Raw genomic sequence first — 57,671 nt, forward strand, 5'->3', positions numbered from 1 at the left:
CCATGAAGCCCTCACCGGCCTCGGTGAGGACCACCACGTCATCGTTGACGGCACTCCGATCCCCATCGAGCGGATCCGCGCGGACAAGCCGTACTACTCGATGAAACACCGCAAGCACGGCATGAACGTACAGGTCATCGCCCGCCCCGACGGCACACCGCTGTGGTTCTCCCGCGCGACACCGGGCCGCACCCACGACCTGACCGCGGCCCGGGCCCACGGCATCGTGCAGGCCTGCCTCACCCGACAGATCCTTGTCCTGGCCGACCGCGCCTATCAGGGGGCCGACGCCACCGTCCGCACCCCGTACTACCTACCGTCACAGCGAACAGCCCGAGCACTACCAGCAGTTCAACCGCGACCACGCCCGCCTCAGGACACCCGGTGAACGAGCCTCCGCCCAACTCAAGTCCTGGCACATCATGCGCAGAGCACGCTGCTCGACCCGACACATCAGCCGCACCGTCCAAGCCATCCACACCCTACTGACCTGCGACTATTCAGGATGAAAGAGGCTCAGTTGTGGGCGGTGGCCGCGTTGGCGTCGGGTCAGACTCGAGAGGATGTTGCGGAGGTGTTCCAGGTCTCGCTCAAGTCGGTGGACAACTGGTGGGCGAAGTGGGTGGCCGACGGGCGCGAAGCGCTGGTGGCCAAGCCGCGCGGGCGTCGGGTCGGTGAGCATCAAAGCCTGGACGCGTCTGGCCGGTGTCCACGACGGTGAAGCACATACCCTCAGCCTCTTCGTGAACGGGAAGCGTCAGGGCGATCCCGTGCCGGTACCGGGGGCGGGGCGGGGCGGGGCGGCCGTGGTGGACGGCAACTTCCAGATCGGCCGCGCGGGCAGCAGCAACATCCCGCTTTTCACCGGCGTCCCGGACGCCATTGGGGATACCATCCCCGACATCTGGACCACCCGGTCCGACGGTTCGGTGCGCTTTCGCTCCGGCAGCAGGACCGCGCTCTCGGGTCCCGGTACGGAGATCGCCGGTTCCACGGCCTACTGGAAGACCCGCATCGCCGTCGGCTGACAACGAGCGGAAGAGCCGCTCGCCCCAGGAAGAGGAACATGAGGACGAAAGCAGCCGTTGCCGCGCTGATTGTGCTGACGGGTGGCGTCACCGTGGGCTGCGCGGATGCCGATGGCGCCGCCGACACCCGCTCCGCTGAGCAACTGCTCGACGAAGCCGATCGCACCATGAGGGCGCTCACGTCCGTGACCATCGCGACGGACACGGAGACCGGCCTCGGCAACGGCCGCTCCAGCCGTCTGCGGACCGACCTCAAGAGCCGGTGCACGTACACGTCGACCGAGACGACCGGATCGGAACTGGAGCAGATCCGGATCGGTGAGACGGACTACATCCACGGCAACGAGGTTTATTTCGAGATGTGGGGGCGGGAGACGGTCCCCGCGATGCGGCAGAAGCCCTGGCTGAAGAGCCCGGTCAACTCGGCGAGGGGAGCGGACTCCCTGGCCGACTGCGCATGGCCGTACTCCTCGTACGGCAAGGCCACCAAGGGCGAACCCACCGAGATCGACGGCAAGCCGGTGATTGCCGTCGAGACGCCGAACGAGGACTTCGGCGACGGCACCGACACCTACTACATCGCAGCCGAAGGCAAGCCGTACCTCCTGAAGATCGTTTACGTGGGCAGCCACCACCGGGCCACCACCGAGTTCAGCGGTTTCAACGAGCCCCTGAGCATCCGGCCCCCGGCGGCGGTCGACGTCCTGGATCTGAGCAGCCTGCCGCAGGGCGGCTCCGACTAGCGGCCCTGCCGATTGCGGAAGGCGCCATGGCGGCCCACTCGCCCGCTGGCGACGTACGGTTCTGCCGTCCCAGGCAGCCATCCGCAGGGCGCCTTTTCTCCCGCATCGGCACCGTATGCTGTTTGGCCACCTGGGCGGCGGAGGACGACACCGTGCTTCTCGCCGCCGACGGCTCCGACGGCACGGCGTACCCGCGACTGCAGTACCTCCCGCCGGGCCTCGGTGACCGGTGACAGACAGATCTTCGGCCCGGAAGGACTCACACCCGACTGGCGCCGAATCTCCCACTCAGGTCACGATGCGAGTCACAGGAGTTCCAACATCAGGCTGACCAGGGGAATATCGAAGGGGCGCGGTGGAGTCGCTGTGGACCGAAAGAACCAAGAACGACTTCTGGTCCGACATCCACATGACGCCCGAGGAAGGCGTCCGGGCCCATCTCGATCTGCAGGGCGGCGAGGCGGCCGGCGTACTGCTGCCCATCCACTGGGGCACCTTCAACCTGGCGCCGCACGCGTGGGCGGAGCCGGGGGAGTGGATGGAGGACGTGGCCGGGGAGGCCGGCCAGGCGGTGGCGTTCCCGAGGCCGGGTGAGCCGTTCGAGCCGGCGGGGAAGGTGCCGGTGGAGGCGTGGTGGCGGGCGGTGTCCGGTCCGATCGCGCGTCCCTGGCGGCGTCTGCGGGGCGCTGAGGGTGTGGCCGGGACGAGTAAGGGTGATCTCGACCTCGCCGGTGAGCGGTGAGGTCGGTCGGGGACGAGCTGGGGGGAGACGGTCCGGCTGCCGGAGCGTCTCCCGGCTGAGGCGCGTGACGGTGTGGTTCGGGCCTTGGACGGGGCGCCCAGGGTGGAGCGTCAAGCTCCTGCCCAGCGATTCGGGCCGTTGCCGTCCTTGGAAGGTCCATCTCGGGTTGTCGTCCGAACACGCATCGTGGAGCGCGGCTATTTCTGTGGCCTCAGTGGTCATGTTCTGCCCTTGTGAGCCTGGACGGTGGGACCACGCTGGTGGTGTTGGCGGTGGTAGTCGCTGTTGTCAGGAAGGGTGGAGTTCGACAACGACGCGATAGCTGGCGGGTTCTGAGGTGATGTGAAGGTTTGGATCGTCGAACATGCGCTGAAGCGATGCATGCCACTCGAGGTTTCCGGTGGCTTGGTCGAGCGCGGTGCCCGAGGTCCACTCGGCGACGTGGACAAAACGAGTCTCGGGGGCGTCGGCGAGGGGGCGGTGCAGGCGGGATCGGACGAAGCCGGGCTGGGTCGACATGATCCGGGCGTTCTCCTGGTACACCTCGGCGAAATAGTCGGCTTCGTCCGTCGGCACGGTGTAGCTCTTGATGACGGTGACCGGGCCGACGACACCGGTCTTCGATTCCAGGGATTGAGTCATGCCACCTTGTCCGGTGACGCCTCGCTCGTGTGACGGACGGTCGACCTTCTTTGTCGTAGCGTTACTTTGCAGGGCGCTCCGCGAGGATGTGCCGCCGTGGACAGCCATTCTTCCCGGCTGTACCTGGAAGACCGGATTTTCTGCCCTTGCCGATGTCGGGCTGACGTCGGCTTCGCCCGTTGGTGGATCGGCCAGTCCGTCCGAGGCGGTGCCGTGTCCCGTAGGGGGCGTGGAGCGGGGTCGAGGGTGGAATTGTGTAGCCGCGCCCGGCCGGGAGGGGTTGGACTTGGTGAACGGCCCTGAAGCTGGGGCCGGTTCAGGCCGTGCACCGATAGGATGCCTGGACGAAGGCATGGCGGAGCGGTGATTTCCGGCGAAGGCGGACGTGATGTCTGATATCCCGCCGTTGCGGGGGCGACACAACGAGTTGGCGGAACTGGAAACGCTGGTGAGCCATGCCCGCGTCGGCCGCAGTGGGGCGCTGGTCGTCTGTGGCGAGGCAGGTGTCGGCAAGACGGCGCTCATGGACCACATCACCGCACGGGCCGCGGCGAACGTCCGCACCGAGCGCATCGTCGCCTCCCAGTCCGAGATGGAACTCGCCTACGCCGGCCTCCAGCAGCTCTGCGGGCACATGATGGGTTCGGTCACCCGGCTGCCGGCCCCGCAGCAGGAGGCGATCGAGGTGGCGTTCGGGCTGCGCAGCGCCGCCACACCGAGCCCGTTCCTCGTGGGGCTTGCCTTGCTGGGGCTGCTCACCGAGGCCGCGGAGGACCGGGCACTGCTGTGCGTCGTCGACGACGCACAGTGGCTCGACCAGGCGTCGGCGCGTGCCCTCGCGTTCGCCGCCCGCCGTTTGGACGCGGAGGGCATCGCCCTGATGCTCGTCATGCGCCAGGCCGACGAGGTCTTCGCGGGCCTGACGCACTTGGTCGTCGAAGGGCTGGGCCACGAGGACGCGTGCGAACTGTTGCGCCTGGCGGCACCCGGTGGTCTCGACCAGCGGGTGCGCGACCAGTTGATCGCGGAGGCCCGAGGCAACCCGCTCGCTCTGCGTGAGCTGCCCCGGGCACTGAACCCGGCCCAGGCCGCCGGCGGCTTCGCCCTGACCGGTTCCCTGCCGCTGGAGAACCGCATCGAGCAGAGCCTGGTGGCGCAGCTTGCGCCGCTGCCCGCACCGGCGCGCCTTCTGCTGCTGCTGGCGGCCGCCGAGCCCACCGGCGATCCCGGACTGCTGTGGCGGGCGAGTGCGGTACTCGGGCTGGGGCCGGAAGCCTTCGACGCTGCCAAGGACGCCGAGGCGTTCGTCGTCGGCACCCGCGTCAGCTTCCGTCATCCGCTGGTGCGGTCGGCCGTGTACCGGGCGGCGTCACCGGAGGACCGACGCCGCGTCCACGCCGCCCTGGCGGACGTCACCAGCGCCGAGCACGACCCGGACCGCCGGGCCTGGCACCGGGCCAGCGCGACGCTGCGCCCTGACGAGGAGGTCGCCGCCGATCTGGAGCGGTCCGCGGTGCGCGCACGAACGCGCGGCGGCGCGGCCGCCGCGGGCGCGTTCCTGGAGCGGGCGGCGGAGCTCACACCTTCGCCGTTCCACCGCGGGCAGCGGCTGATCGCAGCCGCCGAGGCCAAGCACGACGCGGGTGCGTCGGCCGCGGCCCTGCGCCTGCTCGAGTCCGCCCGAGCCCTTCCCCTCACCGCGTTGCAGGAGGCACTCGTCGTGCGGTTGCACGCCAGGGCCGGATACGCGCTGCGGCGTGATCGCAGCGGGGTGCAGCACCTGCTCGCCGCGGCGCAGGGACTCGAAGGGCTCGACCCGGTACTCGCTCGCGACACCTACATCGAAGCACTGGCAGCCGCGACCTATGGCGGCAGGCTCGGCGACGCCGAACAGGTGGCCGCCGTCGCGAACGCGATCCTCGGGGCGACGCCCGCCGCTGAGGAGACCGACCGGGCACGGGACCTGATCCTGCGCGGCCAGGCCCTGCTCGCCACCGAGGGGCAGGAGGCCGCGATCGACACCCTGCGACGGGCGCAGCGTGCGTTCCTCGAGCAGGCACCGGACTTCCTCGAGCTGCACTGGATGTGGTTCGCCTCCCGTGCCGCCCAGGACCTGTGGGACCCTGCCGGGCTTCGCGCGCTCGCCCACCGGCAGGTCGAGCTCGCCCGCGCCGAAGGCGTCGTCACAGTACTGCCGATCGCCTTGAGCCTGCTGATGCTGGTGCAGATGGTCGACGGCGACCTGGACGGGGCGGAAGCCTCCTGCGACGAGATCGACGCCATCAAGGAGGTCACCGGGAATCCGCTGCCGCGGTACGGACGGCTCCTCCTCGCGGCGTACCGGGGGCAGGTCGGCGAGGCGGAGCGTTGGGCGGAGCGCATCCGGGCCGACGGGCACGCGCGTGGCGAGGGCCACGCGCTGAGCGCGGCCAACTTCTCCGAGGCGGTCCTCTACAACGGCCTGGGCCGCTTCGCCGAGGCGGTGGCCTGCGGCCGCCGCGAGCTGCCGTACACCCACGAACTGAACCTCGCGATGCGCACGCTGCTCGAACTGGTGGAGGCGGCCACGCATACCGGTGAACTCGCGCTCGCCGAGCAGGCGTTCGAGCAATTGGCGGGCGTCACACGGCCGGTGGGGACCACCTACGCGTTGGCCGTGCTGGCGATGGCAGAGGCGCAGCTGCGTGCGGGTGACGAGGCGGAGGCCCTGTACCGGGATGCGATCAAGCGCTTCGAGCACGAGCGGATGCCGATCTGGGTGGGGCGTTGCCGTTTGCTGTACGGCGAGGCGCTCAACCGCCGGGGCCGGCACACCGACGCGCGCGAACAGCTCCGCGTCGCGCACGAGGTACTGACAGCCTGTGGCCTGAACGGCTTTGCCCAACGCGCCGCGGACGAGCTGCGCGCGAGCGGTGAGACCTTGCGGGTCCGCGTGCGGGGATCGGCGGCGCAGCTCACCGATCAGGAACTCAACGTGGCGCGCCTGGCGCGCGAAGGGCTGACGAACCGGGACATCGGCGCCCGCCTGTTCATCAGCGCGCACACCGTCGAGTACCACCTGCGCAAGGTCTTCGCGAAGCTCGGTATCAAGCGGCGGACCGAGTTGAAGCCCGCCCTGGCTGAACTCACCCGGACTCCGACGAGAACCTGAACGACAAGGAGCCGGGCACCCCGCCCCGCTTCCAAGTGCCTTGACGGACACCGGCCAGAGGCGGAGTACGGGCGCTCCACCACGGGCCGGCAGTGCCGTCGACCGCCAAGTCGTCAGCGCGGTCCCCTCGTTCGAGACCTTCGGAAGGTTCGCCGGCCGAGGAGGCGGGCCGGTACCCGCCGGCTCTTCAACGGGAGGAAACGGCCTCCGACAACCGCGGGTGCGTCGCAAGGAGAATCACAACGAGTGATGACACTGTTATGAGAGTCGTCAGGAGTGGGCGGTCGGGGACCTGTCCTCCGCTCTCTCGAGCGAGAGATACGAGGGCGTGTGACACTTTCTGGCGCTGCCCGGACGCCGACACCACGCGGGCTCCCGCCCCGTGGGCCCGACCTGGCACACCTATGGCTGGAGCACACCGTGGATGCGAAGGACGAAGCCGAGCGCGGCCTGACAGTCATACAGGACTACCTGTACTGGGAATCCCATCGCCGGGCCGCGCATCACCGTGCTGCGGACTTGGCCGCGCGTGTGCCCGGACTCAGTGAAGAGCAGAAGACCGACCTCGAGTGGTGGTATGTCGAGGAACAGATCAGGATCTCCCGAACCATCGCGCATCACCTCACCGATCAGATCGCCATGGTGGAAGCGCGACACACGAGACGCTACGCGCGACTGCGCCGGGCCGCCCGCGTCGCGCTGGCCCTTCTCACGGCGACCGTGGTCGCTCTGCTCGTCTCCTTCGTCCTGGTGACCGCAGGCTGAGCAGCCGGACCCCACCATCCGCGCCGGCTCATTCCGTCGCTTCGAGCCTGAGCAGCGACGTGCGCAACGCACTCACGACGACGACCCGCTCCTCGGCGCTCAGCACGGACAGCAGTTGACGCTCCACCGCGAGACGGCTCTCCAGGTGGCGGTCGAACTCCTCCCGCCCCTGAGCCGTCAGAGTGACCAGCGAGCGCCGCCGACGTCATGACGTTGTTACGGACGACCGTCATGAAGAGCCAGTGACGATGCCAGAACGTGTGAAAAGTGCGGTAGGATAAACACAGTGTTCCGGGCGCCGGGTTGGACATCCCACACGAGGTGCCGGGAATGCCGCCCGCTACTCAGAGCCTGGCGGGTGCGGTGTGCCCCGGACGCCGATCGATCCCCCGAGAGCCGGCGTCCGGGGTCACCTGTCGTTCGCCGACGGGAGGTGGTCAGCGCCAGGATCAGGAGGCGCGGTAGAGACCTCGACCGGCGCGCCGGATTCGAGAGGCGCCGACGAGACGGTCGAGCGTGCTGCGAACAGCGTTGATGCTGCCGCTGTCGGTGGCACGCCCCAACGCCACCGCTACGTCGCGGGCGCGCACATCCGTATCACCGACCTGTGCGAAGTAGTCCATGATCTGTTCGGTCAGCTTGCCGTACTTTCGCTCCAGGGTGACAGTCGGGAGCGTGTCCGCCTCGGCCTCAGCCGGCCTTGCGGCACGGTGCCGACCTGTGTCGACGGCATTCGCGGCGGCTCTTCCCTCTGTTGAGGCCGCCATCATGACCTCAAGGGCTCCCAGCGCCCGTTGAACGGTGTCGAGATGGGCGACGACGGCAGCGAGTTCCCTCTCCAGCGCCTGCTTCTGCAGCTCCAGACGACTGAGATCCTCTTGGAGGCTCCCAGCCGTGACCTCGATGTCGTGCGCCGCGCGAGATGCCGGAACCATGTTTTCCTCTCATCCTCAACCCGTCGTGCCACGCCCTCGCCCAGCTCACCCGGGGTGCCGCTCGACCCGCACGCCGGTATGGGCACTCCGGAACATCATAGGCAACACGCACTCTTCACCACATAGCGCCAGAGGTTCTCCCCGGAAGGTGCTGGAACATCGTCACCGAGGGAATCCCATTGCCGCCGCGGTGAAGACGCAGTAATGATTCAGCGGAAGCCCGTCAATCAATTGTTGCCACTGTCACACGTAAAGCGCAACGGGCGAGCGCACTCTTCAGTCGGAGCGGTGTGACAGCCGGCCGTGGTCGCCCATGTCGGAACCGTCTCAGACGCCCTCTGGTCCGTGTCCGTCGGAAGGAAGGCGGGGGCGGTTCCAACTGCGCAGCTTGTCAGGGTTCAGGACGGCCCACACATGGGTGACGTGATGGTCGGCGATGTCGAAGCTGATGACGGCGGCGACCTGGTCGTTGTGGCGGACGACGATCGCGGTGCGGCCATTGGCGGAACTGAGATGCAGGGAGGTGTGGGGGCGGGGGGCAAGGAGGGTGAGGAGAGCGCGGGCGACGTGCTGATCACCGTGGACGGGCCTGGTCAAGGCGCGGATCTTGCCGCCGCCGTCGAAGAACGCGGCGGCCTGCGGAGACAGCAAGGACCGCAGGCGCGGGGCGTCGGTCGTGACGCAGGCCTGCCGGACGGCGCGGACGATCCTGTCGTGTTGTCGCGGTGTCGTGGGACGCGCGCGGCTGGTGCGCAGGCTGCGGCGGGCTCGGTCGGCGAGTTCGGCGCATTCGTGTGGTGACTGACCCACGATGTCGGCGACTGTCTGTGGCGGCATGGCGAAGACGTCGTTGAGGACGAATGCCGCCCGTTCGGCCGGGGAGAGGGAGTCCAGGGCGTTGAGCAGGACGTCGCTGAGCTCCTCCGTCAGAGCCCGGTCGAAGCCCGTGGTGGTCTCCGTGCCCTTCTGGCCGGAGTGCGGGAGCCGGCGCTCGGGCACGGACAGGCGCGCCAGGCAGATGGTGCCCGTGCTCTTGGTCAGCCATACACGCGGATCAGCGATGCGTGTCCGCTGGTTGTCGGACAGGGTGTACCACCGCCTGTAGGTTTCGGTGACGGCGTCCTCGGCCTCGGGCCCGTTACCCAGCATCCAGTGGGCGACGTCGAGCAGATGCTGTCGCTCGTCCAACAGCTCCGCGATCGGTGCCGTATCACCGGTCTGACCCATGAGGCCTCCTACCTCTCACCGGCACCTCGCCTCCACCGTCGCAGTCGGATGGCAGTGCCTCCTGCAGTGCAGACCGGACAAGCACGGATCATGTGACAGCGGTTCGCGGTCGAGGACGGTCCGTAGGGGGACTGAACCACAACGAGACCGCAACAGTGTGACAGCATGAGATGTCGCCCTCGTACACGAGACGTCGTCCACTCATGAAGGGGTCCACTCATGCCCGCAATCCTGATCCACGGCGTTCCCGACACCCATCACGTATGGGACGGTGTGCGTCGGCACCTGACCAGGCCCGACGTGGAAGCCTGGGACATGCCCGGCTTCGGCGCCGAGCGTCCGGCCGGTTTCGGTTCCACCAAGGAGGAGTACGCGGACTGGCTCATCGAACGTCTGGAGCGGGTCGGTGAGCCGGTTGACCTGGTCGGTCATGACTGGGGGTGCATTCTCACCCTCCGCGTCGCCGGCCTGCGCCCCGACCTCGTCCGTACCTGGGCGGGAGGCAACGGGCCGATCAGCGCAGAGTACGTCTGGCATCCGCTGGCCAAGATCTGGCAGGACCAGGTCCAAGGCGAACGCTATATGTCCGAACTGCGAACGGAGCCGTTCGCGGAGGAGGTCGCGGTCGGCTTCGATGTGCCTCTCCAACTGGCCAGGGAGATGGCGGGCCGTGTGGACGGGACGATGAAGGACGCGGTCCTCAGGCTGTACCGGTCGGCACTCACCATGGGGGCGGAGTGGGAGCCCGCGCTGTCCGCGGTGACCGCGCCGTCCGTGGTCTTCTGGGGAGCGCAGGACCCCGCCTGTCAGATCGAGTTCGGGCGCAAGCTCGGAGCCTCCCTGCACGCCTCCCAAGTGATCGAGATGGACTGCAATCACTGGACGGTGCTCCAGCAGCCCGCGGAGGTGGCAGGGATTCTCGAGAAGCACTGGAGCGCGCACGCCGGCGCCTGACGATCGCGGCGGCCGGACCGATCGGTCGCCGGCGGATCGCCGATGGGGCCCACCGGCGGGACCTCCGACACCACCCTGTTCCGCCGTGACCATCGCGCCGGGGTTCTCCCGCAACCTGAACACCGTGCAGGTGTGCCCGTCCGACGACCCGACTGGGGAAACCCCCGAACGCACGGACGTGACGCGGGCGTCGAACTTCGTCCACCTGCGCCCGGCGCCCCGGACGACAGCCCCGCTCTTCGGCGACCAGGGCCTGCACCCCCGGCGCCCCGGAACCACGCGGATCAACGACTGGGGCGGCACCGCTCAGGCCGGGCAGCAGTTCGTCGTCACGGGGAGAAAGGGAGACCGGACCGCGATCTGGTTCAGCGGCAGCACGGTGTGGTTCCACGACCCTCACGGCAGGAACACTGTCCCGGCGCATGGTGTGAAGAGCGTCAGGCCAGCCGGGACCGAGCCGGTGAAGGCCCACGGCACCAGCTGTCCGGACGCTGCTGGATCCCTACAGGCCTCTCGCCGTCGACCCAGGCACCCTGAGCATGTACACCGTCCCCGTCGGCCAGGCCTACGTCGCCACCGGGGCTCCCCGGCAGACCACGGACTGCTTCCCCTCGGCCGGCGACGGGTACGTGGCGTTCTCCCCGGGCCGCCACGGGGGCGTACCACGGGTCGACCACGCACTCGCCCACGGTGGCCCAAGGGCGCCGTGCCAAGGCTCTCGGTGTGCACTTGCAGAGAGGGCCGATACCGGAGATTCAGAAGATCCCCGAGTTGACGCGTGGAAGGGAACAGGTGCGGCAATCCGCCGGTCGACACTGCAAACGCCCCGAGTCTCTGCAAGAGGGACGGTATCCAATCCAAGGGGTAGACCAGAAACGGCGCCGGCGATTGCCGATACCGGGGGTCCGCTCCCCGGATCCGGCCCCCGCCGCCGCCCGGGAAGCCGGCCGCCACCACGCAGGCGCCCGGACCGGGACCGCTCCTGTCACACGGGACGGTGTCGAACGGTCTTAGAGGCTGAAGCCGAGAAGAACAGAGGACATCGTGCGTGAGATCTTGATCGTGGGCGGCGGCTACGCGGGTTTCTACACAGCGTGGGGTCTTGAGAAGAGGCTACGACGGGGTGAGGCACGTGTCACCGTGGTCGATCCTCGTCCCTACATGACGTATCAGCCGTTCCTGCCCGAGGTGGTCGCGGGGTCGGTGGAGGCGCGTCATGCCGCGGTTTCGCTTCGGCGGCATCTGCACCGGACCCGTCTGATCGCGGGCTCGGCGACGGAGATCCGCAACGCCAGTCACACCGTGACGATCCGGCCGCAGTCCGGTCCGGAGTTCGACCTCCCCTACGACATGCTGGTGGTGACGGCGGGAGCCGTCACACGCACCTTCCCGATCCCGGGGCTGCGCGAGCAGGCGTACGGACTCAAACACGTCGAGGAGGCCGTGGCGATCCGCGACCGACTGCTCACTTCGTTCGACCGCGCGGCCACCCTGCCCCACGGGCCGGAACGTCGCAGGCTGCTCACCGTCACCGTCGTCGGTGGCGGCTTCTCCGGGGTGGAGGGCTTCGGTGAGCTGCTGGGGCTGGCGTCCGCGCTGCTCAAGCACTATCCGGAGATCAAGGCGGAAGAACTCTCCTTCCACCTGGTCGAGGCGCGGGGCCGCATACTGCCCGAGGTCACCGACCGACCCGGTGAGTGGGTGGTGCGCTCCCTGGAGAAGCGGGGTGCGCGGGTACATCTGAACACCCAGCTCGTCTCCGCCGAGAACGGACGAGTCGTTCTGTCGGACGGAGCGGAGTACGACTCGGGTCTGCTCGTGTGGACGGCGGGCAACGCCTCGAACCCGATCGTGCACAATCACACCGACCTCCCCGTCGACGAGCGCGGCCTGTTGACCGTGCGTGCGGATCTCCGGGTCGGCACGGAGACCGAGGTCGTGCCGGACGTATGGGCGGCCGGTGACGACGCTTCGGTGCCCGATCTCGCCGTCGGCCTACCGGACGCCCGCACGGTGCCCAACGCCCAGCACGCGGTGCGTCAGGGAAAGCTCCTGGCGAAGAACATCCTGGCCTCTCTGCGCGGCCGGCCGGTCAAGAACTACGTGCACCACAGCCTCGGGGTAGTGGCTACGCTCGGACTGGGCCGTGGCATCTTCCAGTACCGGCGCCTGGTCATCAAGGGATTCCCGGCATGGCTGATGCACCGTGGATACCACGTCCTGGCCGTTCCGAGCTGGGAGCGCAAGGCGAGGGTGTTCGCCGTGTGGGCGACCGCCGCCCTCTACGGCCGCGACATCGTCTCTCTCGCCTCGGTCCAGCGTCCGAGGGAAGCCTTCGTCTCCAGCGGTGAGCCAAGGCCGAGCGAAAAGCCCACGGACGCGGTCGCCGGATAGACCCGAGGGGCACGACCGGGCGGCAGGAGTCTCACTGAGCGCGTCTGCCGCCTGGAACCGTTGTCGATCCACGACGGGGTCGTGAGACCGGAACGTCGAAGGCGGCTCAGGGCTTCGCCGCGCGGTACAGACCGCGGCCGACACGGCGGACGCGCGAGGAGCCGACGAGACGGTCGAGTGTGCTCCGGACGGCATTGATGCTGCCACTGTCGGTGTCACGCCCAAGGGCGGAGGCCACGTCCCGGGCACGGACGTCGACGTCACCGGCCTCCGCGAAGTAGGCCAGGATCTGTTCGGTGAGTTTGCCGTACGACCTCACACCGTCCGAGTCGGTGTCGGGGTGGCTCGCCGGCGACCGGCCCTCCTCACCCTCCTCGGTCGTGTCCGCGACCGGCGCGGGCGTCGGTGGCACCGACGCCGGCACCTCCGCATCCTCGGGACGGGGTGCCGCAGACGACGGAGCGGCCCCGGGCATGAGGGCCTGAAGGGCGCTGAGGGCCCGCTGTACGGAGCCGAGATGCGCGGTGACCGCCGCCAGTTCCCTCTCAAGCGCCTGCTTCTGCATCTCCAGGCGGGCCAGGTCCTCCTGGAGGCCCTCGGCGGTGATCTCGATGTCGCGAGCCGTGGGGGTCACGGAGACCATGCGTTCCTCTCGTCCTCACCCCTTGTTCCGGCGGGGCCGCCCGATGTGCGGGCTCCGTCACCCGGCCCGGCACCGGGGGGCATGATACCCGGACAACAGATGGAGCGACCCGAGCAGCGGCCGGAGACCGCAGTGGGCGGGCGTCGCAGCAAGCACACCGTTCACTGCGACGGACACCGGGACCCGCCTGTGTTCTCCGTCAGTCACGGCCCTTTGTCGAGTGATCGAGCCCGATGCCGCTTTCCCGGCCCGCGGGCGCCGCACTGTCCGTTGGCCCCGCCGCCGAACGGTGCAGTCGCCTCAGGGTCTCGGAAACGGCGTCGATACGTGCGTCCACCGTTTCGATCGCCTCGCGAAGCAGGCTCAGCCGTCCTTCGAGCAGGGCGGCCTCCGCCGCCAGCGACGTGGTGACGGCGACGGGATCGGTCTGCCGGTCAGTGCTTCGGGACATCCCCTCGTCCTTCCTCAGCGCGAGCCGCAAGCTCGTGAACGGGCTTCTCAGAAACAGCGATGGCTCGAACGCATCGGCTGATGTGTGTCCCTGCCATGCTCCTCCTTCCTCGCTGTGGACTCGGGCGGGCATCGCCGCAAGCCGTCGACACCGCATTGACCGGACAGTGAGGAGCGCTGTGACAGCCGGCCGCAGGCCCGCCGTGCTACCGCGGTGTGCAGCCGGGGTCGGGAGCATCCTGGGAGAGAGGGGCGCCGTGCGGCAGGACGTAGAGAACCTCCAGGACGACGTCCTCCGTGCCTCGGTTCTGACCGACATGCACATGGTCCGCGCCGGGCGGTTCCTCGAGGAAGCTGCCCTTCGCGTACACGCCGTCGGAAGCGCACGCGGCGTCGAAGCGGCTGAGCGTCCCCTGCTTGACGTAGGCGTACAAGGTGCCGTCGTGGTAATGCCATCCCGTCGCCTGGCCGGAGGGGATGGTGATCTCACGAAGGATGTAGTCCTTGTCACCGATGGTGTGCTGCGCCAGGATCCTGCCGCTGACGCCGGGCCCGCCGGGGGTCGCCTGGGCGGCCCCCGGAGTCGTCGAGAGTGCTATGAGGCAGGCGCCGACGCCGACGGCGCGCAACATGTTGGACATGGTGATTCCTTCCGACGGAGGGGTTGCAAGGGACAGGCATGGGTAGGTGGACCTCATGGCAGGCCCGTCCGACAAGACACACTGTATTGCCCGAAACGCAACATCATGTGGCGGGCTCCTGGGAAAGTGTTTTTCTTTGCGCGGACGTCACAACATCCGTCCTTCTCTTGTCAGCTGTCGGAGCGGCAGGAGGCGAGGACATCGTGCTGTCCGACGAGACGCGCATGCGGACGGGTCGTTCAGGAGGAGAAGGTGAGGGCGTGGAACCTGCCGTTGACGCCGTGCCGATAGCGGAGTTGCTTGACGAGCGGCGGCATCTGCTGGAGGTCGCGCACTGGATGCTGGGCAGCGGCATCGCTGCCGAGCATGTCACCGACGAGGCCTACCGGGAGTGGTACGGGCTCTCCGATCACCAACGGGCCCGGATCGGGATACCACGAGCCTGGCTGACCCACAGGGTGGGCAGCATATCCCTGACGCGGTTGGCCGGACCGGATCGTGACGGTGGTGTGCGGGGTTCCACGCAGAAGGGCGGATCGAGCGACACCGGCTCGGAGGACGATGTCGACGCGCTGTTGGTGCGGACGTTGGACACGTTGACACCTGCCGAGCGAGCGGCACTGGTACTCAACGACGTCTTCGGCATCGCGGCGAAAGCGCCCACGAGCGCCGCGGGACGCACGGATACGGGACCACTGGAACCGGCGTACACCGAGCCGGCGGACCGGGCCCGGCACAGCCTTCGGGCCCGACGTGCGCGGCCGACGTCACCGCGCAGGCAGGACGAGGTGGTCCACGCCGTAGGACAGGCGTGTGCTGATGAGGACCCGGACCGTCTGGCGTCCCTCCTCGCTTCCGACGCCGCCGCGTTCTTCGACGGCGGAGGGAAGGTCCGCACACTGACACGACCTGTCACCGGCAGTGCTCGGGTCGCCCGGAGTCTGCTGACCCTGCTTGCCCGGAACCCCCGCACCACCCTCCACACCCGCTCCGTCAACGGGCGCGCCGGTCTCGTGGCCCGATACGACGGCCAGGTCGCCGCCGTTGTCAGCCTCGACGTGGCCGGCTCGCAGGTCGTACAGGTCTGGGTGGTCCTCAACCCGGACAAACTGCGCTCCTGGAACCGTCCTCGCACCTGACGTGCCACCGCGCGGGGGTCATCTCAGATCCCGTTCACGACGGGGCAGCGGGAGCGGGAGTGCAGGAACGCGGCGATCTTGGCCGGGTTGAAGACCCACATCACCTGATGAATGCCACGGTACGTGGCTGCGATCGTCATGAAGGTGGCGGGTCGGCCGTCTCTGTGGAGCAGGATGCCGCTTCGCCCGTTGGCCTCGACCGGTTCGGCCTCGACCGTGGGCCAGAAGCGGGGGTGTGCGGTGGACAGGTTGGCCACGCGGGAGCGGCCCAGGACGGGGATCCGAGCCGCTCCCCGGATGCCGTTCCCGTCGGAGAGACTGACCGCGTCCGGCGTCAGCAGTGCCTCCAGTGTGCCGACGTCGCCCTGCTGGGCGGCGGCGACGAAGGCCTGGAGCAGCTTCCGGTGCTCAGAGGCGTCGACGCTGTCGCGCTGGTCGGCGGTGAGGTGTTTGCGGGCCCGGCTCACGATCTTCCGCACGTTGACGGGGCTGAGCCGCAGAATGCGCGCGATCTCGGGATAGCCGTAGTCGAAGGCTTCTCTCAGGACGTATGCGGCGCGCTCGGTCGGAGGGAGCTTCTCCAGCACCAGAAGCAGGGCGAGCTCGAGTGCTTCCGCCCGTTCGGCGCCGACCTCGGGGTCATTGCTCGTGTCGACGGGCTCGGGCAGCCACGGGCCGATGTAGGTCTCGCGGCGGACGCGGGCTGACTGAGCCACGTTGATGGCCAGCCTTGTGGTGGTGCTCGACAGGAACGCGACGGGGCTGACCACGATGGCGCGGTCGGTCCTCTGCCAGCGCAGCCACACCTCCTGGACGACGTCCTCGGCCTCCACCGCACTGCCCAGCACGCGGTAGGCGATGCCGAAAAGGCGTGGTCGGAGTTCCACGAAGACGGACACGGCCTCGCTCAGGTCACCTTCCGCGGGGGGCGCCTCTGGATGCATGATCCTTTGGTCTCCGTTTCTCTGTCACCGGCGTGTTGGCGGAGGCGGTCGGACGACTCTCTGTCGAGGACCGCTGGAGCGGCGGCCCGGCGGACTGAGGGATCTGGCAGGGCGCTGTGCTCGCCTCCGCCCCAAGTGACCGGCGGCGCGGACGCTTCGTGACACTTTCGAGGCGGGTTTTTTGCCGGATCTTCAGGAGCGGGTGGTCGGCTCCGCCTCCGAGTCGGCCTCGCAGCGGGAGGCCGTCGTCGGTCGGATGTCACACGCGCGCTGACAGTTCGGTCTTTCAAGTGAAAAGCGGTGATGCGCAGCACGATGCTTTTCGCGCGCTCCCCCACACGACGAGCCACCTCCCCCCGAACCGGTATCCGTTCCTCACACAGGAGGTAATCCATGGATTGGCGCGTACGGGGACTCTGCCTGAGCGAAGACCCTGATCTCTTCTTCCCGATCGGCAGTATCAACAGCGGTCGGGCAACGCTACAGACGGACGAGGCCAAGGCCGTCTGCCGCCGTTGCCCCGTCACGCGGCAGTGTTTGGCCTGGGCCGTCGACATGGGCCCGGTCGAGGGAATTTGGGGAGGCACCACGGAAGGGGAGCGCCGTGCCATGCGACGGCGCGCGGTGCGCAAGCCGGCAGCGGACAGGGCGGCCTGAGAGCAGACCGAGCGACGCGAGGACGTCGACGGACACGGATGGGGGTGGGCGGGGCGGTTCCGAACCCGGGCCGCCCCGCCCACCCCCCATCCGTGTCCCGTCAGGACACCGCGTCCTGGTCGGCCCGGACGGCCGAGATGTCCAAGGCCAGGGTCACCTTGTCACTGATGAGGACACCTCCGGTGTCCAGCGGCGTGTTCCAGGCCAGTCCCCAGTCCGAACGCCGCAGAGTGGCTGCGCCTTCGAAGCCGACCCGATGGTTGCCGAGAGCGTCGTCGCCGGCACCGCCGAAGGTGATGTCGATGTTCAGGGGCAGTTCGACGTCCTTGACGCGCAGGCTGCCCAGGAGGCGAAACTCGTCGTCGCCGAGCGCAGTGATGCCGGTGGAGCGGAAGGTCATCAGGGGATACGTCGCGGAGTCGAAGAAGTCGGGCCCCGCCAGGTGCGCGTCGCGATCCGCCACCCCCGTGTCCAGGCTGTCGGTCTGGACACTCACGTACGCCTCCGAGCGGGACGGGTCGGCCCCGTCAAGTATGAGAAGGCCCTCGAAACGGTGGAACCGTCCGCGAACGTTGGAGATCATTGCATGCCGGACGGAGAACCCGATCGTGCTGTGGACCGGGTCGATGGTGTAGGCACCGGTCACTTCCGGGTGCGAACCGGAGCCTGGCGAAGCGACTTTGGCACGGTGAATCAGCATGGTGAGCGGCTTTCTCTGCGGTTGCTGTCTGTGGACGGCACGGCGCATCGGCGTTTCGACGATCGCCGTGCCGGGGGAGACAACGGGGCCTGCCGTGCCGCGGTGCGGACGACAGGCCCCATCCAGCCGGCGGACCCGTCCCCGGAGGGCCCGCCACCCGACGACTCAGCGCTGCTGCTGCGCAAGCCAGTCGGCGAAACGGGTCTCCGCGATGTGCGCGTCCGGACCGGGGAGCAGAGTGGTCTCCTTCAGCTCCGCACCGAAGTACGGGGCGTGCACGTCGGTCACGACCTTGCGCGGGTCCTTCTTGGCGGCCAGCCCCTTGCGGATCAGCTCGTCGAGCTGGAACTCGTCGGGGCCGGCGACCTCCACCACCCCGTTGACGGGGGTGCCCACCGCGGTGCGGCCGACGGCGGCGGCCACGTCGTCGGAGAAGATGGGACGGATCTTGACCGGGGCCAGCCGGACGGTGTCACCGTCGGTCGCCGCCTCGGCGATCCCCTTCATGAACTCGAAGAACTGCGTGGCGTGAACGATGGAGTAGGGGATCCCGGACTCCTTGATCAGCTCCTCCTGCGCCTGCTTGGCACGGAAGTAGCCGCTCTCCTGCAGCCGCTCCGTGCCGACCACGGAGAGCGCGACGTGGTGGGTCACACCGGCCTCCGACTCCGCCTTGAGGAGGTTGGTGGTCGAGGTGCGGAAGAACTCCATGACGGCGTCGTCCGCGAACGACGGCGAGTTCGACACGTCGACCACGACGGAGGCACCCCGCAGGACCTCGGCCAGCCCCTCACCGGTGAGCGTGTTGACGCCGGTGTTGGGGGCGGCCGGCACCGCCTCGTGACCGTGCTCGCCGAGCTTGGCGACCAGCTTCGAGCCGATCAGTCCGGTACCGCCGATGACTACGACCTTCATGGTGACGATCCTTTCGGGAATGTGCGATGTCGTCTGCACCAGGGAAGACCGAGTGCGCACGATTTCTGTGACAGGGGAAATGTGTTCAGCACGTCTCATGGCCGCGGGGCCGCTATTCGACGAGCTTCCCTTCGGTGGACACTTCCGCCATGAGGGACGCGATCTCGTCCGGGATGGCGGGAATGCTCTCGTGGGTGATTCCCGTCGTCGGGGACCAGACCAGGTTGACGCGGAAGGCGGGATCCATGTCGGGGTAGTCACTGCGGTTGTGACAACCCCGGGTCTCCCGGCGTTCCAGCGCCGCTTCGAGAGTGGCGCGGGCCGCGAGGGCGGCCGACTTGAGGTCGAAGGCGTGGGCGAGGTCCTGGAAGCCGGCGATGTCGGGGTGGACCCCGACGTTCTGCATGCGCTTCTCGATGGTGTCCAGTTCCGCCAGACCGGTGCGCAGACCCTGTTCGTCCCGGACGACGCCGGCGTGCTCGGTCATGGTGTTGCGGATCGCGCGCTGGAGCGCGCGGACGTTCTCGGGTCCGTCAGCGGCGAGCAGTTCGTCGACTTCGGTGCGCGCCTGGGCCACGGCGGTCGCGGATCGGGGCTGCGCGGTGAGTGACCGCGAGTAGGCGGCGGCCGCCTGCCCGGTGATACGGCCGTAGACGAGGAGCTCGATCAGACTGTTGCCCCCCAGGCGGTTGGCGCCGTGCAGACCGCTGGAGGCCTCGCCGATGGCGTACAGGCCGCGGACGTCGGTGCTGTGGTCCTCGGGGCGGACCCAGACGCCCCCCATCGAGTAGTGCGCGGTGGGGGCGACCTCGATGGGTTCACGGGTGATGTCGAGCATCTGCAGTTCGAGGAGCGTCTGGTAGACCCGGGGGAGCCGGTTCATGATCGTCTGACGGGGCAGATGGGAGACGTCGAGCCAGACGCCGCCGTTGGCGGTACCCCGGCCTTCCTTGATCTCCGTGTAGGAGGCGAGGGCCACGCGGTCGCGTGTGGAGAGTTCCATGCGCTGCGGGTCGTATCGGTTCATGTACCGCTCGCCGAGGGCGTTGCGCAGGATGCCGCCCTCGCCCCGGGCGGCCTCGCTGACCAGGGTGCCGGCGGCGTTCTCGGGTTCGATGATCCCGGACGGGTGGAACTGCACCAGTTCGGGGTCGCGCAGGCGGGCCCCGGCCTCGACCGCCAGGCGGAAGGAGTCGCCGGTGTTCTCGTCACGTCGGGAAGAGGTGCGTCGCCAGATGCGCGTGTGCCCGCCGGCCGCGAGGATGACGGCGTCCGCGTGGACGAGGTGGCGGGTGCCGTTGGTGAGGTCGAAGCCGTAGGCCCCGAAGACGGCACCGTCGTGGACCAGGAGACGCGTGATGTAGACGCTGTCCAGCATCGGTATGTCCAGCTGGCTCGCGCGTCGGATGAGGGTGCGCTGGATCTCCAGGCCGGTGTAGTCGCCGGCGAAGGCGGTGCGGCGGAACTTGTGGGCGCCGAAGAAGCGCTGGGAGATGCGGCCGTCCCCTTCGCGCGCGAAGTCCATGCCGTAGCGCTCCAGGTCGTCGATGCCCAGGGCGGCGCCCTGCGTGACGATCTCGGCCGTGCGGGGGTCGCCGAGCAGGTAACTCTCTTTGAGCGTGTCCGCGGCGTGCTGCTGCCAGGAATCTTCGGGGTCCATCGTGGCCAGGGCCGCGTTGATGCCGCCGGCGGCAAGGGAAGTGTGGGTGTCCTCCTTGGGGCGCTTGCCGACGGCGACGACGTCGACACCGGCTTCGGCCAGCTCGATCGCGGCCCGCAGGCCGGCCCCGCCGGTACCGATCACCAGCACCGTGGTGGAAAGTTGTCGTTCGGTGATAGGCACGATAGCTCCCGTCGCAATGGATGGTCATTGACTAGGACCAGGTCAGGCCGAGGTTTGTGACACCGGCATCGCGCGCGTGTCACAACGTTGCGGTGCCCCCGGTCATATCGACGAGCCTGACGTCCGCGCGAGCCCGCGCCATGACGCGTTCGACGTTCGAGGAGGAGGAGAGGGATGACGTACGTCATCGCACAACCCTGCGTCGACATCAAGGACCGGGCCTGTGTGACCGAATGCCCCGTGGATTGCATCTACGAGGGCTCACGCACGCTCTACATCAACCCCGAGGAGTGCGTCGACTGCCACGCATGCGAACCCGTCTGCCCCGTGGAAGCCATCTTCCACGAGGACGATCTACCGCCGCACTGGGCGCATTACCTTGCCATCGACGCGGAGTACTTCGAAGCGGCGACTCCCGAGCCCCACCGCCGACGTGACACGTCGGGCGATCACCCCTTCGTCGCAGCACTGCCCCCGCAGAGCCCGCGCAAGAAGGAGATCTCCGTTTTCACCGCTCGCAGGGAGGAAGCCGCCGACGCGGACCTGTGGTTCCCTTCCTGACCGACCGCTCCGGCGACGGGCAGCCGCCGACGGGGGCGGCTGCCGACGTCTGCCGGGCGTGGCCGGTCAGGGGGCCAGCGTGATGGTGGTGGGCGTTCCCTTCCAGGCCATGCGCGCGTAGGGACACAACGCGTCGGCCTTCTCGATGAGGTCGCCGGCCGTGTCGGGAGCGACTCCGGGCCACCGCACCACCAGATCGACGCGCAGCAGGTAGCCACCGTCCTCCGGGTCCCGCCCGAAGGCGACGGTCGCCACGACGGAGATCGCCGCTGGATCGAGCGCCTCCTGCCGTGCCAGCAGGCTCAGCGCGCCATGGAAGCACGCCGCGAAACCGGCCGCGAAGAGCTGCTCGGGGTTGGTTCCCCGGCCGTCACCGCCCAGCTCGGCCGGCATGCGCAGCTCGAGGTCCAGGGCGCCGTCGGACGACTGTGCCCGGCCGGAGGCCCGTCCATGTGAGGCCACACCGCCGTGGACGGTCACGGTGGTCGTATAGATGGGCGAGAACCCTTCCCCGTCGTAATCCTTTTCGGTCGACAGGGTGGGCAACTGGATCCGCTCGGTCACGGCATGACTCCGTCGTCGTCGAGGTACGCAGTCCCGGCAGAGGTCCGGGACTACTGGATGACCGACGAGTAACCGCTCCTGTGACGCCTGTCCTTCCGACAGCGGGTCAGTCGTTCAGCGAGGCCACGTAGGGCGCCAGCTTGTCCGGGTTCATCACCCACATGAGCCGGTCGATGCCGTCCGCCGAGATGTCGGCGGTCAGCAGGGCGACTGCCTCCCCGCCGGACGAGACCAGCACGGCCGATCGGCCGTTCGCCTCGACCCACCGGATCTCCGCCTGCGGCCAGAAGCGCGGAGCGAAGGCCATGAGGTACTGCGAGACGTGAGGCCGTCCGATGACCGGGATCCTGGACGCGCCGCGGATTCCGTTACCGTCCGAGTAGCTGACGACGTCGGCGGTGAGCACGTCCTCCAGCACCGACAGGTCGCCCGTCCGGGCCGCGGACAGGAAGACCTCCAGCAGCCGCCGGTGGGCTGCCGGCGTGACGCGTTCCTTGCGCTCGGCGGCCAGGTGCCTGCGCCCGCGGCTGACCAGCTGACGGGCGTTGGCCTCGGTGGTCTCCAGGATCTCGGCGACCCGCCCGTAGGGATAGTCGAACGCCTCTCGGAGCACGTAGGCGGTGCGCTCCACGGGATTCAGCTTCTCCAGCAGCAGCAGAACCGCCATCTCCAGGGCCTCGGCCCGCTCCGCGCCCAGCTGCGGATCCTGCGCGGTGTCGACGGGCTCGGGAAGCCAGGGCCCGACATAGGACTCTCGGCGTACCCGCGCGGACCGGGCCAGGTTGATCGCCAGCCTCGTGGCGACCGTGGTCAGGAAGGCGGCCGGTTCATGGACCTTCGCACGATCGGTGTTCTGCCACCGCAGCCAGGTCTCCTGCACGACGTCCTCGGCCTCCACCGCGCTGCCCAGGACTCGGTACGCGATGCCGAAGAGCTGTGGGCGCGCCGCGAGGAAGTCCTTCGTCGCTTGATCAAGGGTGTCGGGTCGGGCGCCAGGGTGCATGGGTCGTCCCTTCTGGCTTCGTGTGCCCCATGCTACAAGCGGCCGCGGACGGACGCGGCGGTGGACGGCCGCACGACCGCGTCCGACGCCTCCCCCTTGGCACACCGTGTCACTCGGACACTTTCCCACGACCACCGTCGCTGGACGGGCCCATGCAAGGGCCCGTGATCGCAAGCCCGTGTCCGTGCCGTGTCACGGATCGATCGCACGCCTGGTCAGGACTGAGAACCGTCATGTACCAGGAGGCGCCCACAGTGTCGGACAAGACGCCAGCACTCCACGTCGTGCACTGCATGCTGACGCTGCTCTTCGCCCTCGTGGCCCTGCACGCGCTGCGGCAAGGTGTCCGTTCACCGGGGGCGGGGCGCCGTGACCGGGTGGATCACCTGCTGCACTTCGCCATGGCGACGGCCATGGCGGCGATGCCCTGGAGCCTCGGCCCGCCGTCCGGTCGGACCATGACGGTGCTCTTCACGGCCGCCGCTCTGTGGTTCCCGCTGACCGCCCTCCACCACCGCACGGTGGGCACGGTGTCGGCGCTCGCCGGTCGGCTGCCGCCCGCCGTCGGCATGGCGGCGATGGCGTGGATGTCGCGGACACCCGACGGCCGGGGCGCACCCGCCCACGAAACCCTGGCCGGAGGCGTCCCGGCCGCGCACCACTCCGCGGCGCACGGCCATGCCGCGAACGCCTCGGTGACGGCGGCCGTGATCACCGTCGCACTGACGGCCTGCCTCCTCGGCCTCGCCGTACGGTCGTTGACGCGTCCCATGCCCGCGCTCCGGACCGCCACGGACACCGCGCACCGCGCCGCCGCGGCGGACCCGTACGGGCACGTGCGCGACGGGGCGATGTCGTTGGGGACGGCCGTGATGCTGCTCCTGCCCCACTGACCGCTGTTCACGCGAAGCCGACGACGGCCTTGCTGCGCATCAGGAAGTCCGACAGGTAACTGTCGTGGGGCACTCCGGGAGCCATCCAGTACGTCGGTCGGTCACCGGTGTACAGATTGGCGATGGTGGGTTCCGCCAACAGGGTGTCCAGCAACGCGCGGTCGTGGGAGAGGACCGAGAGGACGAGTGTCTCCCGCAGCGGAGCGATTCCGTTCGAGCGGTTCCACGGCGCGACCCACACGCAGGGAAAGGGGAGTTCGACCCGTAGTTGCGCGGCTCCCGCGTCGTCGACCTGATGGACGGCCGGACGCAGGACGGCACTTCCGTCCCCGAGGTCGTCGACGATGCCGTCACCCCCGAGCCAGGCGCGGGTCCCCACCGCCACGTTCCTCAGATAGGAGTCGACGGCCCGGGCCCGGTCCAGCGTGCACACCGGGAGTACCGCCCGGGTGTCCTGGGGCGGCAGGCCGGGCAGCCGGGACAGGCGGTCCGCGACGGCCTCGGCGAGCGGCGCCGGATCGCCTTCGACGAAGACGGCGGTGGTGTTGACGCAGGCGGTGCCGCCCTCGTCGGCGACGGAACCGACGATGGTGTCGAGGTGCTCCCGCCAATCCGTGTCCGCGGTGATGAGGATCTTGGTCCGGCCGGGCCCCTGCGGCAGCACGCGGGCATCGTGGGCGTACCGGGCGACCACGGCGTCGCCGCCGTACACCACCGCGCGGTCGGCACCGCGGATCAACGTCCCGGCGGTCCGGTGGTCCGTGGGCAGCAACACCAGTTGGTCCTGCCGGACACCGGCCCGGTGCAAGGCTCCGACAAGGCGGTGCGGAGTGAACGGCTCCCGCCGTGACGGACGTACGGCGACGCGGTAGCCCAGGGCCAGTGCCTCCAGCCACAGCCGGTGGACACCGGGATGGTTGCCGGAGGCGTTGACGGCGAACACCTCGCCCCGACGGGCCCATACGGCATGCCCGGACCCCGGGCCCGGACCCCGACGATCCCGGACCGTGCCGCGCGGCCTGCCCTGCTCGGCGGACGAACGGGCGAGGCCGACGAATCTCGCGGTGCCCCGTGTCGCGTCGCGCACCACGGCCAGGGGACTCCCGGAGGTGCGGCTCACCAGGTGCTCGTACTCGCGTACGCTCAGCCCGCCCACGGTGCCGGTGGCGAACTCCTCGCCGGCCGCTTCCAGGAGCGTGTCCAGGTCGGCCGTCGGCACCGCCTCGGCCTTGCGCAGCGCGGCCAGCGCCCGGTCGACGTACACCGGCGGCACCAGACTCAGCCGCGCCACCTCGGCACCGGACACATCCGTCACAGGGCTCGGCACGCGGGTCCGGTAGGGGCCGCGGGGGCCCAACGCGTCCAGGTACACCGGCCCGGCGGCCTTCGCGGCAGTCATCAGTACACGCCCTCGATCACGGTCTCACCCTTCACCGTGGGCACGGGCGCCACGTCCGCGACGGCGTCGCCCGCGTGGCCGCCGGCCGGCCGCATACGCACCGCCGTGTCACGTTCCGCGTTGTTGGGGATGAGCATGGACTTGCTGACGTGGCTGACGATCACCTGGCCCCGCTCGCCGACCTCGACCCGCTCTCCGGTGGCGGGGTCGACGACCGACAGGAACACGTACGGCGACACCGGGTCGAACACGCAGGGCTGCGAGGCGTCGAGACCGACCCGTTCGAGCAGCGCGGTGAGCATCATGGTGTTGCCGTACATGCCGATGAGCGGCACGTCGGGAAAGACCTCCGTGGACAGCAGGTGTCGGGTGTCGGGGTCCATGTGGGTGCCACCCCAGACGATCGCCCGGACGGAACCGTTGACGCGCTCCAGGAGGTCCTCCTCGCGGGCGAAGCGCTCCAGCAGGGGAGTGGTGGCGGCCAGTACCCCGATGTCCTGGGTCAGCAGGATCCGCCGGCACTGTTCGACGAGATGGTCGGTGTAGGACTCGACCTCGTCGCTCCGGCCCGCGGCGACCAGCTTCTTCACCCAGCGGGGGTCCATGTCGATGCTCAGCCCCGGGCCGCCGAGGGACGCCGCCGCCCGCTGCAGCACGTCGCCCACCAGGTGCGGACCGGTCGGCGCCACGGTCAGCCACCGGGTGCCGAGAGGCAGGCCGTGCTCCCGGAGTCGCTCGTCGACCTGCTCGGTGCTGTGTCGCATCCAGTCGTCGAGCTGGACGACCCGCTTGGGCGCCCCGGTCGTCCCGCCGCTGTCGAAGACGTTGAGCAGCCGGGCGTCGCTGCCGTAGCCCCGGGGGATCAGGTCGGTCACGGACACGTGGCGCAGCTCGTCGGTCAGGTCGGGGAAGAGCGACAGGTCCTCCACGCCCTCGACGTCTCGTCGCGGATCGAAGGCGAGCCGCTCGGCCCGGTCGAGCCAGTAGCGGGAGCCGGTCGCCGGATCGAAGTGCCAGCGCATGGCCGCTCGCACGAACTCGTCCGGATCGACGCCGTCGAACGGCCCGGCGTCCAGCACGGCGGGGGACTCGTACGTCATCAAGGGTCCTTTCTCGGCGCGGCCCCGTGCGGATGACGGGAAGTCCACGCGGGCATGCGGGGTGTGCGGGCGTCGCTCATCGGCTGAACAGTTCGAAGGCGACGGCGGGTTCGCCGGCGAACCGCGAGCTGTGGACGCGGGTGTTGTCGGCCAGGAAGCGGCGCGCGTACGTCTCGGGGTCCTCCTCGGTCAGGGCCTCCAGATAGGCGCGGTGCCGCAGCAGGGACCGCACCCCCTGTTCGAAGCCCGCCTCGGCGGGCACGGCATGGGACGGCGTCGGCGAGTTGGCGACGGCCACCCAGCGGACGCCGTCCCAGGGCCGGAGCCCCTGTTCGGTGAGTTCCGGGAAGATCCAGCGGTTACCGGCGTCCGCCACCGCGTCCAGGACGGCGCGTCCCACCGCGACGTGGTCCGGGGTGTTCCAGGCCCCGCTCGCCCAGGTGTCCCGGTGATTCAGGGTGATCACCAGCTCGGGCCGGTGACGCCGTACGGCGCCGGCGATGTCGCGGCGCAGGGGGATGCCGTACTCGATCACACCGTCCCGGTGGTCGAGGAACTCCACCGCGCGGACTCCGACCGCCGCGGCGGCGGCACGCTGTTCGGCCTCGCGCAACGAGCGGGCCCGCTCGGGCGTCATGGTGTCCATCCCGGCCTCACCACGGGTGGCCAGGACGTAGGTGATCTGCCGGCCGTCGGCCACCCAGGAGGCCACGGCCGCCGAGCAGCCGTACTCGAGATCGTCGGGATGCGCCACCACCGCGAGTGCTCGACGCCAGTCGTCCGGCATCGGCCGCAGGGGGGTGGGGGAACCGTCGGTCACGCCCCTGCTCCCGCCGGTCGTGCGGGACGGTCGAGAAGGTTCTCCAGAGGGACCGAAGGATCGGTGAGGACGGCGTCCTCCGTCTCCGTCCCCGACTCGATCAGGGCGCGGATCGTTCCGACGGCGTCCCACACATTGACGCTCATCCCGGCCAGAACCCGGTTTCCGGACATCCAGAAGGCGATGAACCGCCGTTCTTCCCGTGCTCCGCGGAAGACGACACGGTCGTAGCCGCCCGGCTCGGTGTACCCGGTGTATTCCATCCCGAGGTCGTACTGGTCGGTGTAGAAGTACGGCAGCCGGTCGTACACCGCGTCCTTGCCCAGCATGCTCAGCGCGGCGGTACGCGGCTGGTGCAGAGCGTTGGCCCAGTGTTCCACGCGCAGGTGCCGACCGAGCCGCGGGTGATAGGCGTTGGCGACGTCACCGGCGGCGTGGACGCCGGCTGCGGAGGTCCGCAGGTGCTCGTCCGTCACGATGCCGTCGCGCACCTCGAGGCCCGCCTCCTCGGCGAGACGGACGTTGGGCGTGATGCCGACGCCCACCACGACGGCGTCCGCGGGCACGTGACTGCCGTCGGCGAGCCGGACCCCGTCGACGCGGCCCCCCGTTCCGGTGACCCGCTCGATCCGGGCGTGGGGACGCAGGTCCACCCCGTGGTCCTGGTGCAGACGGGCGAAGACCTCGGCCGCTTCCCGGCCCAGAACCTTCAGCAGCGGCAGTTCTCCGCGCTCGAGCACGGTCACCTCCGCCCCGGCGGCCCGGGCCGCCGCGGCCGTCTCCAGCCCGATCCACCCGCCGCCGACCACCACTATGCGCGCGCCCTCGGTGAACGCGGCCTTCAGCCGCTCGCTGTCGCCCACGCGCCGCAGGTACAGCACGTTCTCCAGGTTCGCGCCCGGCACCGACAGACGGCGCGGTGAGGAACCCGTCGCCAGGAGCAGCCTGGCGTAGGACACGCGACGGCCGTCGTCCAGCGTCACCTCTCCGGCACGCGCGTCGACGGAGGCCACGCCGGTGCCCAGAAGCAGGTCGACGTCGTGTTCCCGGTACCAGTCCTCGGGGTGCACGTGAAGGGACTCGCGGTCCTCCTTGCCCAGCAGGTAGCCCTTGGACAGCGGCGGTCGGATGTAGGGCCGCTCCCGCTCGTCCCCGATGAGGAGGAGCGGCCCGTCGTGGCCGTGCTTGCGGAGCTCCTCCGCGGCCTTGCCCGCGGCCAGGCCACCCCCGACGATGACGAACGTTTTCACACGTGACATGAGATCCCCGTCCCAGTTCGTGAGGCGCACACAGCGAGCCGTGTGGTCCGGTAACCCATCAGACCGGGCGACGACACCGCTTGTGACACCGCTGTGCGGGCGTTCCGGTCCGGTCGCCGTGGGCCTCTCCCGCCGGTTTCCGGCGGCCGGTTCACGAGCGGTCCGGGCGTGTGACGGCCAGGACGCGGGGATCATCGTGCCCCGGCAGCGGGACGAACCCGTGCCGTTCCAGGTCGGCACTGATGCGAGCACGCGAGGCGGGCCACATCCAGAACGTCTCCGTGTGCTCCCGCAGCACACCTTGCTCGCTCCGCACCCAGTAGTCGACACGGGTGCGGATGCGATAACCGGCCGTCGACATCGTCATGCGGCCCCCGTACACGTGCTCGCCCACCCGCTTCTCCGGCAGCAGGCGCACGATGTCACGGGTCGGCAGCACGGCGGGCGGCAGCTGCAGGAACAGCGAACCCCCGGGGACCAGAGCCGCACGGACCGCGGGCCAGAGCACATCCCGTGCGGCCGGCGGGAGACAGGCGACCGTGTTGTGACACACGGCGACGTCCACGACCGCGTACAGAGACGCCTGGTCCAGCGCGTGCGGGTGCACGGTCACCCGCTCCCGTTGCCGCGCGGGCAGGACGGCGAGGCGGGTCAGCAGCGACGTGCGCATGGCCCGTGCGGGCTCGACGGCGTGCACGTCGACCTGGGACTCGACCAGGCTCATCAGCGTGACCCGTCCTGTCCCGGCACCGATGTCCAGCACGCCGAGACGGGCCTTCGCGACCTGACGGCCGTAGAGGTGGCGGACGCGCTTCTCGTCCTGGTCGGCCTGCAGGATGTCGTAGAACTCGGCGGTCACGGCATACGAGTCCGGGTGCTGCCGGGCGGTCGGCGCTTCTGTGGTGACAACAGGGTGCATGCCAGCAAGACAACATGTGAGCCGTGCGTGTGACATACGGATCGCGTGCGGGACCGGACCGTGGCTTTGGGAGAGTGACCGCCGTCACGGCTGTGCGGTGTCACAGACGGATGACATGTGCAGTCAGTCCTCTTGTTCCGGCCTGGACGCCGGACCGGCCATCGGCCCGCCGCTCGGAGACACGGCGACCCACACCAGTGGCCCCATGGCCGCGCACCGGCCGGTGTGCCGTGTGCTTCCGGCCCACGAACCCGGAGTGAAAGCAGAGCCCGTCGACATGAGCGCGAGTTCCCCCCAGGTATGGCTGCCCGCACACTTCGCCAGTCCTGCCGATCTGCCGCCCGGACTGGACTACGCCCGCTGGAACGGCCGTTCGGCCTTCCCCTCGGACCCGGCGGAGGTGGTGTTCTACGCTCCGCCGCTGACCCAGGACATCGACATCATCAGCAAGCCCCTGCACCGCATGACACGTCTCCGCGCGGTCCAGGCACACTCAGTGCGGGGACCGACGAACTGCGAGCGGAACTGGACCGGCTCCCTCGCCCGGTGACGCTCTGCAACGCGCGAGGCGTCCCCGCTCCGAGCACGGCGGAACTGGCCCTGACGCTGATCCTCGCCTCGCTGCGGGGAATACCGGAGTCGCTCCGCGCCCAGGACCGCGGGGCGTGGAGCCCGCGGTTCTTCCCGTCCCTGTACGAACGGTCCGTGCTCATCGTCGGCTACGGCGCCGTCGGTTCCGCGTTGGAAGATCTCCTGGCACCCTTCGGTTGCGCGGTGACCCGCGTCGCGAGCGAGGAACGGGACTCACGCCGGGGGCCGGTGCACTCCGTGACTCACCTGCCCCGGCTCGTCGCGGACGCGGACGTGGTCGTGCTGTCCCTCCCGCTCACGCCGCGGACCCGCCGGCTCTTCGACGCAGGCCTGCTGGCACGCATGAAGGACGGTGCCCTGCTCGTCAACGTGTCCCGAGGAGCCGTCGTCGACACCGACGCCCTGCTGAAGGAGGCGCACGACGGACGGTTGCGGGCCGCGCTCGACGTGACCGACCCCGAACCGCTCCCGCCGGCACATCCGCTCTGGGCAGCACCCGGCGTGCTCATCACCCCACACGTCGGAGCGTTCACCCCGTCCCTGTGGCCACGTCTCGAAGCACTCGTCCGACGCCAGTTGGCCCGATTCGCCGCAGGTGAGGAGCTCGAGAACGTCGTGTCCCGCTGACCGCGGGCTTCGAGGGCGCGAGCCGCGCCCCGGCCGGCCGCTCCGGGCCCGACGCCGACCCGCCGGTGTCACACCGCGGATGTCTCGCCGGTCATGGTGACGACAGCAGTTCACGCATCATGCCCGAACGGTACAGCGACGGACGAGTCGGCCCGATCTTGCCGCACGCACGCCGAACGGGCCTCGCGGCCGGGGATCCGTCGGGTGACCGGTACGCACGGCACGGCCGCACGGCGGCCGGAACGCCCCGCGCACGCCGGTGCCGCGGACTCACGGTGGAGCCCGGACCGCGACGCCGGCCGTGGTGAGCCTCGGGTGACGCAGAAACGAATGGTGAAGAGATGAGCAACGACAGCCGGCCGACCGAGCCGGGGCACGGGCACACGGGGGAGAAACTGGCTCAATGGGCGGAGAGCCGACTGGGCTACCGCCGTGTCGTCCGCTCCGCACGGCGCCTGGTCTTCCCCGATCACTGGTCGTTCATGCTCGGCGAGATCGCGCTCTACAGTTTCGTCATCCTGCTGGTCACCGGCGTCTATCTGAGCTTCTACTTCCATCCCTCCTCCAACCCCGTGGTCTACCAGGGCGGTTACGCCCCGCTGCGGGGACAGTCGGTGTCGGAGGCCTACGCCTCGACCCTGCACATCTCCTTCGACGTCCGTGGCGGTCTGCTCATCCGCCAGGCGCACCACTGGGCAGCCCTGGTCTTCGTCGCCGCCGTGTTCGTGCACATGCTGCGGGTCTTTTTCACCGGTGCCTTCCGCAGACCGCGAGAGTTGAACTGGGTATTCGGATTCCTGCTGCTCGTCATGGCGATGTTCGCGGGCTTGACCGGCTACGACCTTCCCGACGACCTGTTGTCCGGAACCGGCCTGCAGGTCGTGAACGGCACCATTCTGTCGATCCCGGTCGTCGGGACCTATCTGTCCTTCTTCCTCTTCGGCGGCGAGTTCCCCGGCGACGACCTGATCGCCCGCTTCAACACCCTCCACGTCCTCGTCATCCCCGGACTGATGGTCGCGTTGATCGTCGGCCACGTGGCCTTGGCCGTACGCCACCGGCACACCCAGTTCCCCGGCCCCGGCCGTACCAACGGCAACGTCGTCGGCCTTCCGTTCAAGGTGTACGCCGTCAAAGCAGGCGCCTATTTCTTCTTCGTGTCCGGCGTGATCTTCTTCATGGCCGCCGTCGCACAGATCAATCCCGTGTGGACATACGGACCCTTCCGCCCCGACCAGGTCTCCGCCGGGTCCCAGCCCGACTGGTACATGGGCGTCGCCGACGGCCTGCTGCGTGTCATGCCGGGCTGGGAGATCGACTTCTGGGGTCACACGCTGGCCCTGGACAACTTCCTGCCCCTGCTGTTCGGCGTGCTGCTCTTCCTGGCCATGGGCGCCTATCCGTTCCTCGAGGCCTGGGTCACGGACGACGAACGCGAGCAGCACCTGCTGGACCGCCCACGCAACCGCCCGGTGCGGACCGCTCTGGGCGTGGCCTGGCTCAGCGTGTATGCCGTGGCTCTCATCGGAGCAGCCAACGACATCATCGCCGTCCGGCTGCACGTTTCCGTCAACGCGGTGACCTGGGCCGTGCGCGTCGGCCTGTTCGTCGTCCCGGTCCTGGCCTTCATCCTCACCAAGCGCCTGGCACTGGGCCTGCAGCGCCGAGACCGCGAGAAGGTGCTGCACGGGCGTGAGAGCGGTGTCATCAAACGTCTTCCGCACGGCGGATACGTGGAGATACACGAGCCCCTCGACCCGGCGCGACTGCACACGCTGACCGCTCATGAGCAGTACCGGCCTCTGACGGCCGTAGCCGTGCCGGACACGGAGGGCGCCACGCCCAGCCGTACCCAGCGTCTGCGCGCCGGGCTCAGCCGTGCCCTCCACGGCACCGGCACACAGGTCTCCAAGCCCACGGCGGCCGAGTACGAGGAGATCACCGGTCGCCACCGGTCCTGATCGGTGGCGCACGCCGGCGAGACCTGTCGCCGCGACATGTCACACCTTCGGGCGGTATCCGGTCTCAAGGAGTGAAAAGGCGACACAACGTGCGGTCGGCGCGACCAGCACCGCCCACACGGCGCCTCACCCCGCACGACGCGCAGCTCGCCACCTCGAGCGGCTGTCACCTCCCGTGCAGCGGCGACACAGCTGAGCCGGGGGTCGCAGCGGTCCTCACCCGGACGCCGGCTGCGCAGTGCGGACATCCACCACCCAGCGGCACCGCCCGCTCCCGCTCAGGGAGCCCTGGTACCGATCCCGCCCGAAAGGCACTCGACATGAACCGTACCCCCCGCAGCAGCCGGGCCCGCAGCGCGCTCATCGCTCTGGCCGGCGCCAGCATCGCCGCCGGCCTGCTCGCCACCACGGTCGCCCCGGCCTCCGCCGACAAGGGCACTCCTGCCCAGGGAGCCAAGCCCACCGTCGTTCTGGTCCACGGTGCTTTCGCCGACTCCACGAGTTGGAACGACGTCATCAGGAGACTGCGGCACGACGGCTATCCGGTGGTCGCCGTCGCCAACCCGCTGCGCTCCCTGAGCGGCGACTCCGCCTACCTCAAGGACGTCCTGGCCGGCATCGAAGGACCCATCGTCCTGGTGGGTCACTCCTACGGCGGTTCGGTGATCAGCAACGCCGCCACCGGTGACAAGAACGTCAAGGCGCTGGTCTACCTCGCCGCCTTCCTCCCCGAGAAGGGCGAGAGCGCGGTCGACCTGTCGGGAAGGTTCCCCGGCAGCACTCTCGGGGACGCGCTGCGCCCCGTGCCGGTCACGAACGCCGACGGTTCACGAGGCACCGACCTCTACATCCAGAACGACAAGTTCCGGCACCAGTTCGCCGCCGACGTGCCCCGTAACGAGACCGACCTGATGGCCGTCACGCAACGACCGGTCACCGAGGCCGCTCTGGCCGAGGGGGCGGCCGAACCGGCCTGGAAGACCATCCCCTCCTGGGTTCTGGTGGCCACGCGGGACCTCAACATCCCTGCTGCCGCCCAGAAGTTCATGGCGGAACGAGCCGGCGCTCGCACCACTGAGGTCCGAGCCTCCCACGCGGTGAGCGTCTCGCAGCCCGGCAAGGTGACCGACGTCATCGAGGACGCCGCTCGCGCGGTGCGCTGACCCCGCACCAGCGGTCGAGGGCCGGCGGCAGACCGCCGGCCCTCGACCGGCATCGGGGAGGGCGCACCCGGCCGGTCCGGCCGGTCGAGTGTGCCGACCCCGCTCAACCGACCGCCGGGGCCGGTGCGTGAACCGCACCGGCCCCGGCCGCACAAGGACGTACGCATGCGCCGCGAACCGCGGATCACCCCGACAGACCTCGGCGACCTTGCCCGCCTTGTGGCGATGCACCGCCGCTGTTCGCCGCAGTCCGTGTGGAGCCGCTACCACCGGGCCATGGCCGACCCCCGGACCTACCTGCCCACTCTGCTGTCCCGCCCCGGATCGGTACATCTGGCCGCGCGGGACACCATCGGTCGTATCGTCGCTGTCGGCCACTTGATGCCCGACCACACGGGTGTGGAGGCCGCGCTCCTCGTCGAGGACTCCTGGCAGGGCCGCGGACTCGGCACCCGCCTGCTGCGCCATGTGGGCCACCACGCGCTGGCAGGCGGCCCGTAGGCGGAGCAGACGGCGGAGGGCCGGCGCGGCCCTTCGGCCGCGCCGGCCCTCTCCATGCCGGGGTGTCGGGAACTTACAGATCATCCTCGAAAGCCGCGGACTCCAGGATCGTCCTGACCGCGGTCAGGTAGCGGGCCGCGTCCGCCCCGTCCACCAGCCTGTGGTCGTAGGACAGCGAGAGGTGCACCAGGTCCCGGATACCGATGACCTCCTCGTCACCGCCGCGCACGACCCCGGGCCTCCTGACCGTGGCGCCCACGCCCAGGATCGCGGCCTGGTTCGGGGGCACGATGACGGTGTCGAACAGAACACCGCGCGAGCCGGTGTTGGAGATCGTGAACGTCGCGCCCGACACGTCATCGGGCGTGAGGTGGCCACCGCGGGCCCGGTCGGCCAGGTCGTGGACGGCCCGGGCGAGTCCGGCGATCGACAGGTCGCCCGCGGCCTTGACGACCGGGGTCATCAGTCCGTTCTCCGTGTCGACCGCGATACCGACGTTCTCGGTGTCGAAGTAGGTGATGGTTCCCTCGGCCTCGTTGATCCTCGCGTTGACGACCGGATGCGCCTTCAGCGCCTGGGCGGCGGCCTTGATGAAGAAGGGCATGGGGGAGAGCTTGAGGCCCTCACGGGCCAGGAAACGGTCCTTGGCCTGATTCCGCAGCCGCATCAGCCGCGTGACGTCGGCCTCGATCGTGCTGGTCAGCTGCGCCTGCTCATGCAGGGCCTTCTTCAGGTTGTCGCCGATGGCCCTGCGGATGCGGGTCATCGGCACCGTCCGACCGCGAAGCGAGGACGCCGCGGTCACCGGTGCGACGGGGACGACGGGTGGGCGGGGTGCCGGCGTCCGTTCAGGCACAGCTACAGGTGCTGGTGCTGGTGCCGGTGCCGGTGCGGGGGCCGGGGCGGCGGGCTCGGGGAATGCGGCCGCGACAGGCACGACCGGCGCCGGGACGGCCTGCGGAGCCTCGGCCACGGGTACGGGCGCGGGCGCGGCCACCGGCGCTGCGTCCGGAGCGCCGATGACGCCGAGACGGGCGCCGACCTCGACGGTCTCGTCCTCGGCGACGGTGATCTCCAGCAGGACGCCGCCGGCGGGGGAGGGGATCTCCGTGTCGACCTTGTCGGTGGACACCTCCAGCAGAGGCTCGTCGGCCTCGACGCGTTCACCGACCTGCTTCAGCCAGCGGGTCACAGTGCCCTCGGTGACGGACTCGCCGAGGGCCGGCAGGGTGACGGAAACCGTCATGATGTCGTTCAACTCCTCACGGACCGGCAGGGCGCGAGGGCCCCCCGAACCTGTTGTCCACGGATTGCGGCATGCGGCGCATGCGGTATCGGTCGCGTCACACGGCCACTCACCGGTCGAGGCCGTAGTGCGCGCGGGCCCGTTCGACGGTCGCCGACGGGATCCGCCCGGCTCTGGCCAGCCGGTCCAGTGCGGTCACCACGATCGACTCGGCGTCCACCCGGAAGTGGCGGCGCACGTCCTCACGGGTGTCGGAAAGCCCGAAACCGTCGGTGCCCAGGGAGTAGTAGTCCTGTTCGACCCACTGGCTGATCTGGTCGGGGACCTGCCGCATCCAGTCGCTGACGGCCAGCACCGGCCCCGGAGCTCCGGCCAGGGCCCGGGTGATGAACGGTGTGCGCTCCTCACCCCGCATCCTGGCGTCGTCGGCCCGCATCGCGTCCCGACGCAGCTCCGTCCAGGACGTCACCGACCACACGTCGGCGTACACGTGCCAGTCGGAGGCGAGCAGTTCCTGCGCCCTCAGCGCCCAGTGGATGGCCGTACCGGACGACAGCAGCTGCAGCCGGGGCCCGTCAGCGACGGGTTCGGCGGGCCGGAAGCGGTAGATGCCCTTGAGGATGCCTTCCTCGATGCCGGGGACCGTCGGCATGGCGGGTTGGTGCTTGGGCTCGTTGTAGACGGTCAGGTAGTAGAAGACGTTCTCGGGCTGCTCGCCGTACATCCGGCGGAGGCCGTCGCGGACGATCACCGCGATCTCATAGGCGAACGCCGGGTCGTAGCTGATCGCCGCGGGATTGGTGGAGGCGAGCAGGTGCGAGTGCCCGTCCCCGTGCTGCAGGCCCTCACCGGTCATCGTCGTGCGCCCGGCGGTGCCGCCGACCACGAAACCACGGCCCATCTGGTCGCCGAGTGCCCAGAACTGGTCGCCGGTGCGCTGGAAACCGAACATGGCGTAGAAGATGTAGAACGGGATCATCGGCTCGCCGTGCGTGGCGTACGAGGTCGCCGCGGCGGTGAACTCGGCGACGGAGCCGGCCTCGGTGATGCCCTCGATGAGCAGCTGCCCGGTGGTGCTCTCCTTGTAGTGGAGCAACTGGTCCGCGTCGACCGGGTCGTAGTTCTGGCCCTGCGGCGAGTAGATGCCGGCCGTGGGGAACATCGACTCCATGCCGAAGGTACGGGCCTCGTCGGGGATGATCGGCACCCAGCGCGCCCCGCTGCGCGGGTCGCGCATCAGGTCCTTGACCAGTCGGACCAGTGCCATCGTGGTGGCGACCTCTTGGTGACCGGACCCCTTCTCCAACTCCTCGAAGGGCTTGGCGGGCGGCTCCGGCAGCGGCTTGGCGGTCACCCGGCGAAGTGGGACGGGACCGCCCAGCGCGGCGCGGCGTTCGCGCAGGTACCGCACCTCGGGCGCGTCGTCCCCGGGATGCCAGTACGGGACCTGGTCACCGGCGAGCGCCCGGTCCGGGATGGGCAGTTCCAGCAGGTCGCGCATCGCCCGGAACTGGTCCATCGTCAGCTTCTTCATCTGGTGGTTGGCGTTGCGGGACTCGAACGCCGAGCCCAGGGTGTGACCCTTGACCGTCTGGGCGAGGACCACGGTCGGCGTGTTCCGGTGATCCACGGCCGCCCGGTAGGCGGAGTACACCTTCAACGGCTCGTGCCCGCCCCGCGAGTTCTCGAACAACTCGACCACCTGCGCATCGCTCAGCGAGGCGGAGAGGGCGGACAGGGCGTCACCGTGGAAGAAGTTCTTGCGTATGTAGGCGGCGTCCCGCGCGGCGAGCGTCTGCATCTGCGCGTCGGGCACCTCGCCCAGGCGCCGCACCAGGTCACCGGTGGTGTCCTGGCCCAGCAGCGGGTCCCAGGCCTCTCCCCACAGAGTCTTGACCACGTTCCAGCCCGCGCCCCGGAAGCGTGCCTCCAACTCCTGGACGATCTTCGAGTTGGACCGTACCGGCCCGTCCAGGCGCTGCAGATTGCAGTTGATGACGAACGTCAGGTTGTCCAGGCCCTCGCGGGAGGCCAGCGTCAGGGCGGCCATCGACTCCGGCTCGTCCATCTCCCCGTCGCCCAGGAAGGCCCACACCCGTGAGGCCGACGTGTCCTTGATTCCGCGGGCGTGCAGATACCGGTTGAAGCGGGCCTGGTAGACGGCACCGAGCGGGCCGAGCCCCATGGACACCGTCGGGAACTCCCACAGCCACGGCAACCGTCGGGGATGCGGGTAGGACGGCAGGCCGTGACCGCCTGCCTCCCGCCGGAAGGCGTCCAGTTGCGCCTCGCTGAGCCGTCCCTCGAGGAAGACCCGGGCGTAGATCCCCGGGGAAGCGTGCCCTTGCAGGAAGAGCTGGTCGCCCGAGCCGTCACCGTCCTTGCCCCGGAAGAAGTGGTTGAACCCGATCTCGTAGAGCCAGGCGGCCGAAGCGTAGGTGGAGATGTGGCCGCCCAGGCCCAGACGTGAACCGCGGGTGACCATCGCCGCGGCGTTCCACCGGTTGAGCGCGGTGATCCTGGACTCCATCTCCAGGTCACCGTCGAACTCGGGCTGCGCGGCGGCCGGGACGGTGTTGACGTAGTCCGAGGACAGCAGCCCCGGCAGAGACGTTCCCGTCCTCGCGGCGAACTCGTGCACCCGCCGCATCAGGTAGACAGCCCGTTCCGGCCCGGCATGCCGCACTACCGCGTCGAGGGAGGCCTGCCACTCGGCGGTCTCCTCGCGGTCACGGTCGGGTAGCTGGTCGAGCTCACTGATCACAGGTGTCTCAGTGGGCCGGGACGGTTCATTCATGGCTGCCTTCCTGTCACGGCGTGAGTGCCGGCGATGTCGGACGCGGACGCGGTGGGCGCCGCGGGGGAACGGTCTGGTGGGCCGGCCCGGCGATGAGCGTCGCCGCCCGGTCGCCTCAGCGGCTCTTGAGCCACTGGGCGAACGTGTGGTGGCCCAGATGGGCGCCGGGCCCGGGGAGGAGGTCCCGCTCCTCGACCACCGCGCCGAAGAACGGGGCACGCGCGTCGGCGACGACCGGGCCGGGCCGGCCCAGGGCGCTCAGCAACTCGGCTGTGACGTCGTCGAGGCGGAGCTCCTCGGGACCGGCTGCCTCGACCACGCCGAACTGCGGCAGCCCCACCGCGACATGGGCGACCGTCGCGGCGACGTCGTCCGCCGAGACCGGCCGCAGCAGCAGGGGCGGCACATGCACGCCGTCGGGCCGGGCGCCGGCCATGGCCGCGGCCTCCACCGACTCGTGGAACGGCGTGGCACGGACCACGGAAAACGGGACGGTGGTGTGCCTGACCAGGTCTTCCTGCGCGGCCTTGGCCCGGAACCAGCCCGAGTTCACCCGGTCGGCGCCCACCACCGAGAGCGCCACGTAGTGCTCGATGCCCGCCGTGGCGGCGGCCTTGAGGAGGTTGCTGGTCGAGGTGGTGAAGAACTCCGTGCTGACCGTCTGCTCCCGGGAGGGGGCGTCGGTGACGTCCACGACCACCTCAGCGGTGCGCAGCGCCTGGTCGACGCCTTCTCCCGTGCTGACGTCGACTCCCCCGGCGCGTGAGACCGGAACGACTTCCACCCCGTGGTCTCGGAGCCTGGCGACGGTCCGGGAACCGATCAGGCCGGTGGCACCTGCGACGACGACTCTCATCTGGGTCTCTTCCGTCGGGGGGCGTGTGACCCCGCTGGGTGTGAATCGAAGACAGTGGCGGAAGTGCCCGTGCCACCGTGCTCATCACACCTAGACAGGGCGCATTCGGTTCTTGTGACACTGCGCCTGCCGCAGGACGCGACCGACCGTCGCCCCATGTCACAGATCCGCCCGGCACCCGGTCAGGAGGAATGAGCGGTCTTGACGACCGGACATGACGCCGTGACGGCGGACGACGTGCCGCCTGTGCACGGTGGAACCACGGAAGGTGCGACTCAGTGTCGGAGAACCCACAGCATGCCCACCACGGCCACGGTCACGGAGACGGCGGCGAGGACGGCCCCAGCTGGACCCGCGCGGCGAAGATGCTCCAGGACGCCTCGCCGATCACCGTTCCCGAGGGTGCCTCGGCGATGACCATCCACGTCCAGTGGGAGCCCGGTGACCCCGGCACCCCGCCGCACCGTCACTCCGGCCCGGCCTTCGGCTACGTCATCAAGGGCGCGGTTCGGTTCGAACTCGAGGGTGAGCCCGAGCGCATCGTCGAGGCCGGCGGGACCTTCTGGGAGCCGGGCGGCGACGCCATCCACTACCAGGACGGCAACGCGCTCACCGACGAGACGACGGAGTTCGTCGTCACCATGATGTGCGCCCCCGGCAAGCCCATGCTCGAACTGGTCGACGAGAAGGAGCTGAAGGAGCGCGCCCACCTGCGCGCCCCGCGTCCCGCCGCCTGACCTCGCGGTCGGACGCTCACGACGGAGCCCCGTACCCGTGACATCCCGGCCACGGCCGGTGTCACGGGTACGGGGCTCCCTCCGTCGGTGACCGCCGCTCCTAACTCCACGAAGTACGAGTCGTGCTTGTCGAAGAACGCGGCACGCTCCTCCTCGGAAGCGTGCGCCAGTCGGGAGACCTGCTCGAAGTACTCCTCGCGCGGGGCGCCCGGGGTGAAGAGCAGCAGCATGTCGGCCGGGGCGTCGGAGTCGTTCCGGAAAGCGTGCAGCCCGCCCTGGGCCGCATCTCCACTCGGTACAGTACGCGGTGACGCGCCGGTGCGGACCACCGCGACAGCGGTCCTCCGTGCAACGAGACCGGTGGGACCCGTCGGTGTGACGACCAGGGGCTCCGGCCGTGTCATTCGACGGCTTGGTGACGGGTGAAGCGGGACACCAACGGCGGTTCCATCAGCCAACCGTGCGTCCGTCCGTGTGGCGGATGCGGGGCGGTGGCGGTCTGCCGCAGCGTGGAGAAGGAGATCGCGGCGCCGACGGCCAGCAGACCCGCGCACAGCGGCATGGCCCGGGTGAAGGCCGCGTCGAAAGCCGCGTCCGACCGGTAGGCCTCGGGGCCCATCCCGACCAGCAGCGGCAGCGCCGCCACGGACACCAGCCCGGCCGCCCGGGCGGCGGCGTTGTTGATGCCGCTGGCCAAGCCGGCGTTCGAGGCGTCGACCGAGGCCAGCAGGGTCACGGTCAGCGGAGCGACCATGATGACCATGCCGGTGCCCATCACCAGCAGAGCGGGGAGGATGTCGTGGAGGTAGGACGCGCCCGGACCGACGCGCAGCATCATCACCATCCCCGCTCCGCACACCAGTGGGCCGACGGTGAGCGGCGCCCGCGGTCCCAGCCGCTGGGCGAGCATTCCGGAGTGGGACGAGAACAGCAGCATCAGCACGGTGTTGGGCAACATGGCCGCACCGGCTGCCAGCGCCGAGTAGCCGACGACGATCTGCAGGTGCAGGGCTGTCAGGAAGAAGAACCCACCCGTACCCGCGTAGACGCACAGGGTGATCACGTTGACGGAGGTGAACTGCCGGGAAGAGAAGATCGTCGGCGGCATCATCGGGTCACCGCTGTGCCGCTCCACGTAGAGGAACACGCCACCGGCCACCACGCCCCCGACGGCCGCGGCGATGGCCACCGGACCTCCGTCGCGCGCCTCGGTCAGCGCATAGGTGACCAGGGCGAGCGCCAGGGCGCCCAAGGCGGCACCGGGTAGGTCGAAGCCGACCCGCCACCGCCCACCCGCGCCGGCCGCCTCCTTGCGTGGTGTGCCCACGGACTCCGGGACGTGCCGCAGCGTGACGGGCACGCACAGCAGCGCCGGGACGATGCTCAGCAGGAAGGTCCAACGCCAGCCGGGGCCGTCGACCAGCCAACCGCCCAGGAACGGGCCGAGGGCGGCGCCGATGCCGCCGAAGCCCGACCACAGGCCGATCGCGCGCGGCCGGTCGTCCGGGTGGAAGGAGGTCTCGATGATCGCCAGTGAGCCGGGGGTGAGCAGAGCTCCGCCGACGCCCTGGAGCGCCCGGGCGGCGATCAGCGTGGTGGTGTCCGGAGCCAGGCTGCACAGCAAAGAGGCCACGGCGAACCACACGATGCCCAGGACGAACACGCGGCGCCGCCCGAAACGGTCGCCCAGGGAACCGCCCAGGAGGATGAGACCCGCCAGGGTCAGCATGTAGGCGTTCACTGTCCACTGGAGCACAGCAAGATCGGCGTCGAAGTCCTCGCCGATGTGCGGAAGCGCGACATTGGTGACCGTCGAGCCGAGCAGCACGACGCCGGATCCCAGGACGGTGGCCAACAGGGTCCACCGTCCACGGGCACTGGCGATTCGCAGGACGGCGGAGGGCTCAGGAGTGGGGGAGTGGTTCATGTCGTGTCCTGGCGTCGTCCGGCGAAGCGCTCGCGGTCGGCGTACTCCTGCCGCAGGTCGCGCACGTCGCGGACGGCCGCCGCGAATGCCTCGGGGCGCTCCTGCGGAAGATTGTGGCCGGCGTCCGCCACCCGGCGGTGGAGTCGGGGGCCGGTGAAGTGACGGGCGGACGAAGAGCCGTCCGTGGCCGGGAAGTTGCCGTCGGCCAGACCGTCCAGCGTGATGGTGGGCACCGTGATCGCGGGCAGCCCGGCGAGACGCGCCTCCAACTCCGCGTACTCCTCGGCTCCCGGCGCGAAACCGAGCCGGTGGCGGCAGGAATGGAGCACTACGTCGGTGTAATCGGGATGGGTGAAGGACTCCGCCGCGCGATCCAGATCACTCTCGCGGAACGGCCACTTCGGGGAGTTCCGCCTCCAGATCACTCGCGCGATCTCCCGGGGGGCGCCGGCCAGTCCGGTTCGTCCCCGCTCGGGCCACAGAGCGGCGGCGACGTTGGCGGCGCGCCCGCCCCAGTCGTATCCGCCGAGGTAGGCGCGTTCCACGCCCAGGGCGTCCATGAGGGTGACGACGTCGGCGCCCAGCGCCGCCTGTCGACCTGAGCGCGGTGTCGATCCGGAGAGGAATCCGGTGGGCCCATGGCCCCGCAGATACGGAATGACGACCCGGAACCCACTGTCCGCGAGCAGTGGGGCCACGTCCAGGTAGCTGTGGATGTCGTAGGGGAAACCGTGCAGGAGCAGCGCGGTGTCTCCTGCCTCTGAACCCGTCTCGTAGTAGGCGACGTCCAAGAGGTCGGTGCTGACCCGTCGCAGAGGAGCGAGTGCGTGGCGTTCTGGCATGGGGGTCCTTGGGATCGCGTCGCCCGCGGGGGTGGCACGGTCGGCCTGTGACGGCAGCCTTGCCGCGTGCGACGCGACCGTGCGGGCACCCGTCGACCGGCTGGGGCGGGCACTGCCCGTCGCCTGGTCGGAGGTCGGGACGACCAGGCGACGGACGGTCCGTGTCCGGCCGGGCCGGAGCGGCTGACTCAGCCGAACATGCCGGGCTGGTAGCCGCCGGCGGGCTGCTGGTTGATGACGTTGATGCGGTTGTAGGCGTTGATGACGGCGATCAGCGAGATCAGCGCGGCGAGCTGGTCGTCGTCGTAGTGCTTCGCGGCATGCGCCCACGCTTCGTCCGACACACCGCCCGCGGCGTCCGCGATACGCGTACCCTGCTCGGTCAGTTCCAGCGTCGCGCGCTCGGCGTCCGAGAAGACCGTGGCCTCGCGCCACACGGCCACCAGGTTCAGACGCTGCTGGTCCTCACCCGCCGCGGTGGCGTCCTTGGTGTGCATGTCGGTGCAGAAGCCGCAGCCGTTGATCTGGCTGGCACGGATCTTCACCAGCTCCTGTGTGGTGACCGGGAGAGCCGCCTGAACCGCCGCTCCGGCCGAGTTGAGGTGCTTCATGACCTTGCCGGCGAGGGCGTTGCCGAAGTAGTCGATACGCGCGTCCACGATGTATCTCCTCAGGTGGGAAAAGTTACAGCTCGTTGACCGCGAGCCCTCGCGCTTTGTGACAACGACTCGTTCGCACCCCCTCCTGTCCGGGCGGACGTCACACGACATCGCGACACACCGTGTGAGCGAAGACTGTGTCCGTGGGCCCGCTTCCGAGGGCGCAGCCGATAACATCGAACGAGTGGATCGGGGCCGTCGGTCCGATCCGGCGCCGTCCTCCCGGGCCCACGGACACCGGGCACGACGAGCGCCGCACCCGCGAGCACAAGGTGATCACCATGGCGACCGAAAGTGTCCTGCACCCGAGTCTCATCGTCCCCATCGGGCATGTCGAGCCCGTTCCCCGCCGCATCCGGGGAATGATCGGCGGTCGTGTCGCCTTCGACACCCGCCGCGCGCTGTACGTGTGGGAATGGCAGGCCTATCCGCAGTTCAGCATCCCGATCGAGGACCTGGTGGACGGCGTGCTCCACGACGACCGGCACACCGAGCAGCTCGGTGCCGGGCCCGCGCACCGACACACCCTGCGGGTCGGCCCGGAGGTCCGTGCGGGGGCGGCGTGGGTCTGGGGGGAAGGCGCCCCGGGAGCCCTGCGCGACACCGTGCGCTTCGAGTGGGAGGCGCTGGACTCCTGGTTCGAGGAGGACGAGCCGGTCTTCGTCCATCCGCGGAGCCCGTACTCCCGGGTGGACGCCCTGCGCTCCAGCAGCACCGTCCGAGTCGAGCTGGACGGTGTCGTGTTGGCGGAGGCAGCCGATTGCGTGAAGCTCTTCGAGACCGGCTTGCCGACCCGGTACTACCTCGATCACACGCACATCGACTGGACCCGGCTGCGGCATTCGGACACGGTGACCCGGTGCCCCTACAAGGGGACGACGAGCAGCTACTGGTCGTTCGACAGCGACACCGCCTCCCACGAGGACATCGCCTGGACGTACGACTTCCCGACCATCCACGCCCACCGCATCGCCGGGCTCACCGCGTTCTACAACGAGCACGTCGATCTGTACGTCGACGGCGCTCTGCTGCCGAGGCCCGTGGACCCCGTGCAGGTGGCGTCCGACTGACGACACCGGTTCCATCGGCCGGCGCAGCGCTTGCTCGAGAACGGCCGTGGCCGGCGAGTGATCGTCGTGCCGTTCTCCCGGACGCGTCACACATCGACCCCCGGCACGGTCTCATGAGGTGAAAATCCCTCCGAAAATCACCTCTTTCAAGGAGCAAGCCGTGAGTGACATCATTCTCGAGCCCGCCGCGCAGGAATTCGCCGACGCGACCGCCAAACCGCCGCTGCTGTACGAACTCGGTGTCGAAGGCGCTCGCAAGCTGCTCGACGACGTCCAGTCCGGGCCGGTCGAGAAGCTCGACGTCGACGAGAAGTGGATCACCGTCCCCGCCCAGGTCGGCGACGTGCGGGCGCGCATCGTCAAGCCCGTCGGCACCACCGGCGTGCTGCCCGTCATCCTCTACGTGCACGGCGGCGGCTGGATCCTCGGGAACGCGGGTACCCACGACCGTCTGGTGCGCGAACTGGCCGTGGGCGCCGAGGCGGCCTTGGTCTTCGTCGAGTACGACCGCTCGCCGGAGGCGAAGTACCCCGTCGCCATCGAGCAGGCCTACGCCACCGCCCAGTGGGTCACCACCAAGGGCACGGAGGAGGGGCTGGACGGCTCCCGTCTGGTCGTCGCCGGCGACTCCGTCGGCGGCAACATGAGCGCCGCCCTCACCCACATGGCCAAGCAGCGGGGCGACGTGACCTTCCTGCACCAGTCGCTGTACTACCCCGTCACCGACGCCGGGCAGGACACCGAGAGCTACCGGACCTTCGCCCACGGACCGCACCTGACCGCGAAGGCCATGGAGTGGTTCTGGAACGCCTACACCACCGACCCGGCGGAGCGGAACCAGATCACGGCCTCGCCCCTGCGGGCCGGCCTGGAGGACCTCCAGGGACTCCCGCCGGCGTTCGTCGTGGTCGACGAGAACGACGTGCTGCGCGACGAGGGCGAGGCGTACGCCCGCAAGCTGATCCAGGCCGGCGTGCCCACCACGAGCGTCCGCTACAACGCCAGCCTGCACGACTTCATGATGCTGAACACGGTCCGCGGAACACAGGCCTCCACGGCGGCGATCGAGCAGGCCGTTCACGTCCTGCGCAAGGCCCTCGGTACCGACTGATCCATTCCGCACAGCAATTCCGCGGGAATTCCGGCACGGTCGAGGCCCGATGACGGGCGTGATTCGCCGGTTGATCGAAAGGCAACTCCCATGAGTGCACAGAAACCCACCGTTGTCCTCGTACACGGCGCGTTCGCGGACTCGTCCAGCTGGAACGGCGTCGTCGACAAGCTCCAGTCACACGGCTATCCGGTGGTGGCCGCGAGCAACCCGCTGCGCGGGCTGACCGGGGACAGCGAATACGTCAGGCAACTCCTGGCGTCCATCGACGGTCCCGTCGTCCTGGTCGGCCACTCCTACGGGGGCTCGGTCATCAGCAACGCCGCGACGGGACTCGACCACGTCAAGGCTCTCGTCTTCGTCGCGGCCTTCCTGCCGGAAGAGGGCGAGAGCGCGGTCGCCCTGTCCGGCATGTACCCGGGCAGTACGCTCGGGCAGACGCTCCACCCGGTGCCGGTCACGCTCCCCGACGGGAGCCAGGTCGCGGATCTCTACATCGAGAAGAGCGAGTTCCACCAGCAGTTCGCCGCCGACGTCCCCGAGGAGACAGCGGCGATCATGGCAGCCACGCAGCGGCCTGTGGCCGATGCCGCGCTGGCGGAGGGTGCCTCCGCCCCGGCGTGGAAGGACATTCCCTCCTGGGTTCTCGTCGCCTCCGAGGACCGGAACATACCGGCTCGCGCACAGGCTTTCATGGCCGAGCGCGCGAAGGCCACGGTGGTGGAGGTTTCCGCCTCCCACGCGGTCAGCGTCTCGCGTCCCGGTGAGGTCGCGCGGCTGATCGACGAGGCGGCGCGGACGACTGGCTGAGTGCGCGGTGGGTCGCCGCCGACGTCCGAGACGTCGGCGGCGACCCACCGGCATCACCTCTCCGCACGCCGGACCGCCGATCCGCGTCCCGATCAGCGGCGCGGTCCGGCGTGCGGTGCACCGGTCGTCCCCCGAACCCCCGCGGCCCGGTCCGCATTCCGACCGGGCGCCACCGACATGGGAGCACATCATGAACACGAGCAAACAGGCCGCTCGTGGGCTGGCCGACATACAGGCGTATCTGTATCGGGAGGCGCATCTCAGCGCCGCTCGCCGACGTGTGTCCGCCTTCACCGAGAGGATGGACGGGCTGACCCATGGACAGAAGAGGGATATCGAACAGTGGTATCTCGAGGAGCAGAAGTACGTGGCCCGCATGGTGACCGAGCACATCGCCGACAGCATCGGCGCAGCCGAGGCGGCGCATCACCTCAGGTTCGGGCGCTGGTTGCGCGGGACGATGATCGCGATGGTCGTGATCAGTCTGGTGACGTTCGTGTGTACGGCGGTCGTCGTGGGATCGGTGGCCTGATCCACCGATGCGTCACCGGCGCACCGAACAGGTCCGTGGCGATGACTTCCGGCCGGACGCGGCCGTGTCGGGACGGAGAGGGACGCGGTCTGCCGCCGACGCTCGCCCGGCGCGATCGTCATGCTCCTCGACGAGCTCTGCCGAGGGCAGAGGGGCATGCGGAGGAGAAGCAGGCGGTGGCGGGCCGCGAGTGACGGCACCGGACAGAGGGGCGCGAGCGGCTTCGCGCACCGCGCAGCGATCAGATTGAGACAAGCGTACGGACTGTGTAACGCCGGGGGTATTGTGGCAGCCGGGAGGCTGCCATGGCGAGGGGCGGAGCAGGAACCGAGCTCGTAGGGCGGCAGGACGAGTGCCAGATCCTCGATGGCCTCCTCGCGCAGGCCAGGGCCGGGCGCAGCGGGGTTCTGGTACTGCGTGGTGAGGCGGGAATCGGCAAGACCGAGCTGCTGAACTATTTGCTCGACCGGGCCACCGGATGCCGCATCGTCCGCGCGGCCGGCGTGCAGTCCGAGATGGAGCTCTCCTACGCCGGACTGCACCAGCTCTGTGCTCCCTTGCTGTCCCATCTGGACGGTCTTCCGGAGCCGCAGCGGAACGCACTGCGCACGGCCTTCGGGATCCAGGTCGGTGACGCTCCCGACCGCTTCCTGGTCGGTCTGGCCACGCTGAGTCTGCTCGCCGCGGCCGTCGACGACAGGCCGTTGCTGTGCCTGGTCGACGACGCACAGTGGCTGGACCTGGTGTCTGTCCAGACCCTGGAGTTCGTCGCGCGACGGCTGCTCGCCGAGCCCGTCCTGCTCGTACTGGCCGTCCGCGAGTCCGGCTCCCGTGAGGTGCTCGCGGACCTCCCCGAGCTTCCTGTGCGGGGACTGAGCGAGCGTGATTCCCGCAAGCTCCTCGACTCGGTCGTCAGCGGCCCGCTCGACGAGCGGGTACGGGACCGCGTCGTCGCCGAGACGCGCGGCAATCCGCTGGCTCTGGTGGAACTTCCACGCGGCCTGACGCTCCTCGAAATGGCCGGAGGATTCGGAGGCCCGGAGACGGGCCCCCTGTCCAGCCAGATCGAGACGGGCTTTCTCCGGCGCATCCGATCCCTCCCGGCGGAGACGCAACAACTGCTGCTCATTGCCGCTACCGAGCCGGTCGGTGATGTGTCTCTGTTGCGACACGCCGCCGAGCGCGTGGGAATCGACGTGGACTCCGCCGCGACCCAAGCCGAAGCCTCGGGTCTGATGACCCTCGGCACCTGGGTGCGCTTCCGCCATCCACTCGTACGCTCCGCGGCGTACCGTGCCGTCGGGTTCGAGGAACGTCGGCGCGTGCACAGAGCTCTGGCCGAGTCGATCGACGCGACGCTCTATCCCGAGCGCCGTATCTGGCACCTGGCGAGTGCCACGACGGGCCCGGACGAGGCCGTGGCCGCCGAACTGGAGAGATCCGCCGGGAGGGCGCACGCGCGCGGTGGTATCGCGGCGACGGCGGCCTTTCTGCACCGAGCCACCGAACTCACGCCCGATCCTGTGCGCCGCGGAGCCAGAGCTCTGGCCGCGGCGCAGGCAAAGCACCAGGCAGGGGCCTTCGACACCGCGCGGGAACTGGTCGACGTGGCGGAACTGAGTCCCCTGGACGAGATCGGAACCGGACGGGCGACCCTGCTGCGAGGACAGATCATGTCCGCGGCCAAGAGTGCCAGCGCCGGACTGCCGCTGCTGCTCGAAGCGGCGAAGCAGCTCCAGCCGTTCGACTCCGCGCTCGCCGGTGAGACGTATCGGGACGCGATCTACGCGGCCCTGACCGCAGGCCGACTGGCCACGGGCGGGGTCCGCGACGTTGCCGAGGCGGTGCTGAGTACGCCGGGCCACTCCGGCACGGCGAGCCGCGAGGACCTCCTTCTGACCGGTCTCGCGCGGGTGATCACCGAGGGCTACCCCGTGGGCGCGCCGATCCTCCGGGACGCCGTGGCGGCGTTCCGGACGGAGACGCCCTCACGGGAGTACGGCCTGGGATGGCTTCCGCTCGTGTGCCGCATGGCGCACAACACCTGGGACTTCTCCGCCTGGTCCGAACTGTCGGCGCAGCTGGTCGACCTCGCCCGTGGCAACGGAGCGCTCGCCGTGCTGCCTTCGGCCCTCCTGCTGCGCCTGTCGAACCGCGTGTTCGCCGGCGACCTGCGCGGCGCCGCCTCCCTCGCCGTGGAAGCGAACGCGATCGGTGACGCCACGGGCAGCAGCTTCTTCGCGCACTACGGTGCACTCGTCGTGGAGCCCTTCAGGGGACGGGAGTCGACGACCCGGCAAGCGATCGAGAGCCTCACGCACGACCGTCTCCTGCGTGGTGAGGGCAAGGTGACGACGGCAACCCAGTGGGCGACGGCGGTCCTCTGCAACGGCCTCGGCCGGTACGAGGAGGCCTACGCCTCCGCCGAGCGTGGATGCGAGAATCCGCAGGAACTCGGGCTGTCACTCCAGTCCCGGGTGGAACTCGTCGAAGCGGCCGTGCGACTGGGGCGGACCGACCGTGCGGTCGAGGCGGTGCGGACGATCGAGGAGATGACGCACGTCAGCGGCACGCCCTGGGCGCTCGGTATCTCTGCCGCCACTCACGCCCTGGTGAGCGAAGGGGAGGCCGCCGACGCCCTGCACCGAGAAGCGATCGAGCAGCTCGACGTCGCCGGGACCCGGATGGACAGCGCTCGGGCACGACTTCGTTACGGTGAGTGGCTGCGCGCGGAGCGGCGACAGGCGCAGGCTCGTACCGTACTGAGCGAAGCACACGAGATGCTCGGTGCAGCCGGGGCCGAGGCGTTCGCCGAGCGCGCGCGACGGGAGCTGCAGGCCGCGGGCGTCAAGGTGAGCGTCCGCGCCTCGGCGGCGCCCGCCGTCCTGACCGCGAAAGAGGCCGAGATCGCACGACTGGCCCAGGGCGGCTTCACCAACCCGGAGATCGGCGCCCGGTTGTTCCTCAGCCCGCACACCGTGGAATGGCATCTGCGCAAGGTCTTCGCGAAACTGGGCATCTCCTCCCGCAAGGAGATCGGCTCCCTGCAACTGGATGCCGTGGGGACCACGTCTTGACACGGTCCGACGTGCGGAGCGGAGCCTAGACGTGTGAGGCGTCCGGTTCCGCCAGCAGAGCGGGTACGGTGACGATCTTCGCCTCCCTGGCCAGCAGGCGGTGAACGGGACAGCGCCCTGCCGCCGCCAACAACTGCTCTCTTTGAGCCGGGTCCAGGTCGCCGGTCAGCCCGACGTTCTTGACGATGTGTCCCTGCTCCCCGAACCGGACGGCCACGTCGATCCGTTCGAGCGGCCAGCCGTGCCGGTCCGCCACAGCCCGCACGGCCATGGAGGTGCAGGACCCCAGCGCGGCCAGCAGCAGCTCTCCCGGGGTGGGACCCGCGTCGTCGCCGATGGGCTCGGGCTCGTCGGCCGTCAGGTTGTGCATGCCGATCGTGACGGAACGGGTGAGCCGCCGACCTTCGGCGACGGTCACGATGCGCGTGGTCATGGATCTTCCTCTCGGCCGAGATGCCGGGACCATGGTGTGGCTCGTCCCTCCTCCGCAGAGACCGAGCGGCGTACGGGTGTGTGACAGATCAGCCGGCGAAAGTCTCGACGCGTCCCGGCCGGCCCCGAGCCGCGGAGCGCGACCACGGTCCCACCACGGCCTCACTACGGCACCACCACGCAGCTCCCACGGATCGTCAATGGCGCGACGACGGCGCTGCCGCGCGAGGTTGAGACCAGCGGTGTTCCGAAGCCGCTGACGCACCCCGGCGGAGGAGTCGACCGTGGAGACATATCTGAGGGAAGCCAGGCGCTCACAGGAGTCGGGTGGCCGCCCGGCGACCTCGACCATCGACGACGTGGAGGACGCGGCAGCCGTCTACCTGCGGATCCGGCCCTCACTGGTCACGATCGCCTATCGCATCCTCGGCAATGCGAGCGAGGCCGAGGACGTGCTCCAGGAGGTGTGGCTGCGGCTGCACCGCACCGACCGACAAGCCGTGCACAGCCCGTCGGCGTTGCTCCGGACGATCACCGTCCGGGTGGCGATCAACGTGCTTCACTCGGCCCGCAGACGACGCGAGTACTGCGCGACTCCCTGGCTTCCGGAACCGCCGGACCCCGACGCCACACCGGAGGCCGCGGCCGAGCGGCAGGACGCCGTGGAGCGAGCGGTCGCCCTGCTGCTGGAGACGCTGACACCGCGGCAGTGTGCGGCGTTCATCCTGCGGGAAGGGTTCGGATATCCGTACGATCGAATCGCCGGGCTGCTCGACCTCAGCGTCGTCAACGCGAGACAGCAGGTCACACGCGCGCAGCGGCACCTCGTCGGACAAGGCCGGCGACGCCCGGTGGACTCCGTCACGCACCGCCGACTTGTGCAGGCGTTCCTCGCGGCCGCACAGACGGGCGAACTGGCCCGACTGGAGCAGGTCCTCCTGAACGATGTCGAACGGCCCAGGAGCGCGCCGGTGGGCCGAACCGCCGACGCCTAGCCCACAGGGGCAGGAGTACGCTCGGCAAGGCCATTGTCTTTCGCGCGGTGCGGGGTGTGCGTGATGCTCGGACGCGATCGTGAACGCCAGGTCATGAACGAGCTGGTGGCGAAGGTACGGGGCGGCCGCAGTGCCGTCCTCGTGATACGCGGGGAGGCCGGCATCGGCAAGACCGCCCTCCTGGACCACCTGGTCGCCGACGCCCCCGACTGCCGGACGATCCGTGCCGGTGGCAGCGAGGCCGAGATGGAGTTGCCGTTCGCCGGACTGCACCAGCTCGTCGCCCCCCTGCTCGACGACACCGATCACCTCTTCACTCCGCAGCGGGAGGCCCTCGGCATCGCCTTCGGCCTGGCCAAGGGCCCGCCGCCGAACGCGTTCGTGCTCGGCCTCGCCGTCCTGAACCGTTTGGCGGAGGTGGCTCGGGAGCGACCGCTGATCTGCCTGGTGGACGATGCGCAGTGGTTCGACCGTGCCTCCCTGCAGGTGCTCGGCTTCGTCGCACGCCGGCTGGCGGCCGAGTCGGTCGGCCTGATCTTCGCCGTGCGGGAACCGGGCACCGAGCGGCTGCTCGACGGGCTGCCCGAACTGACGCTCGACGGACTGCGGGACGACGACGCCCTCGCCCTGCTGCGGTCGGTGATACCCGGGGCCCTCGATGTGCACGTCCGCAGCAGGATTCTCGCCGAGGCCCGGGGAAACCCCCTCGCCCTGATGGAGCTGCCGCGCGGTATCACCATGGCCGACATGGCGGGTGGTTTCGCCCGGCCGGCGCCGCAAGGCTCGGCGAGCCGGATCGAGGAAAGCTTCCGCAGGCGGGTCCAGGCCCTTCCGCCGGCGACGCGACGACTGCTGCTGATCGCGGCCGCCGAGCCGAGCGGCGACGTCACCCTGCTGCGCCGCGCCGCTGAGCGTCTCGGGATCAGTATGGACGCGGCGTCGCCGGCCCTGGCGGTCGGACTGATCGAGCTCGGTGGCCGAGTCCGGTTCCGGCACCCCCTCGTCCGCTCGGCGTCCTACGGTGTGGCCGACGAGACCGACCGCATCGACGCGCACCGTGCCCTGGCCGAGGCGACGGACCCGGCCGTGGACGCGGATCGCCGGGCGTGGCACCAGGCACTGGCCACGGTGCTCCCCAAGGAGGACGTGGCCGCCGAACTGGTCCGCTGCGCGGATCGGGCACGAGCCCGCGGGGGGCTCGCCGCCGCGGCGGCCTTCCTCGAACGGGCGATGGAACTGACCCCTGACCGTGCCGTGCGCTCCGCCCGTGCGCTGAACGCCGCCGAGGCGAAGTTCGAGGCGGCGGCGGTGGACGCGGCCCACCAACTCGCGGGAGCGGCCGAGCCAGGCATCCTCGACGGCCTGGGCCGGGCCCGCTTGGCACGGCTGCGCGCCCGGATCGTCTTCGCCCGCAGCCGCGGGGGCGACGCCGCGTCTCTGTTCCTGGAAGCCGCCGGACTGTTCGAACCGCTCGACGCCGCGCTCGCCCGCGAGACGTATCTCGAAGCTCTGGCGGCGGCCGTCTTCGCCGGCCGGCTCGACGACGGGACCACGGTCCGGAAGGCCGCGGAGGCCGCCCGGGCCGCGCCCCGCGCGTCCGCTTCCCCCAACCGGGTCGACCTGATCCTGGACGGTGTGTCGACCCGCTTCACCGCGGGCTACCCGGCTGCCGTCGAGCCGCTCAGGAAGGCCCTGCACGCTTTCAGGGCCCAGGCGGACGGTGGGCGCGGCGACACTGCGCGGTGGCTGTGGTTGGCGTGCCCGATCGCGCCCGAGCCCGTCGCGCCGGAGCTGTGGGACGACGAGGCGTGGCACGACCTGGCCGAGAGCGCGGTCCGGCTCGCCCGCCGCGCCGGAGCGCTCGCTTCTCTTCCCGTCGCTCTCACCTACCGGGCCGGCGTGCATCTGCAGGCCGGTGAGTTCGCCGAGGCGTCAGCGGTGATCGACGAGGCGGACGCGCTGATCGCGGCTACGGGCAATGCCCCGCTGGACTACACCTCACTCCTGCTGCGGGTCTGGCGGGACGACGAGCGTCGGGCCTCGAAGGCCATCGAGGAGGCGATCCGGACCGCGACCGGGAAGGGGGAGGGACGGGCCCTGGGATTCGCTCACTACGCGAGCGCCGTGCTGCACAACGGTCGTTCCCGGTACCGCATGGCCTTCGACCGCGCCCGGCAGGCAGGTGAGTACGAGGATCTCGGCTTCTTCGGGGGGTACCTCGTCGAGTCCGTGGAAGCGGGCGTGCGGTGCGGCGAGCGGGAGGCCGCGGCCGAGGCGCTGGCCCGGTTGGGCGAGATGACGGGTGCGGCCGGTACGGACTGGGCTCTGGGGGTGGAGGCGAGGTCCCGTGCGTTGGTGAGCGAGGGGACGGTGGCCGAGGACGCCCATCGGGAGGCGGTCGACCGGTTGGGGCGTACCCGGTTGAGGCTCGAACTCGCCCGGGCGCGCCTGGTGTACGGGGAGTGGTTGCGGCGTGTGAACCGGCGAGGCGACGCGCGTGAGCAGTTGCGGCTCGCGCACGAGATGTTCTCCGGGTTCGGGGCGGGTGGCTTCACGGACCGGGCCGCTCGTGAGCTGCGTGCCACCGGTGAGACGGTGGCACGGCGGGGCACGGCGGCTCCGGCGTCGTTGACCGCGCAGGAGAGGCAGATCGCGGGGCTGGCCAGGGACGGTCTGACCAATCCGGAGATCGGTGCGCAACTGTTCCTGAGCCCGCACACCGTGGAATGGCATCTGCGCAAGGTGTTCGCCAAGCTCGGCATCACCTCCCGCCGACAGCTGCGCTCCACCCTCGCCGAGCGGCCACCGACCCCACCGGCCCGTCCCCACTGAGGGCCCGGCCGGGGCGCCCGCGGCAGACGATCCGGTTCCGCGGCCGGACGGTGTCACAGGCGGAGCGCCTGCCTTGTCTGTGGGACGGAGCGGGGGAACCCGGTGGGCGGAAAGAGGGATCACATGCAGGTGGCCGTGGCCGGAGGCACCGGTCTGGTGGGGAGACGTGTCGTCGCGGAGTTGCGAGCCGCCGGGCATTCCCCCGTGGTTCTCGCCCGTTCGCACGGCGTGGACCTGACCACTGGCGCAGGCCTGGCGGAGAAGCTGTCCGGCAGCGAAGCGGTGATCGATGTGGCGAACGTCGTCACGACGAGGAAGAAGGTCGCTGTCGACTTCTTCTCCCGCTCGACCGGTCACCTGATCGCCGCGGCGCGGTCGAGCGGAATCGAGCGTGTGGTCACCCTGTCGATCGTCGGCAGCGGCGAGGTGGACTTCGGGTACTACTTCGGCAAGCGCGTGCAGGAGGAACTGGTCCGCGACGGGGGAGTGCCGTGGACGGTGCTGCGCGCGACCCAGTTCTTCGAGTTCCCCGAGCCGCTGCTGGGCGCCAGATCACCGGTGGTCATGATGCCGAGGATGCTCACCCAGCCCGTCGCCGCCCAGGACGTCGCGGAGATGCTCGTCGAGCACGTGGTACGAGGCCCGTCGGGGATGGCACCGGAGATCGCGGGGCCCGACCGGCTGGACATGGTGGACATGGCGCGTCGTATCGTGCGCTCCCGGGGCAGGCGCCGCCTCGTCGTGCCGGTGACGCTCCCGGGCGAAGTCGGCAGAGCCATGGCGACGGGCGGCTTGCTGCCCCGCGGAGACCACGTCAGGGGCCGCCGGACCTTCGACGCCCACCTCGCGTCCTACGGGGCGGCCTGAGACGACTGGTCCGCGATGCCGCTCACAAGACCGTGCGCAGGAGCCGTCGGGAGGCGATGCCGAGCTTGGCGTACACCTTCCGCAGGTGCCATTCCACGGTGTGCGGGCTCAGGAACAACTGGGCGCCGATCTCGGCATTGGTGAGCCCGTCCCGGGCCAGACGCGCGATCTGTGTCTCCTGAGCGGTGAGAGCCGTCGCGGCGGTGCCGTCGTGACGGGTCACCGACTCGCCGGTGGCCCGCAGCTCGCGGACGGCGCGCTCGGCGAACGCGCCCGCACCGAACCGTGTGAACAGGTCGTGCGCCTTCCGCAACTGCGCGCGGGCCTCGGCGCGGCGGCTCTCGCGCCGCAACCACTCCCCGTACAGCAGATGCGCCCGGGCCGTCTCCATGACGATCCGGGTGGGTCCGAGTCGTTCGATCGCTTCCCGGTACAGCTCTTCGGCCACGTCTCCTCGACTGAGCAGTGCCCGTGAGCGCTTCTGGACACCCAGAGCCCAGTCCGTGGCGGCGGCGTCCGTGACCCGGGTCAGCCGGAGCAACGCGGCCTCGGACGCGTCGGGGCGACCACCGCGCACCCCGGCCTCCACCAGCTCGACCAGTCCCCAGTTGGCCGCGACCAGGTCATGCGGATGCGCGCTCGCCAGACGGGCGGCCTCCAGCGCTTCCTCGTACCTGCCCGAACCGTTGTGGAGTACGGCTTCCGCCCGGTGCGCGACGGCCACCCCGAGGCCCTCACCTCGGTGGAGGGCCTCCTCCATTCTGGCCTCGATCAACGCGGCGGACTCCCGTGGATGCCCGCGCCAGGCGGCGAGCGTCATCGTGCCGTACGGCGCGAAGCCGCTGCCGACCGCCTCTCGGACCTGGTCGATCTCCGCGATGAGAAGGGCCGCCGCGTCCAGTTCACCGGCGCAGGTGTGGATGACGACCCGCGAGTTCAGCGCGAGCGGCAGCTCGGTCAGCGCGCCGACGGCGCGGGCGGTCCGCACATGGCGTGTGACCAACTCCGTCCAGCCCTCGAAGTCCCACATCTCGGCCGCCAGCGTCGAAGCCAGCCACGACCAGCGCAGGACCTCGTCAGGGTCGGCCTCCCGGCGGAACGCTCGAACCGCGGCGCGCGAGACGTCGACCGCGTCGCGGTACCCGGCGGTGAAGCGGGTGGCGAGGGCGTCCAGGAGCAGATCGGCGTTGGTCGGTGGTCCCGTGCGGGGCGGGGACGTCTTCTGCGCGGCTGCCGCCACCGCGCGTACGCTCGCGTCGGACGCGAGGCGCCCGGCGAACATGGCGGCCGACAGTGTGTCCAGGAAGGTCTCGCGGGCCAGACCGACATCGAGCGGCACCATGCGCTGCGCGGTGACCAGCAGCTTGGGGAGCGCTTCGTCGATGCGGGTGGAGGCGTAGGACACCTGCGCCTCGACGAGGTCCGCACGGGCGTGACCGAGGTCGTCGAGCACCCCGGCCCGCGCCAGCGCCAGGAGATCGCGCGCCGCGGCGGGCGCACCGGCACGCAGCTTCGCCTGAGCCGCGGCGAGAGCACGCCTGGCCTTGTGCCGCGGGTGAGGCGTCAGTACGGCCGCGTGTGCGAGGAACGCGGCCGCCGCGGCGGCGCCGCCCCGGGCCAGCGCCCGCCCGGCCGACGACTCCAGTTCGGCGGCCACGGTCTCGTCCGGTCTGACCGTCGCCCGCGCAAGGTGCCAGGCGCGGCGGTCGGGGTCGAGGACGGGGTCGGTCACCTCCGCCAGGACCCGGTGGACCTCCCGCAGCTCCGCGAGTCCGGCCGCTCGATAGATGGCGGAGCGCAGCAACGGATGCCTGAAACGCACCAGAGCCCCGATGTCGAGCAGCCCCGCTGTCACGGCCGGGCCGGCCGCGTCCGGGCTGATCCCCAGGAGCGCGACGGCGCTTCGGAGCAGCGTCGTGTCACCGATCGGCTCGGCGGCGGCCGTCAGCAGCAGTCGCTGCGTCGCGGTCGGCAGCGAGCGGACGCGCGCGAGGTAACTCCGCTCGATGCGGCCGGCCACCCGTCCAGGACCGGGAAGGGGGCCCTCGATCCGTTCCGCCTCGGTGCGGCCGTGGGGGAGTTCCAACAGCGCCAGGGGGTTGCCGCGCGCCTCGGCGAGGACGCGGTCGCGAATCCGCTCGTCCATCGGGCCGCCGGCCGCCGCGTCCAGCAGCGCCCGGGCGTCGGTGTCGTCCAGGCCGTGGAGCGTCAGCTCGGGCAGGCCGGCCAGGTCGTCGCGCCCTCGCTGCTCACGGGAGGCGAACACCAGGGCCAACGGTTCGGCAAGCATCCTTCGCGCCACGAACGCCAGTGTCTGCGCGGAGACGCGGTCGAGCCACTGCGCGTCGTCCACGACACAGAACAGCGGTTGCCGGGCGGCCACGTCGGTCAGCAACCCGAGCACGGCCAGGCCGACCAGGAACCTGTCCGGAGGCGGTCCGGTACTCACCCCGAACGCCGTCGCCAAGGCCTCGCTCTGCGGAGACGGAAGCGAACCGGCGTGCCCGAGGAACGGAGCACACAACTGATGCAGCCCCGCGAACGGGAGCTCCATCTCCGACTCGGCACCCGCCGCACGGGCGACGCGGTGCGCTGCGACGCGTGCCACCAGGTGGTCCAGGAGAGCGGACTTGCCGATGCCGGCCTCACCGCGCAGGACCAGTACCGCACTCCGTCCGGCCTCCACCTCCGAGACCAGCTCTTCGAGCGCTCCGTACTCGCGGCGCCGACCACGCAGCCGCTCCGGACCGTCCCCCCTCACGCTGCCCCCCGCACGCGGCGAGCATAACAACACCGCTTGCCGCCGCGGCCGCTACGTCGAGGGCGGCCTCCTCCACGGCAGCGCGACCGGGTCGCCCCGAGAGAACCCCGTCACCAGCCGTCGACGCGTGACCGGCTCCGCCGCGTTCCTGCGCCGACTGTCACAGATCGGTGAGCTGCCCCATCACATAGGTAGAAATTCAACTTTTCGGTCGATCGCTCCGATGCTCCGGCTCCGGGATCAACC

The 57,671-nt window shown here is 70.0% G+C and carries 47 protein-coding genes and 5 pseudogenes; 26 read left to right on the forward strand and 26 right to left on the reverse strand.

The genetic code is table 11. From position 1 onward, the window contains the following. The 5 genes and pseudogenes from KUM38_RS42675 to KUM38_RS39530 form a co-directional block, all read left to right on the forward strand. Positions 1-509, forward strand: a pseudogene (locus KUM38_RS42675) (transposase family protein); the annotation flags it as partial. Then, positions 506-721, forward strand: coding sequence for a helix-turn-helix domain-containing protein (locus KUM38_RS39515; protein ID WP_254398479.1), 216 nt, complete (start codon positions 506-508; stop codon positions 719-721). The pseudogene KUM38_RS42675 and the gene KUM38_RS39515, both read left to right, overlap by 4 nt. 22 nt (positions 722-743) lie before the next feature. Continuing rightward, positions 744-1,028: a hypothetical protein gene (locus KUM38_RS39520; protein WP_217136964.1), complete on the forward strand. Its 285-nt coding sequence runs from the start codon at positions 744-746 to the stop codon at positions 1,026-1,028. A 38-nt stretch (positions 1,029-1,066) separates the two neighbouring features. Then, positions 1,067-1,771 (forward strand): hypothetical protein, encoded by a 705-nt coding sequence (locus tag KUM38_RS39525; protein ID WP_217136965.1) that lies wholly within the window; start codon positions 1,067-1,069, stop codon positions 1,769-1,771. Between the two features lie 385 nt (positions 1,772-2,156). After that, positions 2,157-2,513, forward strand: a pseudogene (locus KUM38_RS39530) (MBL fold metallo-hydrolase); the annotation flags it as partial. 288 nt (positions 2,514-2,801) lie between these two features. Here KUM38_RS39530 and KUM38_RS39535 read toward each other — a convergent pair. Next, entirely contained in the window at positions 2,802-3,155 is a 354-nt protein-coding gene (locus tag KUM38_RS39535; protein WP_217136966.1) for an antibiotic biosynthesis monooxygenase family protein, read from the reverse strand. 388 nt (positions 3,156-3,543) lie between these two features. On the opposite strand from KUM38_RS39535, the gene KUM38_RS39540 reads away from it, so the two are divergent. After that, on the forward strand, positions 3,544-6,306 hold the full coding sequence (locus KUM38_RS39540) for a LuxR family transcriptional regulator (protein WP_254398480.1): 2,763 nt from the start codon (positions 3,544-3,546) through the stop codon (positions 6,304-6,306). Between the two features lie 420 nt (positions 6,307-6,726). After that, positions 6,727-7,071, forward strand: coding sequence for a hypothetical protein (locus KUM38_RS39545; protein ID WP_217136967.1), 345 nt, complete (start codon positions 6,727-6,729; stop codon positions 7,069-7,071). Positions 7,072-7,520: 449 nt separating this feature from the next. On the opposite strand, the gene KUM38_RS39555 is transcribed toward KUM38_RS39545, so the two are convergent. After that, positions 7,521-8,006, reverse strand: a complete 486-nt coding sequence (locus KUM38_RS39555) for a hypothetical protein (protein ID WP_217136968.1) — start codon at positions 8,004-8,006, stop codon at positions 7,521-7,523. Positions 8,007-8,333: 327 nt separating this feature from the next. After that, on the reverse strand, positions 8,334-9,233 hold the full coding sequence (locus KUM38_RS39560) for a sigma factor (protein WP_217136969.1): 900 nt from the start codon (positions 9,231-9,233) through the stop codon (positions 8,334-8,336). 219 nt (positions 9,234-9,452) lie between these two features. Between KUM38_RS39560 and KUM38_RS39565 the strand changes: the two genes are divergently transcribed. Both KUM38_RS39565 and KUM38_RS39570 read left to right on the forward strand, forming a co-directional pair. Then, complete coding sequence (locus tag KUM38_RS39565; RefSeq protein WP_217136970.1) at positions 9,453-10,187, forward strand: alpha/beta fold hydrolase; 735 nt, start codon at positions 9,453-9,455, stop codon at positions 10,185-10,187. A 1,044-nt stretch (positions 10,188-11,231) separates the two neighbouring features. Continuing rightward, positions 11,232-12,581 carry an NAD(P)/FAD-dependent oxidoreductase gene (locus KUM38_RS39570; protein WP_217136971.1) on the forward strand — a complete coding sequence of 450 codons (1,350 nt, stop codon included), beginning with the start codon at positions 11,232-11,234 and terminating at the stop codon, positions 12,579-12,581. Between the two features lie 106 nt (positions 12,582-12,687). Here KUM38_RS39570 and KUM38_RS39575 read toward each other — a convergent pair whose 3' ends face one another. The 3 genes from KUM38_RS39575 to KUM38_RS39585 form a co-directional block, all read right to left on the reverse strand. Then, on the reverse strand, positions 12,688-13,224 hold the full coding sequence (locus tag KUM38_RS39575; RefSeq protein WP_217136972.1) for a hypothetical protein: 537 nt from the start codon (positions 13,222-13,224) through the stop codon (positions 12,688-12,690). A 199-nt stretch (positions 13,225-13,423) separates the two neighbouring features. Then, positions 13,424-13,705 carry a hypothetical protein gene (locus KUM38_RS39580; protein ID WP_254398481.1) on the reverse strand — a complete coding sequence of 94 codons (282 nt, stop codon included), beginning with the start codon at positions 13,703-13,705 and terminating at the stop codon, positions 13,424-13,426. A 175-nt stretch (positions 13,706-13,880) separates the two neighbouring features. Further along, positions 13,881-14,315, reverse strand: coding sequence for a cupin domain-containing protein (locus KUM38_RS39585; RefSeq protein WP_217136973.1), 435 nt, complete (start codon positions 14,313-14,315; stop codon positions 13,881-13,883). Positions 14,316-14,575: 260 nt separating this feature from the next. Between KUM38_RS39585 and KUM38_RS39590 the strand changes: the two genes are divergently transcribed. Next, entirely contained in the window at positions 14,576-15,454 is an 879-nt protein-coding gene (locus tag KUM38_RS39590; RefSeq protein ID WP_217136974.1) for an RNA polymerase subunit sigma, read from the forward strand. A gap of 23 nt (positions 15,455-15,477) precedes the next feature. Here KUM38_RS39590 and KUM38_RS39595 read toward each other — a convergent pair whose 3' ends face one another. After that, positions 15,478-16,398 carry an RNA polymerase sigma-70 factor gene (locus tag KUM38_RS39595; protein WP_217136975.1) on the reverse strand — a complete coding sequence of 307 codons (921 nt, stop codon included), beginning with the start codon at positions 16,396-16,398 and terminating at the stop codon, positions 15,478-15,480. A gap of 393 nt (positions 16,399-16,791) precedes the next feature. Here KUM38_RS39595 and KUM38_RS39600 point away from each other — a divergent pair, with 393 nt between their 5' ends. After that, positions 16,792-17,055, forward strand: a complete 264-nt coding sequence (locus KUM38_RS39600) for a WhiB family transcriptional regulator (RefSeq protein WP_217136976.1) — start codon at positions 16,792-16,794, stop codon at positions 17,053-17,055. A 100-nt stretch (positions 17,056-17,155) separates the two neighbouring features. Here the strand turns inward: KUM38_RS39600 and KUM38_RS39605 are convergent, their stop codons facing one another. The 3 genes from KUM38_RS39605 to KUM38_RS39615 form a co-directional block, all read right to left on the reverse strand. Continuing rightward, positions 17,156-17,755 (reverse strand): YceI family protein, encoded by a 600-nt coding sequence (locus KUM38_RS39605; protein ID WP_217137025.1) that lies wholly within the window; start codon positions 17,753-17,755, stop codon positions 17,156-17,158. Between the two features lie 165 nt (positions 17,756-17,920). Then, on the reverse strand, positions 17,921-18,670 hold the full coding sequence (locus KUM38_RS39610) for an SDR family oxidoreductase (RefSeq protein ID WP_217136977.1): 750 nt from the start codon (positions 18,668-18,670) through the stop codon (positions 17,921-17,923). A gap of 112 nt (positions 18,671-18,782) precedes the next feature. After that, positions 18,783-20,513, reverse strand: a complete 1,731-nt coding sequence (locus KUM38_RS39615) for an L-aspartate oxidase (protein WP_217136978.1) — start codon at positions 20,511-20,513, stop codon at positions 18,783-18,785. Positions 20,514-20,687: 174 nt separating this feature from the next. On the opposite strand from KUM38_RS39615, the gene fdxA reads away from it, so the two are divergent. After that, the gene (fdxA, locus tag KUM38_RS39620; protein ID WP_217136979.1) at positions 20,688-21,074 is read left to right on the forward strand and encodes a ferredoxin; all 387 of its coding nucleotides are present in this window, start codon (positions 20,688-20,690) and stop codon (positions 21,072-21,074) included. 66 nt (positions 21,075-21,140) lie between these two features. Here the strand turns inward: fdxA and KUM38_RS39625 are convergent, their stop codons facing one another. Both KUM38_RS39625 and KUM38_RS39630 read right to left on the reverse strand, forming a co-directional pair. Beyond that, complete coding sequence (locus KUM38_RS39625; protein WP_217136980.1) at positions 21,141-21,638, reverse strand: Ohr family peroxiredoxin; 498 nt, start codon at positions 21,636-21,638, stop codon at positions 21,141-21,143. A gap of 106 nt (positions 21,639-21,744) precedes the next feature. Then, the gene (locus KUM38_RS39630) at positions 21,745-22,641 is read right to left on the reverse strand and encodes an RNA polymerase sigma-70 factor (RefSeq protein WP_217136981.1); all 897 of its coding nucleotides are present in this window, start codon (positions 22,639-22,641) and stop codon (positions 21,745-21,747) included. 254 nt (positions 22,642-22,895) lie between these two features. On the opposite strand from KUM38_RS39630, the gene KUM38_RS39635 reads away from it, so the two are divergent. Then, complete coding sequence (locus KUM38_RS39635; protein WP_217136982.1) at positions 22,896-23,534, forward strand: DUF5134 domain-containing protein; 639 nt, start codon at positions 22,896-22,898, stop codon at positions 23,532-23,534. A gap of 7 nt (positions 23,535-23,541) precedes the next feature. Here KUM38_RS39635 and KUM38_RS39640 read toward each other — a convergent pair whose 3' ends face one another. From KUM38_RS39640 to KUM38_RS39660, 5 genes are all read right to left on the reverse strand, one after another. Then, on the reverse strand, positions 23,542-24,933 hold the full coding sequence (locus tag KUM38_RS39640) for an aldehyde dehydrogenase family protein (protein WP_217136983.1): 1,392 nt from the start codon (positions 24,931-24,933) through the stop codon (positions 23,542-23,544). Then, positions 24,933-26,033, reverse strand: a complete 1,101-nt coding sequence (locus KUM38_RS39645) for a phenazine antibiotic biosynthesis protein (protein ID WP_217136984.1) — start codon at positions 26,031-26,033, stop codon at positions 24,933-24,935. Before KUM38_RS39645 ends, KUM38_RS39640 begins: the two co-directional genes overlap by 1 nt. Positions 26,034-26,109: 76 nt before the next feature. Then, a complete protein-coding gene (locus tag KUM38_RS39650; RefSeq protein WP_217136985.1) occupies positions 26,110-26,853 on the reverse strand; it encodes a PIG-L deacetylase family protein in 744 nt (247 codons plus the stop codon). Next, positions 26,850-28,112: an NAD(P)/FAD-dependent oxidoreductase gene (locus tag KUM38_RS39655; RefSeq protein ID WP_217136986.1), complete on the reverse strand. Its 1,263-nt coding sequence runs from the start codon at positions 28,110-28,112 to the stop codon at positions 26,850-26,852. Before KUM38_RS39655 ends, KUM38_RS39650 begins: the two co-directional genes overlap by 4 nt. Positions 28,113-28,263: 151 nt before the next feature. Beyond that, a complete protein-coding gene (locus KUM38_RS39660; RefSeq protein ID WP_217136987.1) occupies positions 28,264-29,031 on the reverse strand; it encodes a class I SAM-dependent methyltransferase in 768 nt (255 codons plus the stop codon). Positions 29,032-29,308: 277 nt separating this feature from the next. Between KUM38_RS39660 and KUM38_RS39665 the strand changes: the two are divergent. From KUM38_RS39665 to KUM38_RS39680, 4 genes and pseudogenes are all read left to right on the forward strand, one after another. Continuing rightward, positions 29,309-30,249, forward strand: a pseudogene (locus KUM38_RS39665) (2-hydroxyacid dehydrogenase). 341 nt (positions 30,250-30,590) lie between these two features. Beyond that, entirely contained in the window at positions 30,591-32,210 is a 1,620-nt protein-coding gene (locus tag KUM38_RS39670; protein WP_217136988.1) for a ubiquinol-cytochrome c reductase cytochrome b subunit, read from the forward strand. 320 nt (positions 32,211-32,530) lie between these two features. Further along, positions 32,531-33,373 (forward strand): alpha/beta fold hydrolase, encoded by an 843-nt coding sequence (locus tag KUM38_RS39675; protein WP_217136989.1) that lies wholly within the window; start codon positions 32,531-32,533, stop codon positions 33,371-33,373. A gap of 165 nt (positions 33,374-33,538) precedes the next feature. After that, entirely contained in the window at positions 33,539-33,874 is a 336-nt protein-coding gene (locus KUM38_RS39680) for a GNAT family N-acetyltransferase (RefSeq protein ID WP_217136990.1), read from the forward strand. A 73-nt stretch (positions 33,875-33,947) separates the two neighbouring features. Here the strand turns inward: KUM38_RS39680 and KUM38_RS39685 are convergent. The 3 genes and pseudogenes from KUM38_RS39685 to KUM38_RS39695 all read right to left on the reverse strand — a co-directional run. Further along, positions 33,948-35,108, reverse strand: a pseudogene (locus KUM38_RS39685) (2-oxo acid dehydrogenase subunit E2); the annotation flags it as partial. A 121-nt stretch (positions 35,109-35,229) separates the two neighbouring features. Next, the gene (gene aceE / locus KUM38_RS39690) at positions 35,230-37,917 is read right to left on the reverse strand and encodes a pyruvate dehydrogenase (acetyl-transferring), homodimeric type (RefSeq protein WP_217136992.1); all 2,688 of its coding nucleotides are present in this window, start codon (positions 37,915-37,917) and stop codon (positions 35,230-35,232) included. A 115-nt stretch (positions 37,918-38,032) separates the two neighbouring features. Beyond that, a complete protein-coding gene (locus KUM38_RS39695; RefSeq protein ID WP_217136993.1) occupies positions 38,033-38,773 on the reverse strand; it encodes an SDR family oxidoreductase in 741 nt (246 codons plus the stop codon). 278 nt (positions 38,774-39,051) lie between these two features. Here KUM38_RS39695 and KUM38_RS39700 point away from each other — a divergent pair, with 278 nt between their 5' ends. Next, positions 39,052-39,510: a cupin domain-containing protein gene (locus KUM38_RS39700; protein ID WP_217136994.1), complete on the forward strand. Its 459-nt coding sequence runs from the start codon at positions 39,052-39,054 to the stop codon at positions 39,508-39,510. A 104-nt stretch (positions 39,511-39,614) separates the two neighbouring features. On the opposite strand, the pseudogene KUM38_RS42680 reads toward KUM38_RS39700, so the two are convergent. The 4 genes and pseudogenes from KUM38_RS42680 to KUM38_RS39715 form a co-directional block, all read right to left on the reverse strand. After that, positions 39,615-39,788 (reverse strand): annotated as a pseudogene (locus KUM38_RS42680) (cupin); the annotation flags it as partial. Between the two features lie 122 nt (positions 39,789-39,910). Next, the gene (locus tag KUM38_RS39705) at positions 39,911-41,437 is read right to left on the reverse strand and encodes an MFS transporter (RefSeq protein WP_217136995.1); all 1,527 of its coding nucleotides are present in this window, start codon (positions 41,435-41,437) and stop codon (positions 39,911-39,913) included. Next, positions 41,434-42,279, reverse strand: a complete 846-nt coding sequence (locus tag KUM38_RS39710) for an alpha/beta fold hydrolase (protein ID WP_217136996.1) — start codon at positions 42,277-42,279, stop codon at positions 41,434-41,436. The genes KUM38_RS39705 and KUM38_RS39710 overlap by 4 nt, the downstream gene beginning before the upstream one ends. A gap of 188 nt (positions 42,280-42,467) precedes the next feature. Next, on the reverse strand, positions 42,468-42,938 hold the full coding sequence (locus tag KUM38_RS39715; RefSeq protein ID WP_217136997.1) for a carboxymuconolactone decarboxylase family protein: 471 nt from the start codon (positions 42,936-42,938) through the stop codon (positions 42,468-42,470). A gap of 281 nt (positions 42,939-43,219) precedes the next feature. Between KUM38_RS39715 and KUM38_RS39720 the strand changes: the two genes are divergently transcribed. The 5 genes from KUM38_RS39720 (at position 43,220) to KUM38_RS39740 (ending at position 49,538) form a co-directional block, all read left to right on the forward strand. Beyond that, on the forward strand, positions 43,220-44,008 hold the full coding sequence (locus KUM38_RS39720) for a DUF427 domain-containing protein (protein WP_217136998.1): 789 nt from the start codon (positions 43,220-43,222) through the stop codon (positions 44,006-44,008). Positions 44,009-44,168: 160 nt separating this feature from the next. Next, the gene (locus KUM38_RS39725) at positions 44,169-45,119 is read left to right on the forward strand and encodes an alpha/beta hydrolase (RefSeq protein WP_217136999.1); all 951 of its coding nucleotides are present in this window, start codon (positions 44,169-44,171) and stop codon (positions 45,117-45,119) included. Positions 45,120-45,209: 90 nt separating this feature from the next. Beyond that, complete coding sequence (locus KUM38_RS39730) at positions 45,210-45,929, forward strand: alpha/beta fold hydrolase (protein WP_217137000.1); 720 nt, start codon at positions 45,210-45,212, stop codon at positions 45,927-45,929. Between the two features lie 190 nt (positions 45,930-46,119). Continuing rightward, positions 46,120-46,461, forward strand: a complete 342-nt coding sequence (locus tag KUM38_RS39735) for a hypothetical protein (RefSeq protein WP_217137001.1) — start codon at positions 46,120-46,122, stop codon at positions 46,459-46,461. Positions 46,462-46,766: 305 nt separating this feature from the next. After that, positions 46,767-49,538, forward strand: a complete 2,772-nt coding sequence (locus KUM38_RS39740; RefSeq protein ID WP_217137002.1) for a LuxR family transcriptional regulator — start codon at positions 46,767-46,769, stop codon at positions 49,536-49,538. Positions 49,539-49,563: 25 nt separating this feature from the next. Here the strand turns inward: KUM38_RS39740 and KUM38_RS39745 are convergent, their stop codons facing one another. Then, positions 49,564-49,971 carry an OsmC family protein gene (locus KUM38_RS39745; RefSeq protein ID WP_217137003.1) on the reverse strand — a complete coding sequence of 136 codons (408 nt, stop codon included), beginning with the start codon at positions 49,969-49,971 and terminating at the stop codon, positions 49,564-49,566. Between the two features lie 283 nt (positions 49,972-50,254). Here KUM38_RS39745 and KUM38_RS39750 point away from each other — a divergent pair, with 283 nt between their 5' ends. The 3 genes from KUM38_RS39750 to KUM38_RS39760 all read left to right on the forward strand — a co-directional run bounded on the left by KUM38_RS39750 (position 50,255) and on the right by KUM38_RS39760 (position 54,664). Then, positions 50,255-50,965, forward strand: coding sequence for a sigma-70 family RNA polymerase sigma factor (locus tag KUM38_RS39750; protein WP_217137004.1), 711 nt, complete (start codon positions 50,255-50,257; stop codon positions 50,963-50,965). A 63-nt stretch (positions 50,966-51,028) separates the two neighbouring features. Next, positions 51,029-53,797 carry a LuxR family transcriptional regulator gene (locus KUM38_RS39755; RefSeq protein ID WP_217137005.1) on the forward strand — a complete coding sequence of 923 codons (2,769 nt, stop codon included), beginning with the start codon at positions 51,029-51,031 and terminating at the stop codon, positions 53,795-53,797. A 123-nt stretch (positions 53,798-53,920) separates the two neighbouring features. Next, positions 53,921-54,664, forward strand: coding sequence for an SDR family oxidoreductase (locus tag KUM38_RS39760; protein WP_217137006.1), 744 nt, complete (start codon positions 53,921-53,923; stop codon positions 54,662-54,664). A gap of 22 nt (positions 54,665-54,686) precedes the next feature. On the opposite strand, the gene KUM38_RS39765 is transcribed toward KUM38_RS39760, so the two are convergent. Next, positions 54,687-57,425, reverse strand: a complete 2,739-nt coding sequence (locus KUM38_RS39765; protein ID WP_217137007.1) for an AAA family ATPase — start codon at positions 57,423-57,425, stop codon at positions 54,687-54,689. Positions 57,426-57,671 lie beyond the last annotated feature (246 nt).

The sequence above is a fragment of the Streptomyces sp. AC558_RSS880 genome, assembly GCF_019049255.1.
In the GTDB taxonomy this organism is placed as follows: domain Bacteria; phylum Actinomycetota; class Actinomycetes; order Streptomycetales; family Streptomycetaceae; genus Streptomyces.

What these genes read in the sequence shown, in the direction of transcription:
- KUM38_RS39575 (WP_217136972.1), bottom strand. Translation starts at nt 13,224, where the DNA reads ATGGTCTCCGTGACCCCCACGGCTCGCGACATCGAGATCACCGCCGAG.
- aceE (WP_217136992.1), bottom strand. Translation starts at nt 37,917, where the DNA reads ATGAATGAACCGTCCCGGCCCACTGAGACACCTGTGATCAGTGAGCTC.
- KUM38_RS39535 (WP_217136966.1), bottom strand. Translation starts at nt 3,155, where the DNA reads ATGACTCAATCCCTGGAATCGAAGACCGGTGTCGTCGGCCCGGTCACC.
- KUM38_RS39605 (WP_217137025.1), bottom strand. Translation starts at nt 17,755, where the DNA reads ATGCTGATTCACCGTGCCAAAGTCGCTTCGCCAGGCTCCGGTTCGCAC.
- KUM38_RS39655 (WP_217136986.1), bottom strand. Translation starts at nt 28,112, where the DNA reads ATGTCACGTGTGAAAACGTTCGTCATCGTCGGGGGTGGCCTGGCCGCG.
- KUM38_RS39560 (WP_217136969.1), bottom strand. Translation starts at nt 9,233, where the DNA reads ATGGGTCAGACCGGTGATACGGCACCGATCGCGGAGCTGTTGGACGAG.
- KUM38_RS39720 (WP_217136998.1), top strand. Translation starts at nt 43,220, where the DNA reads ATGGCGACCGAAAGTGTCCTGCACCCGAGTCTCATCGTCCCCATCGGG.
- KUM38_RS39675 (WP_217136989.1), top strand. Translation starts at nt 32,531, where the DNA reads ATGAACCGTACCCCCCGCAGCAGCCGGGCCCGCAGCGCGCTCATCGCT.
- KUM38_RS39660 (WP_217136987.1), bottom strand. Translation starts at nt 29,031, where the DNA reads ATGCACCCTGTTGTCACCACAGAAGCGCCGACCGCCCGGCAGCACCCG.
- KUM38_RS39525 (WP_217136965.1), top strand. Translation starts at nt 1,067, where the DNA reads ATGAGGACGAAAGCAGCCGTTGCCGCGCTGATTGTGCTGACGGGTGGC.
- KUM38_RS39755 (WP_217137005.1), top strand. Translation starts at nt 51,029, where the DNA reads ATGCTCGGACGCGATCGTGAACGCCAGGTCATGAACGAGCTGGTGGCG.
- KUM38_RS39705 (WP_217136995.1), bottom strand. Translation starts at nt 41,437, where the DNA reads ATGAACCACTCCCCCACTCCTGAGCCCTCCGCCGTCCTGCGAATCGCC.
- KUM38_RS39735 (WP_217137001.1), top strand. Translation starts at nt 46,120, where the DNA reads ATGAACACGAGCAAACAGGCCGCTCGTGGGCTGGCCGACATACAGGCG.
- KUM38_RS39630 (WP_217136981.1), bottom strand. Translation starts at nt 22,641, where the DNA reads ATGCACCCTGGCGCCCGACCCGACACCCTTGATCAAGCGACGAAGGAC.
- KUM38_RS39610 (WP_217136977.1), bottom strand. Translation starts at nt 18,670, where the DNA reads ATGAAGGTCGTAGTCATCGGCGGTACCGGACTGATCGGCTCGAAGCTG.
- KUM38_RS39745 (WP_217137003.1), bottom strand. Translation starts at nt 49,971, where the DNA reads ATGACCACGCGCATCGTGACCGTCGCCGAAGGTCGGCGGCTCACCCGT.
- KUM38_RS39710 (WP_217136996.1), bottom strand. Translation starts at nt 42,279, where the DNA reads ATGCCAGAACGCCACGCACTCGCTCCTCTGCGACGGGTCAGCACCGAC.
- fdxA (WP_217136979.1), top strand. Translation starts at nt 20,688, where the DNA reads ATGACGTACGTCATCGCACAACCCTGCGTCGACATCAAGGACCGGGCC.
- KUM38_RS39585 (WP_217136973.1), bottom strand. Translation starts at nt 14,315, where the DNA reads ATGTCCAACATGTTGCGCGCCGTCGGCGTCGGCGCCTGCCTCATAGCA.
- KUM38_RS39555 (WP_217136968.1), bottom strand. Translation starts at nt 8,006, where the DNA reads ATGGTTCCGGCATCTCGCGCGGCGCACGACATCGAGGTCACGGCTGGG.
- KUM38_RS39595 (WP_217136975.1), bottom strand. Translation starts at nt 16,398, where the DNA reads ATGCATCCAGAGGCGCCCCCCGCGGAAGGTGACCTGAGCGAGGCCGTG.
- KUM38_RS39670 (WP_217136988.1), top strand. Translation starts at nt 30,591, where the DNA reads ATGAGCAACGACAGCCGGCCGACCGAGCCGGGGCACGGGCACACGGGG.
- KUM38_RS39695 (WP_217136993.1), bottom strand. Translation starts at nt 38,773, where the DNA reads ATGAGAGTCGTCGTCGCAGGTGCCACCGGCCTGATCGGTTCCCGGACC.
- KUM38_RS39730 (WP_217137000.1), top strand. Translation starts at nt 45,210, where the DNA reads ATGAGTGCACAGAAACCCACCGTTGTCCTCGTACACGGCGCGTTCGCG.
- KUM38_RS39515 (WP_254398479.1), top strand. Translation starts at nt 506, where the DNA reads ATGAAAGAGGCTCAGTTGTGGGCGGTGGCCGCGTTGGCGTCGGGTCAG.
- KUM38_RS39540 (WP_254398480.1), top strand. Translation starts at nt 3,544, where the DNA reads ATGTCTGATATCCCGCCGTTGCGGGGGCGACACAACGAGTTGGCGGAA.
- KUM38_RS39760 (WP_217137006.1), top strand. Translation starts at nt 53,921, where the DNA reads ATGCAGGTGGCCGTGGCCGGAGGCACCGGTCTGGTGGGGAGACGTGTC.
- KUM38_RS39640 (WP_217136983.1), bottom strand. Translation starts at nt 24,933, where the DNA reads ATGACTGCCGCGAAGGCCGCCGGGCCGGTGTACCTGGACGCGTTGGGC.
- KUM38_RS39645 (WP_217136984.1), bottom strand. Translation starts at nt 26,033, where the DNA reads ATGACGTACGAGTCCCCCGCCGTGCTGGACGCCGGGCCGTTCGACGGC.
- KUM38_RS39600 (WP_217136976.1), top strand. Translation starts at nt 16,792, where the DNA reads ATGGATTGGCGCGTACGGGGACTCTGCCTGAGCGAAGACCCTGATCTC.
- KUM38_RS39740 (WP_217137002.1), top strand. Translation starts at nt 46,767, where the DNA reads ATGGCGAGGGGCGGAGCAGGAACCGAGCTCGTAGGGCGGCAGGACGAG.
- KUM38_RS39680 (WP_217136990.1), top strand. Translation starts at nt 33,539, where the DNA reads ATGCGCCGCGAACCGCGGATCACCCCGACAGACCTCGGCGACCTTGCC.
- KUM38_RS39565 (WP_217136970.1), top strand. Translation starts at nt 9,453, where the DNA reads ATGCCCGCAATCCTGATCCACGGCGTTCCCGACACCCATCACGTATGG.